This is a genomic window from Proteiniphilum sp. (assembly GCF_034331125.1).
GTDB classification, from domain to species: domain Bacteria; phylum Bacteroidota; class Bacteroidia; order Bacteroidales; family Dysgonomonadaceae; genus Proteiniphilum; species Proteiniphilum saccharofermentans.
The window spans coordinates 1-57,671 of the sequence record NZ_JAXQGC010000044.1; the positions used below are offsets into that span (position 1 = coordinate 1).

A 57,671-nucleotide genomic window follows, 5' to 3' on the forward strand; every position below is an offset into this window, starting at 1 on the left:
ATTCCGCTTTGAAAACTATTAACTTGAGTTGGGAATTTTAAATGAGATTTTTAAGATATAGATAAATGACATACCGAACATGGAAGAACTACGGATCGTTTTCACTCCCGGAATACCCAGTAAAGAGGTGGTAAGGGGGTAGGTGACCTGTTCCTGTATGTCTATGGGCGAGCGTCCCATCCATTCTGTAGCGACAATCTGCTGATTTTCTCCGATATCCGGGATCGCATCCACCGGCACCGGATCGCGGGGAAGGAGGCTGTACCAGTTGAATGGCGCCGTAGCAATCCCCCACACGATAATAAGGATCAGCAGTAATATGGTTATTAACCTGTTATGCAGGAAATATTTGATGATCTTGTTCATCATAAAAAAGTTAAGAGATTAGATATGTATTAAAAAGAGAAAACAATAGATTACCTGCGCAACCATATGAGTAATGACCCTTTAATTAAAGAAAGGCCATAGAAACCTTATAAGGTTGTGCCTGTAAACGCGACCGATAAATCAAATACGGTAAATACAGATGTAAGTGAGCAAGCTTACATCTTTCAGGAAAAGACCTTCCGGAGGAAAGTCAGGATGAGGGGTACGGATGTCGGTTATGGGATCCGATAATTTATACAACCGGGTCAAAATGGCTCCTACAGTGTCAAAAGAGAGAGGTAAGAGGCGGGAGGCCGGCTGTTCTACCTTATTCTGGTAGTCATCGGTAGTTAGCTCAAGTATCTCTGTGTTGCAGCATTTGTCTCCGGCAAAGTGTAACTCATGACCGTGACGGGCAGTTCCAATCCTCCTCGGATCTTCATTCGTGCCCGAATTCCCGGTCCTGTGCGAATTGCAGCAGGAATGGTTATTCCCGTGGTCTGCCGCATGTACAGGGTTAATATCTGTGGCGGCGTGCCGGGCAAACAGGTTGAGTGATTGCAACTCTCCTGCACAATAATGCAATGCGATAACGGGTTGTATCGCAAAGATCATCATGATGGGTAGCAATAATATGGCAGTTGTTCTACTCATGACACTCACCTTATCGAAAAAATTCCTTTTTGTACTCGCTAAATCAAATTACTATTATAACGGTACAACAAAGAAAAAGATAACAAGTTTGCAAAAGTATCAATTATTTTTGACTAATTTTCTATTTCCGTATCAGAATCCGAAATCATCGATCATAATCTCCTCTACCTCATCGTGCTCAATCTCGATGATGTTCTGCGATCGCAATCCTTCCACATAAATGGCTTTATAAGGGATAGCGGGACAGACATATTCGCAACCGCCGCAACCCACGCATATCTCCGGCCTGATCTCGGGGATGGTCAGCATCCCTTTATAGGGAACCATATGTACGGCCTGTGTGGGGCAGTGTTCCGAGCAGGCACCACAACTTGTCTCGTCGTAATAGACGATGCAGTTTTCAATGATCAGTTGTACCTGTCCCATCTGGGTATGGTTCTTTTCCTCTTTTGTCAATGGAAGGATGGCCCCGGTGGGACAAACTTCTCCGCAGATAGTACAGTCGTAATTGCAGAAGCCGTGATCGAAGTAGAGTTTCGGTTGCATTATTCCTCCAAGTCCGTATTCCAGAAAAGCCGGTTTGATCACATGTGACGGACATTTGCTTACACAAAGGTGGCAGGAGATACATTTCTCCCGCAGGTGGTCGAAAGTGGGTGTTCCCGGAGGAGCAATAGGGATTTGTCGTTTGAATTCTCTTCTCGGAAGCAGCTCTTCGGAGATCATCTCCTGTGCGATAAGTTTTCCTGCCGCTAATCCCGTCACCAGGGAAGCGGAGAGGAAGCGGCGTTTCGACTCATCGACCTGCTTCTCTTCTTTCACATGAGTATATGCCGGCACCGCGTCGGTTTCTTTTTTCTTCCCCGGCCGGACAAGGGTGTATTTCATTGCGTCGCGGTTACAACTTTCGATGCAGTTGAAACAGGTAACGCAACGACTGTAATCGATCTGCTTGTTTTTTGAGTCGATACAGGAAGCCTTGCACTTCATGGCGCATAATCCGCACATGTTACATTTTTCATCTACGAACCGGATCCTGAACAGGGAGAATTTACTCAGGAAACCAAGTGTGGTTCCCACGGGACAGATAGTATTGCACCAGGTTCTACCATTACGCCATGCCATGTAACCTATGATTAACAGGGTAATAAGGGCGGTTACAAGAGAAAAGATGCTAAGGATATAGATGCTGACCTTATAAAAAGTATAATTATTGAACGAGGTGAAGATAATTTCCAGCAGATTATTCCCCGCTAAATAGGCCGGGCGCAGCAGATGGGTCACTATTCTTCCGTAGGCACCATAAGGATCGAGTAGTCCCAACAGAAAGGTGAATCCGAAGATAAATGCCGCAGTCGTGCCAGCCAGCACACTCCAGCGAAGCAGGGTCTTAGCTTTACTATACCGGTATTTCTTTTTCCTGTTCAACTTCTTGGAAAACCATGCTACTATATCCTGATAGACACCCATAGGACAGATAGATGAACAGTAAATCCTGCCGAAAAGAAGGGTTAGCACCGCCAATGATACGAGAATGACGATATTAAGGGCAAGAAGTGCCGGGATCAGTTGTATTTCGGCCAGAAAGCTGAGGCGATCGGGCAGGAATTCCCTGAAATCCAGAAAATAGAGTGTAATGAGTATAAACAGGATAAGAGAGAGTGTAACACGTATTCTTTTTAACATGATGCTTTCCTTCTGATAAGTGACATAAAGGGCGATTTGGCACAACAACACCCTCCGGCGATGGATACCGGATAAGATTGCGGATTATACGGGCAAAAGAGGGGAGTATTATATCCGCAGTCTCCTGATGTTCAGGTTGTCCAGTTTCATTGTGCCGATACCCAGTTCTTCTCCTTTGGAGATATGTGTTACCTTGTCGAGCGGCATTTCACGTGCCTGGTTGAAGAAATTGGCAGCAGCAGTGTCTGCGGCGACAATATCCTGAGAGATAAAAAGGCCTTTGGAAAGCACCACGTCGGAGAGAGACCTTCCCCTTGGGCCGCTGGTCTTCATCAACCTGTACGCATCTACTATATTTAAAACCGGTTTCTTAGGATAAGTACACACATCAGCAATACACTGTTGCAGGTCGTTGGCATGGAAAAACCCCCTGTCCCATACAATCCCCATATAGTTCTTCATCGAGATGGTAAGCTGGGCGCCACCATGATTTTTCAGGACGGGGACATTGATCCATTTATCGCAGTCCACAATTGCCTGGTGGATCTTGGTGGTTTTCAGGCTTCTTCCCTTGGGTAGGGATACGGTTTTGTAATACGACTCCTGATGGGCGGGCACCACTTTGGCACCTGCTTTTTTGGCTACCTCTTCAATGCCACTGTTGGCATAAGATTTGCGCCAGTCGTCGCAGGTATGGTCGAATACCGTGACCTCCGCTGCACCTGCTTCAAAACATTGTTTGATGATCTCCTCAACCAGCTTCGGATTGGTGTTGGCCGCCATCTCTACGGGTTGATCCCATCCGATATTAGGTTTTACACATACTTTGTCGCCTTTGCTGATGAAGTTGCTTATTCCTCCCATCTCGGCGATCGCTTTGCGGAACATAGCTTCCGGTTCGCCTCCCATTACTGCTACCAAATCATATTTTTTGGCGGCATTGGCGGTTTCGAACGACTGGGTGAGTACGCTCATCGCATCTGTCTCTTTTACTGTGGTAAGCGCTGCTCCCGTGAGAGCTACCGCTCGTAAGAAATTCCGTCTATCCATAATCTCTTTTTTATTTTGGTTGACTAAATGTGGGAATTACCAATTACTAATTATGAATTATCAATTACTAATTACCAATTACCAATGCAAAATCCTTGAATCCCTAAATCTTCAAATCAGTAAATTATCAAATCGTTAAATCAGTAAATCAAATTTTCACCCGTATTCCACCGAAAATTGTAGCTCCCGGCATTGGATATCCGGCATTGATTTCATATTTCCGACCCAATAGGTTTTCTCCCTTTATGAAGAGATTCAGCCAATCGAGTAACTGGTAATTGGCACGGACATTCCAAAGTACAAAGGTCTCTTGCCGGGTGTCAGACGGGGAGGTATAAATATTCCCGATGTATTGCACTCCGGTGGAAATTCCCCAGGGTCCTTTGGTATAACTACCACTCACATAGAGTTTGTGTTCAGGTGCAGTAAGTATTTTATAGGTCATGTCAAGATAACTGTAATTTGCCGAAAAACGCAGATTCGGCATTGCCTGATAACTTGCACTGAGCTCGAAACCTTTATTTTCCACTTCCCCTATATTGACCCATTGGCCAATATTCGGTTGCGGTTGTTGTATCATGTTGTCGCCCTTTATATAGAACAGGTTGACGCCTAAGCTCAATCTGTTATCCATCAGCATTTGCAGCAGCGATATCTCGTAGTTCATCAACCGTTCTGGTTTCAGATCCGGATTTTGCGGCGGGAACATGTACATCTCACGAATGGTGGGGTTACGAAATCCTTTACTGACGATTGCTTTCAGTACAGTCGTAGCCGAAGGAGTGAAACTTGCCCCCAGTTGCGGTATCCATTCCGAGCCGTTGATCTGATGGTGATCGAGCCGGATACCTGCATTCAGCGTCAGTTTATTATTGAGTATGGTCTGTTGCAGGTTCAGGTATCCTGCCATATTGTAGAGCGAGGTATCGGCTAACTGTACATTGTCGGATTCATCGGGAAACTTATTCTTTGCCTCGCCACCGAAGTGTTGATAGTCAAAACCGGCAGTCGTTTTATTTCCTGCAAAGAAAGAATAGGATTGATATACCGATACTCCCGCCATCCGGTCGGATGAGTTAAAGCGTTGGGGTACGGGTTGTCCTCCCTCCCTGTATCCATCGTTGATCCGGTGCGTGCCAAAGTTGTAAAACAGCTTTATTGCCCCCGATGTATTTGTATACTCGTTCTCGATGGCAAGAGAAGTCATTCCACGGGTGATATCGGCATCGTTATCGGTAATGGGAGCGGCCACCGGCCCCGGGTTCGATGACTCCGTGTTGGAGATATTCAGGTCTGCAAAACTTTTCCAGTTGCGTGAAATATCGTATCCCACCTTTGCATAGCCGTTCCACTGTTCGAAATCCATGTTCTCCCGGTGCCCGTCAGAGCGGCTGTATCCTATGTTTCCAACTAAGTGCAATCTTTCTTTTTTCCATCCCGTGTATGCTTCCGCATTCAATGTATTGTAACTTCCGTACATTACCTGTGCCATGCCGTGCGATCCGTCCCGTTGTTGTTTTTTGGTGATGATATTGATCACGCCACCCATGGCATTCGAACCATAGAGTACCGAAGCCGGGCCGCGTACCACTTCCACCCGTTCCGTCATCATGGACTGGTAACTGTCGGCCAGCGGATGCCCCATCAGTCCCATATACTGCGGATGTCCGTCGATCAGCACCAATACACCTGTGGTAGGTGCTCCTCCGATCCCGCGCATGCTCATCCCCCCGGCCGCCCCGTTGGCCACGCCGTAACCCATCACACCTCTCTGGGTAATGAACAGGCCCGGCACTTCTTCGGTCAGCAGAGGCAGAATGTTGGGTTGAATCCTTTCTTCAATCTGGTTTCCTGAAATTACCGATATGCTCATAGGCAGGTTGCGCAGATTGACTTTCGGCATGGTGCCGGTGACAATTATTTCATCGAGTCGAACGGTGTCGTTCAGTTCTTCATCCGGTTCGTTTCCGGGGTGAATGTTTCCGGCTACCAGCGGGGATGCTGACAGTAACATGCAATATAATAAGAGGGTGATTTTGTACATACTTACCCTGATAATTGTTTGTTTTAAAGAGTGTTGTGCCTATAGGGCTGCACCTCTATGGAGAGTGTGACCTTATTTAATAGAAAGATCCTGTTTACATTATCCAGGGAAATCTGAAGCAGGATTCATCGTAGAGCGAATAATCGGCCTTCCCGTTCACGGCGAATGTTTTTATTTGCCGGGCACCATGTAAAAGATCGATGGCGTATTGTACCGTAGCTCCTGTTTTTATTCGATCTTCCACTAAAAGGATCGATTTGTCTTTATAATCGAATTCTATAGGTGAGATCAGTTTTGGGCTATCGTATCTCGGCTGCTGATCAGGATCACGCAGATTGATCTTTAGAAGTTGTATTTCGATATTCAGTCGCTGGTTGATGATCGCTGCCGGAATAATACCTCCGTTAGCAATAGCGACGATCATATCAAAGGTTTCGTGAAAGGTGATCTCACGAAACCTTTGCATGACTTCCTCAAATGATTTTCCTGCAATCATCTTATATTTTGGCTATTGCCCTCAACAGGAAGTAACCGCCAAAGAGTTGAATAAGCATACCGGGAACACCGAGACGGAAGTCCTGAACGGCAATGGCAAAGTTTTGTGTCATGCCCCATTCTATACCGGTTCCGACCAACTGATAAGCAAGGATAGCAATTAGAATAGCCAGAAGTGATACTTTTCCGGCTTGTTTGGCGACTAATGCAGCGGCAATAGCCAGAATAACTGATTTAATGAGGATAGCCGGAAGTACGGCTGCGGGTGGCATGCCGAACAACAGATGGTTGGCTAACGGAGATAAGACAGCGGTCAGTAATCCCACGTGTATGCCATATTTGTAAGCGGCGATCAGCGTAAAGAAATAAATAGGAAGGAAGATTAATCCACCCTGCGGTACAAGATGTGCCAACTGCGGTAAGAGCAGGTTGCCGACAATAAATATCGCTGCGAACAGATAAGTCTTTGTATTACTGAGACTGAAAGAGTACAATTTGACTGTTGTTGACATAATTTGTTGTTTTATATCGGTTTATATATTTTCTGGAGAGTGTTTACCCGATTATCCGGAAAGAAAACCATATATGGATGTTCGAGAACTTCTGAATATCCTTTTTGTATGCGGATACTCCCTACAAAACTATGAATTAAATCATTGAAACGAAAAAGGGAGATAGTTATTTTTTATTTAAAAAATAAAAAAATACAGATTGTTCTTTGCTTGTTTATATTACTTAGACGACAATCCCTGAAGGGATTCAATTAATTGCTTGATATAGATACTAATCAATTATCTGGTTTTAAATAGCATCGGCAGAAATTCCGATAGATAGATCCGCCAGTTACGCCATGTATGTCCGCCTTCTGATTCCCGGTAAATATATGGGAAATCCATTGCATCGAGTTTTTTTCTGAAATCGATATTGGCCTGGTAGAGAAAATCTTCTTTTCCGATAGCGATCCAGTATAGAGCATAACCATTATTTTCTTGAGTAGCCAATGTTTCTCCTATATTGTCGTACACCTTTGATTTTACCTTTTCATCCGGCATGATAGCAGCAGAGAAGAGTCCCATGTAATCAAAGGTATTGGGGTAGTATCTTGAAATGTGCAAGGTATGAAATCCACCCATGGAGAGGCCTGCGATGGCGCGGCCTTTCTTTTCAGGAATGGTGCGGTATTGGGAATCGACAAACCGGATGATTTCGTGAAAGGTCTCTTCGTATTTTCCGTCCATAGTATGTGGTAGACGGAATTGTGGCTTGTAGAAACCCAGGCTCGACTCTCCCGGTGCGGCTTCTTGTGCCACGTTTCCATTGGGCATCACAATAATCATCGGTTCTGCTTTGCCCTGGGCTATCAGATTATCCGCTATCTGAGATGCACGTCCGAGGGTCATCCATGCTTCTTCATCGCCACCCATGCCATGCAGTAGGTAAAGGACAGGATAAGAGTTGTCACTCTTTTCATAGCCGGGAGGTGTGTAGATGGTGATCCTCCGGGTCATGTTGTTGCCGGGAGATTGATACCACCGTTTTGTTACTGTACCGTGCGGGACACTATTCACCTTATAGAGGTCAGCCTGTCCGCCGCCGACGAGTAGTACGTTCAATGTGCTGGCTACGTCGCGCCGGTAGTAAACATTATTGGGATCGTTCACCTGCAGCCCGTCCACGTTGAATGCATAGGTATATAATTCGGAAGGCAGGGGATGTGTTGTATAGCTCCATACGCCGTCGGCATTTTTAGTCATATCTGCTTCCTCACCGGGAGCCAGAAAGTCGCCTGTCACAGATACGTTGTTAGCGGTAGGAGCCGTTAAACGGAATGTGACGGAGTTGTCGGCATGTATCTCCGGGGAGATAATCTCTTTATTCTGTCCAAAAGACAGATTTTCCTGTGCATGCAATGAGAAAGACAGCAATAAAACTACTGCTAAAATTGAGGTAAAATGGATTCTTTTCATACAAACTAATTTTGTATCACAAAACTAATAAAAACTATCGGTAAAGAAAATTCATCTTGCATTTTTATACAATAAAGTAAATAGGAAATAGGATAAAGTAATAATGTTTGATTTGTATATTTTTAACTATCTGATTGTATACTTTTGCAAATCACTTTCCCCTTATTAATATAAATGCGTTTTGAACATTCTCATTTAGCAATGTCGCAAAAAGAATTCGTTATATATGCATCGGTCCGATTATGAAAGATATCAGAATTTTCTCTCTTTATTGAAGACAGTATCATGGAGATAGATCTGAAAAAAATGAAAATAAAGAAGGCCGTAAAGATCCGATCCGGTCAGGGTACAGTATTTGACGGGAACGAAGACCTGCTTGCGTTTATGTACAGGACGTATGCGGATAGCCTGTATGCTTATGGCCAGTCGTTTCATTCTGATACAGGACTGATAGAAGATGCAATACATGATGTATTTATAGATATCTATACAAATGAAAAGAGATTCAACCATATTTCCAACTTGCAACAATATCTGATAGCAGCGTTCCGTCATCGGATTTTATTTTTATTAAGAAATAACAAACGCTATGTGGAAATTGTAAATGATGGTTCCGACTCGTTTATCGAAAAAAACAGTCAGGATTTATGGATTGAAAATGAGGAGAAAAGCCATAAGGACAGATTAGTCAAACGTCTGTTGTCAGGCCTTACCCTACATCAAAAGGAAGCCATTCACTTGCGCTTTATCGAAGGATATTCTTATGATGAAATAGCGGAGATCATGCAAATCAATTACCAGTCGGTGAAGGTGCTGGTACACCGGGCTATTTCGAAGATCCGTAAAAAAGATATTTCATCTCCCCCGAATGCCGATTAACATAGAGCTATACATTCATACAGGAGTTTACAGATATAAAATGCGAACAGATTATACCAATTATAAAGACATTGACTTCCTTGATGATGATTTCTTCATCGAGTCTATGATTTCTCCCACTAAGGAGAGCGAATTCTTTTGGTCGGAACTCATTGACCGTAAAAAGATCGATCTGAATGAATTCATTTCTGCCAATATGTTGCTGGAATCCATAAGGGAGAGTCGCTATGAATTGCCCCAGCGGAGAAAAGACCAGCTATGGAAGAGGATTGAAACAACCCGAAATTCGTTGAAAGACAGGCGTAAGAAAGGAATCCGACTGTATAAATACCTCACTGTTGCAGCCTGCATTGCAATCATTATCGGGCTATTTTTTACCTCCCTTTTCGAGAGGAATAGTTTGTATCATGAGAATAACCAGGAGATTGATTATGCAAAATTTCAATCGCTTCATGAACAACACGGACAAGGTGAAATACGTATTGTCACACAAGACAGACAGGTTGAAATCGACGGGGAAGATGCAGAAATAAAATATGACAATGCAGGGGCATTGACCATTAATAATGAAGCCGTTAATAAGGGAACCGTTTATACGAAATCCGCAGAACTATCTTATAATCAACTATATGTGCCCTATGGGAAACGCGCCTCCCTGACACTGGCCGACGGGACTTCTCTCTGGGTAAATGCCGGTACGACAGTGATCTATCCGGCTGTTTTCCCCGATCATAAAAGAGAGATATATGTAGACGGGGAAATCTATGCCGAGGTACGACGGGATGAAAACCGGCCTTTCCTTGTGAAAACGGACAAACTGGAGATTTGTGTGCTTGGTACATCTTTCAATGTGTCGGCTTACAAAGAAGATGCGCTAAGAAAAGTTGTGTTGGTAGACGGATCGGTGGATATCAGGTTAGAGGGGAAAAATACCCGGTTGGTACCTAATCAATTGTATACATATAGCGGACAGGTGAGTAGTGTGGAAACAGTAGATGCGGAAATATATACTTCGTGGCGCAACGGTATATATATATTCAGGGATGAGCCTATTGAAAGTATCCTTCAGCAGTTGGCCCGTTATTATAATGTAATTATGATCTTCCCGCAGCAACCATCCGGGATCGTATGCTCGGGTAAGCTGGAACTGAAAGAAGATCTTTCGCATTTACTCAATAACCTGTCACAAATAGCTTCCTTTAATTTTGGTGTAAAGGACAACCAATACAGAATACAATTTAATCGATAATCAATTATTTTAGTTTACTTAATTTACTATGTCATGAAGCAAATCAAATTTGGATTTAGGCGGAAAAGAGCTCAGATCATCGTTATGATCTGTTTTGTACAACTGTTTTCCCTTTGGGAATCATATGCACAGGCTATTACGATTCACCAGACTGATAAGTCGGTAAGGGAGATCATTCGTGTTATTGAGACAACCAGTGACATGGTTTTCTTCTATAACAATAACGATATTGATCTCAACCGGAAGGTTACTTTGCGGGTGAGTGACGAGTCTATAGAAAAAGTACTCGACTTGCTTTTCGCGGATACACAAAACACCTACAAGATCGACGGAAGGCAGGTTTATATCATGAAAAAACCGGGAGAGAAAGAGAATTCTCTCGGGCAACAGAAAAAGAGAATTGCAATTACCGGTGTAATTGTCGATAAGAGCGGAGAATCCATTATCGGCGCTAATATTGTGGAAAAGGGAACTACAAATGGGACCATAACGGATGTGAATGGCACTTTCGCTTTGCAGGTGGAAGAAAATGCTGTCCTTCATGTTTCGTATATCGGTTATCTGACACAAGATATTACTATTACAGGTAGAACACGTTTTGATATTGTCTTGCAGGAGGATACCCAGGCATTGGATGAGGTCGTAGTCGTGGGGTATGGAATAATGAGAAAAAGCGATGTTACAGGATCGATAGCCCAGATTAGGAGTGAGGAGATTAATAATTATCCTTCTGGCAATATTATGCAGGCCCTGTCAGGAAAATCGGCCGGAGTACAAGTCATGCAGAACTCCGGTGCACCCGGAGCAACGATGAGTATCAGGATAAGGGGTGCTAATTCTATACAGGGGAGTAATGAGCCATTGTATGTAATAGATGGGTTTCCGATTGCGAATCAGACTATTTTAAACAACTCTGATATTGAAAGTATGGAAATTCTTAAGGATGCTTCTGCTACGGCAATATATGGGTCAAGAGGGGCAAACGGTGTAGTCTTGATTACAACAAAACAGGGTAGGGCAGGTGCAGCTATTGTTGACTTAGAAACGAGCTATAGTCTCCAATCAATTATTTCTAGGATGGATTTGATGAATGCCCAGGAATATGCCACTTTTTATAATATCCAACAATTGAATGATACGGGAAAAGAGTATTTTACTTCTGATCAGATTCAGAACTTTGGGATAGGTACTGATTGGCAAAGTCTGGCTTTTCGGCAGGCTCCGCTTCTGACTACTTCCCTGAATGTGAGTGGAGGTAACGAAAAAACTAGATATTCCATTTCAGGAAGTGTATTCAATCAAGAAGGGATTATTGAGGGAAGCAATTATGATCGCTATAGCATCCGGACAAATATTGATCATGAACTCAGTAAGTATTTTGGAATTACATTATCTTCCACTCTTTCTCGTTTGGATACAGAAAGAAAAGATAGTGGCGGGGGATCTAGAGGAACCTCTTTAATTGGTTCTACTTTAGCAGCTGCACCGACTCTTTCTCCTTACACCGAGAACGGGGATTATACAACTTTGGCAATTGCATATCCGTTTGTTGCTACGGATATTATCAATCCTCTTAATTTTATTTATGAAACATCTTCCCATATTAAAGCTAACATAGCATTGGTCAACGCGGCTTTAGAATTTAAACCGATTCAAAACGTTCTGGTTAAGATATCCGGAGGGGTGGAAAACAGAGATGACAGAACAGATAACTATACTACTACAAATTATTTCCGTTCAACAGGTTCTGCGAGTGTGAGCGCAACCCAGTATACCAGCTTGCTTAATGAGAATACAATAAGCTATATAAATACATTTAAAGATATCCACCATCTATCAGCAGTAGCAGGATTTACATATCAGGATTTCCTTAATACAAGTTTATCAGGTAGTAGTTCCGGTTTCTTAAGTAATGATTTTCAGAGTTATAACCTTGCTGCCGGAGAAAATCCGGGTATACCGGGGAGTAATTATACAAAATCCTTATTGTTGTCATATCTTGGTAGAATCAACTATAATCTGGATAATAAATATTTACTCACAGTCAGTTTCCGGGCAGATGGTTCTTCCAGGTTTAGTGCAGGAAACAAATGGGGATATTTTCCATCAACAGCTTTGGCCTGGCGAATTTCGGAAGAAGAATTCCTTAAAGATAATGCTGTTGTTTCGAACTTGAAATTCAGGACTAGCTGGGGGATGACAGGAAGCCAAGCTATTAGTCCCTATGTGACATTGAATCAACTCTCTTCAGATAAAGTGGTTTTTGATGATGCTCTTAATGCTACCTTCGCTCCCACTAACAGATTACCGGGGAATTTAAAATGGGAGACAACTTCGCAATTAAATGCCGGGATTGATCTGGGAATTTGGAACAATCGATTGAACCTAGTAGCAGACTATTATATAAAAGACACCCGGGATTTGTTGAATACGGTTAGACTCCCCTCTTCTTTGGGCTGGACGAACACTATTCAAAATGTCGGGAAGGTCCAAAATAAAGGATTTGAATTAGGTCTGGATGCTTTATTACTCGAAGGGCCGTTTTATTGGAACGTGAATACCAACATTTCATTTAACCGGAATAGAGTCTTGAAATTATATAATGGGGAAGATATTTTAGGTCCTACTTCAGGAGCCCTGTCGTTGAGTGGTAATGTCAATATCTTACGCGAAGGGCAACCTATTGGTATCTTTTATGGGTATAAGGAAGACGGATATGATGAAGATGGTTTTATCAAATATAAAGATTTGAATGGAGATGGAGCCTTTAACCAAGAAGACCGTACCTATATTGGTAATCCCAATCCTGATTTTATTTATGGACTTCGTTCAGATATGTCATGGAAAAACTTTGAGTTGAGTCTTTTTCTACAAGGATCATACGGAAATGATCTATTGAACATAAGTAAAATGTCATATGCATATGATTATGGTTTTGGCTTAAACATGATTAAAGATGTATTAAATAACCATTGGTCCGAAAATAATCCCACTGCAAAATATCCCAAAATCAGTTATTACACCAAATATCAGATGTCAGATCGTTTTGTAGAGGATGGGTCATACCTGAGAGTAAAGAATATCCAATTAACCTATAAATTACCACTCAATAAGCTTAAAGCGGATTGGATGAAAGCGTTACAAATTTATGTAAGCGCACAAAATTTGTTGACTTTCACAAATTATTCAGGATGGGATCCTGAAGTAAACGCACGAGGAGGTTCTAATTCTACAATACTCGGTATTGACGATAATGTCTATCCTAATTCTAAAACGTTTACATTTGGTTTACGTGCCCAGTTTTAATAATTTGTCAATCAGATAAAATATCACGCTATGAATACTACCTTATTAAATAGAAATTCTCTCTTTTTAATTATACTATTTCTTGTAACTTTACTATCCTGTGAAGATTTGCTTGAAGAGAGGCCTAAGACAGTGGCAGAGGAATTATTTTATAATACTCCGGAAGAGGTTGAGACTGCTGTCAATGCTGTATATTTATCTTTCAAGGGGGCTACCTGGAGCGAGTTGATTGTCCGGCTGGATGCCCATACGGATTGGGGATATGGCAGAGGAAGCCGTTCGATACTTAGTAATGTGCAGGGTTTTACAAGTATAGACGAAATGAATGATTATTGGGTTAATTTTTATTCTATTATCCGAAATGCGAATATCGTTATTTTAAATACAAAGGAGAATGAAAAAATTTCAACGGCACAAGTGGAACGTTTTGTTGCCGAGGTGCGTTTCTTGAGAGCTTTAGCCTATTATCATCTGGTGCGGAATTATGGAGCTGTTCCCCTTAGAACAGAGAATAACCTAAAAGAAAGGGATCTCGTTAAGTCGCCGGTTACAGATATTTATACCTTTATCCGTGAAGATCTGGAGTATGCCGAGACGTATTTGCCTGAGACTCCTTCAAAATCGGGTAAGCCCGGTATTTATGCAGCGAAAACACTTTTAGCTGACGTATACCTTACGCTAGGAGAATACGCTAACGCAAGAGATAAGGCGGACGAAGTAATCAAATCGAACAAATATACGCTCGTTTCTGTCACATCCGCAGATGACCTGAGGGCAAACGTATTCGGTCCCGACCTGATAACCAGCAGCGAAGAAATATTTTATATCAAATACACACGTCAGGTAGGGTTTGGTAACTGGATATTATGGGTATTGAATCATGAAGCTTCAGGACACTTTAATTTTGGAGGGGCTTACGCTCATTACAGTGATGCTACAAATATATTTTTCGTAAACTGGGATGAAAATGATCTGCGAAAACGTCTTTGGGATAATATTGATTTTGGCCTGGGTGCGACCACTATGGTGTGTGGAAAATATGCAGATACAGAAGCAGTGGATAGGTCTACGGGTGCCGGAAATGATCTGCCACTGATGCGTTATCCCGATGCCTTGCTTATTTATGCTGAGGCTTCTTGTATGGCTGCGAATGGCCCGACTGCAGAAGGAATGGAAATGCTGAATCAGGTACACCGGAGAGCGTATGGTATAGATCCAGAAACAGTTTCTTCAATTGACTTTAAAGTAGGGGAGTATGATGCTCTATCTTTTCAGGATTTAGTTTTACAGGAACGTGCGTATGAATTTATTTTTGAAGGAAAACGCTGGTATGATTTAAAAAGAACAGGAAAAGCAAATGAGATTATTGGTGAGGCAAAAAAAGTAACCATTCCTGAAAAAGCTTATCTATGGCCGATTCCTTCATCCGAATTAAATTACAATCAAGCACTTGATCCGAAAAACGACCAGAATCCCGGTTATTAATAATTGATCAATTACATTATGTCATAAATTTATTAAAATTAGGACGTTATGAGAAGACGAACAATGTTGAAAACAGTAGGAGCGATCTCTTTAACTAGTATAGTTCCCAAAAGAAGTGTGGCCTCTTCTTTAGAATATAGGGTAGGATCCCGTAAAGAAATTGAGACAGAAATCTTAATTATCGGAGGTGGTACTGCAGGAACAATTGCCGCAATTCAAGCGGGAAGAACCGGATGCAGTACGATTTTGGTAGAGAATGGAAGCCAGTTAGGAGGAACAACAACTACCGGGGGTGTTTCTTTCCCCGGCTTGTTTCACGCATGGGGAAAACAAATCATCGAGGGAATAGGATGGGAATTAGTTTCTGAGACCGTGCGTTTCGGTAATGATACTTTTCCTGATTTCAGTATTCCAACCGGACGGTGGCATTGGAAACACCAGATTCGATTGAATCCTTATCTGTATGCGTTGCTTGCCGAAGAAAAATGTTTAGAAGCAGGTGTACATATCCGATATTATGAAACGCCGATACAGGCAGTCTTTAAAAATGGTCTATGGGAAGTGGATGTTATGGGAAAAGGTATTCATACACGTATTCGCGCTAACCAGCTAATAGATTGTACCGGAAATGCTTTTGTAACAGCCTTGGCCGGTTTTAAGGTCTTACGTGAAGAAGAAAATCAACCAGGTACACTCCAATTCAAGATTGGGGGTTACGATATGGGTAAATTAGATATGAATCTGATTCAGGTGAAATATGATGAGGCTGTAGCAAACGGGAGAGTCTCCAAGATTGATTTTAGGAGTATCAATGCTTTATTACAAAATCAGGGTGATAATATCCAGCATATTTTAGGTGCAGATTCCACTACTTCGGAAACCCATACCATTACAAATATAAAAGGTCGTACCTCCCTGTTGAAAATGCTTCGCTTTCTGAGAACTCTACCAGGATGCGAAAAAGTGCGATTGCTATCTATGCAGACTGAAGCAGGCGTGAGGGAAACGTACCGGATCGACGGAGAATATCAAATCACGCATGATGACTACGTCAGTGGAAAAGTACATGAAGACTCTCTTTCTTATTCTTTTTATCCAATAGATTTGCACGACAAGCATGGTGTTGTTCCCAAGCATTTGAATGAACACACAGTAGCTACAGTACCTTTGCGGGCATTAATCCCCAGGAATAGTAAAAATCTGTTAGTTGCGGGACGATGTGTAAGCAGTGATCGACTTGCCAATTCCGCTCTACGTGTTCAGGCTTCATGTATGGGGATGGGGCAAGCTGCAGCTATTACGGCTGTTATAGCATCAAGGAAGGGTATTTCTCCCCTGGAAGTTGAGCCCAAAGAGATTAAAGAATTACTACGGAAATATGAAGCAATTGTCCCTGGATGATTTTGTGATTCTATCCTTGAGTCCACTCCGAAAAGTCGGGGGAGAATTTAGTTGATAATTCTTTTGTATGATAAATTCGGAGAGGACTCAAATTAATAAAAATATGCTAAGTTTCCTATTGATCACACTTCTTGGTATTCAATCCTGTTTTGCGCAAGCGCCTGCCAACCTGACTACCGATTTGTTGGAACATACCGATCGTTTTTTAGGTTACTACAACGACGGCATCGGTACCGACCACAGTTCGTTACATGCCAACATGTTCCCGATGGTTTTCGAAATGGAAGTGACCATCCCTGCTAATACAATTGCAGAGGTGTGGGTGCCTGTATCATTAAAGAAGTTTCAGCTTACAGTTGACGGCAATATATACAAAGGAAAAGTCGAGCAAGGTTTTGTAAAGGTAGAGGTCGGTTCGGGAAAACATTTGTTCCAGGTCCTTTAGAAACATACAAATACCATATCATGCGAATATGCCAAAGACCGCACAAAATATAGCTATTCATTTGAATAAATCATCCTGCCGGTTCTGGAAATTGCCGGTCTCTGTTTGATTGCCGAAAGCGTTGTTTTACGGTGATAATATCATGCAGGTATGGCTATTATCCATATCTTTGCAGCAAAAAGTGCAAACAATATGTGGAAAGATATATTCTATGTAGGAATCGGAGGCGGGATCGGCAGTATACTCCGGTTCATTGCTTCCCGTCTCGTTGCTCGGTATGTAGCTGCCGAATGGTTGTTTGCGGGTACGTTGGTTGTCAATATGACCGGATGTTTCCTGATTGGCCTTCTCTCAGGATGGATGCTTGCTCATCAACCTGAGAACCAGTCATTCCGATTGCTTCTTATCGTGGGATTTTGCGGTGGATATACCACATTCTCTACTTTCGCATTCGAAAATTTACGGCTGATAGAAGCCAACCAATGGGGATTGTTTGCTTTATATACCTTTACAAGTGTACTTGTAGGTCTGTTGGCCGTGTGGGGAGGAATGAAGCTGGTAAGTTGATAATAAAAATGCGCCGTACGATTTTTTCCGCACGGCGCATTCCACGTAAGTATCTTATCTCTCTTATTGCAGTTCCTTGATACGGATATTCCTGAACTTCACTTTTGAACCATGTCCCAGAAAACCTATATGGCCGGTCTTATTGAGTAATCCGGGGTGTTCACGTTTATCTATCGTTCCGTTTTTGGACGCTTCGCGGATATTGCCGTCGAGGATGGTCGTTCCGTTAAGTATCACTTTGATATGATCGCCATTAGCAATCACTTCCTGATAGTTCCATTCACCAACCGGCTTGAGGAATCCCCTTTTCGCAGGGATTACACCATAGACCGATCCGTGGTACTGGTATATGGCCAGTTTCTCGTAGACAGGCGCATCATTATCCAGTATCTGCAATTCCATCCCCATGTAGGCGGCATCCCCTTCCAGAGGTGTACGGATACCTAACCCGTTGTTGGCCCCGGGTGTGAGCATGAATTCGAAACGGAAGACAAAATTGTCGAACTGGTCTTTGGTATAGAGATTGCCTCCGGAACCTTGGCTGGGATGTAAAACGATGTTACCGCTTTCCACTGCGTAATCTCTTTTGTTTCCTGTCCACTGGTCAAGGTTTGTTCCGTCGAAGAGGATGCGAAATCCTTCTTTTTCCTCTTCAGATGATAATTTGAACGGTTCAGGACGAGGTGTTTCCTTGATGAAAATGTCGCGGTAGGCCACTTTACTGCCATGCGCCTGCAACTCAATCTGTTCCACCGGAAAAATAGGCTGGTTCCTGTCCCAGAAGTTCTCCAGGATCACGTTATCGGTCACCAGTTCTCCGTTCAACCAGACCGATACACGTTCTCCGATCATCCGGATAAGGAAAGTATTCCATTCCCCTACCTTTTGGTCAGCCACCTTGAGCGGTTTACTCGGGTTTTGCTGGTTATTGTATAATCCACCTGATCCTACTTCCGCCCCTACGTTCGTACGGGCTGTATCCCATATCTGTACCTGCGGTGTTCCGCGTAAATAGATCCCTGCATCGGGTTCCGGTCCGGGGTAGAGTTTCCAGTCTATCAGCATTTCAAAATCACCATACTGTTTTTCAGTGCAGAGGTTATTATAACCTGTTCCGTCGAAAACGATATTGCCGTCCTCAACCTTCCAGTCATTTGCTGCTTCCTTGTCTGCTTTCGCCTGCGCGGCAGCCAGTTCCCGCGGACTCATTTTCGCTCGTTTAATAGGATTTTCTATCAAACCCTTCCATCCGTCCAGGTTTTTGCCGTTGAAGAGAGAAACAAATCCTCCTTCGGTTGGATTTTCCGCCAGATATTTGGCAATGGATTGCCGCTGATAATCGGCATCGGGGTTGGAGAGCGTCTTGCCGACCTTATTGAGTATCTGTGTCGTTTCCGTACCGGCGAATGAAGGTTCATTGATGGCGATATTCATTGCGGCGAGTGCTGCTGTCTCTTTCAGGGATGGCTCATCCATATAGGGTGCCACGAAAAGCATTGCCTGATACTGTCCGGTATTGCCAATCAACCGCAGTATGTCATTCTTCTGTTTGTCGGTTTGGGCAAACTGCATTGTCTCACGGAGATAAAGGTATTTGACAGCTCCGGTCTGTCCGGAGTTACGGATAACCGAGACTAGTGCATCCGTCACCTTTTCCAGCTCACGTTTGTCTTTACTGTTACGCGCAATATCCAGCAATGGGTAGATTACGTGGAAGGATTTCCAATGGGTAAGCGCATCGAAAGCAGCCTCTTTCTCTGCTCCTGTTGCCGTAGCATAGGCATTGGTAATGATATCCATTGCCTGCCGGGATTCACTGTTTGCCAACGCAGTATAATAGAGATGTTTGTTGGGGGAATTTTTCATCCTTTCTATTACCAGCGGGAGTTGTCTTTCTACGGGCAAATGGCTCAGTGCCGCGTTGATTGCCTGTTGTATGGTGGGAACATATGTAACATCTTCCCGCTCAAGCAAGGTAAACAAGTCGGACAGGTTCTTGTCGGTAGACACGTCTCTCAGCGTATTGGCCGCAGCGGTCTTTACGGTAGTATTGCTGCTGAACATCTGGTTGTAAACCAAATTATACTGATTTTCCATTTTCCGGTTGGCGATAAGTTCCAGTATCGCCTTCTTTCCTGTATCACCGCTGTCCTCAAAAACGGAAGCAAGTGTATAGGAAATATCTCCGTTATAGGTTGATAGGGCATTTTTTGCCAGTGCGACAGTCTCATCGTTATCGCTTTTCAGGAGAGATGCCAGTGCGATAAGTGACTCTTCCCCTCCAAGTTTAGCCAATGACAGGATAGCTGCCTTCTGCACCATACCGGCCGATGAATTGGCAAGTCGTGTGATTTGCGGTATGGATGTTTTCTTATTGTGATTACCAAGCCAGTAGATAAGTACAGTCTGTACTTCCGGTGACTTGGTAGAAGCAAGCGTTGTCTGTACCAGTTCAGTCGATTTCCTGTCATCCTGGAACGGATAAAGATTAAGTACTCCTGAAAGGTAGGTAATATCCCCTTCCTTAATGGCATTTTTCAGGACCTCCTCTTTTTTTACTGTTGGTTGGGTCAGTAGCAGTTTGGTTGCTGCGATCCGGATATCCTGCTTGTCAAGTTTTTTGCCTGTGGCCAGCAATTTTTCCGCCTCCTTTTTCACCAGTTTAGGTCCGGTACTGTTCAGTCTGCCGAGCAGGGAGATGTACGAAGCGGTAGCATTATCTTTCCGGTATGCATAACCGGCATTCTCTGCAGCATTGCGTAATACCTTGAGGGATTCTGTACTACCCACATTCCCCAAGGCATTGAGTAGTACTTTCCGCATCGCTTCCGACGGATTTTGATTAAGGAGACCCAACAAGGCCGGTTCTGCCTTCTGGTAACCGGATTGTCCGATAGCGTTTGCCAGGTTCAATCTGATTTTTTCGTCATTTGAATCCGTAAGGGCGGCCAGCAATGCATTACCGGCTTTTTCCGTTCCGATAGAGACTAATGCCTGTGCAGCGGGGTCAGATAGATATTCATCCCTGAGGAAGGTAGACAGCACATCTACATTGTCGTCTGTGGCAATTGTTCTGAGTTGACGGATCAGGAATGCTTTTACTTCCTTGTCCAATGGCTGGTTGAGAGCCTTTTCAAAGGCTCCTGCCGCAATGCTGCGGTCAGCATCGTCGTTTGCCACGAAATGGATCCATCCGCTGATGGCGTAATCGAGGGATTCGTTGCTTTGATTTCCGGGAGGGTTCATCCTGCCGATCAGATCAAGTAAACCCTCCTCGCCGGTAGATACCAGATCGGCTATTACCTGATTGTATTTGTGGGGTGTATCGGCCGGCAGTTGGGCCAATGCGTCGGCAATGACGGTAGCTTTTGTCCTTCCTTCCGGCAATTGGGCCTGGATGCCGCTTGTAATAAGCAGGCCCAGGCAGAGTATAAGTAATTGTATATGTTTCATTTTAGAAATTAAAAATTAATAGTGAAAAGTGAAAAATTAAAGTTTATGATTTGGGATGACCGTCTGAATTACAAATTAGTAAACAGATAAATCATCACATCGTTAAATCAATAAATCATCACATTGGTTAAATAGTCCAGGGTGCCCGGACGGGTTGGTCCAGCAGGCGATTGGCTTCGGCATCATTTATAAACAGTTCGTTCACCGGATCGAACTCCAGCGTTCTGTTCAGTTGGAGCGCCACCGTACCCATATTTACAATAGTGCAGGAACGGTGCCCGTTGATCTCATTCAGTGCGAATTTCTGCCTGTTGCGTACGCATTCAAGGAAATCGGTGTTTTGAGCCTGAGGCTCGGGGAAATCAGCCAGTTTCTTTTCCCAGTCGGGTATATCACATACAAAATTCTTATATACATTCCCGTTCGGTCCTGCAATATAGGGGGTATCCGGTTCTCCGTAGTCGCCTCCCCAGAGAATGATCTGGCAACCGTCTTCATAAGTATATGTGATGGATCTCCATGTCCCCACTGCATCCGGATGCTGTTGGGGTGCATCTACTTCCACCTTGACAGGGCTTGTGTTATCTTTGCCCAGCATGTATTGTACGGGATCGATATAATGTTGTCCCATATCACCGAGGCCCCCTCCATCGTAGTCCCAGTATCCACGGAAGGTCCCGTGTACGCGGTGTGCATTATAGGGCTTGTAGGGAGCCGGTCCGAGCCACATGTCGTAATCGAGTTCCTGCGGGATTGGTTGTGGTTCCAAGTGTGTTTTCCCTACCCAGAAGAATTTCCAGTCGAATCCGGTATGTTTGCTGATGGTCACTTTCAACGGCCATCCCAGCATGCCGCTGTCGACCAGTTTTTTTAGGGGTTTCATCGGTGTTCCCAGCCCGTAAAAAGGATCTTTGAACCGGAACCATGTGTTAAGACGGAAGATATTGCCGTGTTGCGCTATTGCCTCCCTTACCCGCTTTCCTTCCCCGATCGTGCGTGTCATCGGTTTCTCGCAGAAGATATCTTTCCCTGCCTTTGCCGCTTCCATTGACATTAGCCCATGCCAGTGGGGTGGCGTGGCAATATGTACGATATCCACATTTTTGTCGAGGATAAGATCCCGGAAATCGTGGTAGAGATTGATCTTTTCTTTTACCAGGGCTGCTGCCTTGGAGAGGTGTGTTTTGTCCACATCACACATGGCTACCACACGCGTGTTGTCGTAAGGAATATGGCCCCGGCCCATTCCGCCTACGCCAATTATCCCTTTGGTAAGTTGGTCGCTCGGGGCGATCATGCCTTTTCCAAGTACACTTCTGGGAACAATGGTAAGTAATGTAACCCCACCCATTGTTTTTAAAAATTGTCTTCTTGAGGTCATTGATAATTTAAAATTTAGTTGTTTTAGGTATGTATAAATTCAATTTTTACAAAAATAGTCTTTTTTGTAATAAAAGAGATGAAAGGGAAGAATAAAATCCGGAAAAATTGGATTATGGACTTATATAATTATGATAAAAGAGGCCCTTATGGATAAAGCCTCTTTCGATCTGTTTTTTTATTCTTTGTGGGGGATACCTGCCAAAGGAATGGTTTCCGGAATACCTTCTATTTTTCCCATGCTGTAAGTTTTAGGTCCCAGGTATAAATCGGAATTCATGACCTCCTCCCTGGTGACATCTTTTCCTGTGTAAGCGGCTATTCTACCCATAATAGCCACAAGTGTGGAGTTGGCCTGATCTTCCCCGTCGTTGATAGTGTTTCCCGTCCTTATGGCTGTGACTAAATTGATGTGTTCCTGTACGAAAGGGTTGGTTACGTGCCATTCCGATTGAGTGTCGTTTTCGGCAGGGTGGGGATATTCCCAGATTATATTTCCCTTCAGATCATATAATTTTCCTGCTGCGTCGGCATAACCCTGTGTACAGTTGATCTGTTCCACTTTTCCGTTGGAACAACCGTCAATCTGCCTTGCTGCACAATGGGTTCTCATGCCGTTTTCATATAGGTATTCGATACTGAAAAAGTCATACTGATCACCGGTAACTCTTCTCTGGCGTCCACCCCATCCGGTAGCTTTTATAGGATATTCGCCCAGATACCAGTTCATCACATCTATCTCGTGGATAAATTGCTCTGCAATATGATCTCCCGATAACCAACAGAAATTCACCCAGTTCCTTAGCATATATTCCATGTCTGACCACTCCGGCCTTCTGCTGCGAAACCATAATGCACCGCCGTTCCTGATAATATGCGCACCTGTAATCTCACCTATTTCTCCATTCAATACCCTGCGCCTTGTTTCCATGTAATCCTTCTGGGAGCGGCGGATGGTTCCACTGATAACATTCAGCTTCATCGATTCTGCCCTTTTCATCGAAGCCAGCACTTTACGTACACCTGCCGGATCTACGGCAATCGGTTTTTCCATGAAGATATGCTTTCTTGCATTCACTGCAGCTTCTACATGGGTCGGCCTGAAATGGGGAGGAGTGCAAAGTAATACGACATCCACTCCCGAATCAATTACCTTTTCATAACTGTCGAATCCGATAAAACAGTTCTCGTCGGGTATCTCCACGTTCTTTTGATTTTTCAATATCTCCCGGCACGCATCCATCTTATCCTGAAAGACGTCTCCCAGAGCCACTATCTGCAAATTGGGACCGGCGTTTAAAAAATCGACTGCGGCTCCCGTACCCCGGCCTCCGCATCCGATCAGTCCTGCCTTAATCACTTTTCCGTCAGGTGCCTGATCAAGTAACAGGGGAAGTTGTAATTCTTCTCCTTTTTCTTTTTGTTTTGATGTGCAGGAACTTAACATGGGAATTCCTCCCATTATACCTGCAGTTCCGATTGTAGCTGAGCCTTTCAGAAAGCTCCTTCGTGTTAATAATGGATCGTTTAGTTGCATTGAATTTATATTTTAAATATGTTTTCAGTAAACGGATATGATTTCGTCTGTTTAAATGGATATTTTCTTTAAGTGATCGCCGTTCCCATGAAGTAGATCAACCCTGAGTCATTCGCACCTATGACTGATCTCAAGTACTACCTGCATAACCTCAGTCCAAAGGTATTAAATATTAAATAACCACGGTCTCTATTTGCGAAAAAAAGGTTTCCGAAAAAGTAAAACTTCGGGGATAAAATTTTGGATTAAAGAGTGTACACACTCTCGAAGATTTTTAAAAGATTGATATGGTACCCGATTTATTTCACAGGACACCAAAGTTGGATAGAGTTATTTCAGAACCCGGGTTTGAATCTGTCTATCTTAGCCTTTCTCTTATTAAACCGGTACAACCGGGGAGCTCTGTAAGGTACGTTTTTTTGTACTTCGTCCAACTGTTCCAGGCCGTCGATCAGTAACATTTTCTTTTGAAAGTTGCGGACATCGGATTTTGTCTCAAGCACAAGATCGTACAGATTGCGGAGTTGAGTCATTGTGAACTTACGGGGTAATAATTCGAAAAGCATGTAGGGCTGAAGCATCACCTGATGGCGGATATGCTTCAGCGCCTCCTCTGCAATCTGATTATGGTCGAAAGCAAGCTTCATATTGGCAAGAGATTTGACGTCATACCATCGGGCGGTAGTATTTTCAGATTCGAAAATAATTTTCCGGCTGATCTTTATTAATGCCAGGTATCCGACAGTTACAATACGTCCGATTTTCATATTGGTTGTTTTCTCTAACCAGTTCTTGTCTCTCGGATTACTGGTTCTTTTGGGATCCCCAAAGCTATGAAACTGATGCAGGAAAATATTTTTCAGACCTGTGAGTTCGTTTAAAACACGAATTGCAGCAGTATCCAGATCTTCATCCTGATATATAATACTTCCGGGTAGTTTTTTGTCGCTGTAGTTGCCGTTCACCTCGCTGATCGTACGTTCGATCAATAAAATTTTAAGTTTCTCGCCATCAAAACCAAACACCACACAGTCAATAGAAACGTGAGGGTTGTATGCTAATGTGTGAGATGTCTTCTGTGATGTTTTGTCGTTTGCCATAAGATTCTTGTTTTCAGTGCAAAATTATGCTATAAATTGGATCGGTGCAAAAAATAACAGCTCAATATTGGCTGTTAATTTATTTTTGTTATTTTTTTGTTTTGTTTTTTGTTGTTATTTGAAATAAATAAATAAATTTGTAACCTATAAATATATTGATGTGTGTAATTTTTACAATAAGTCATTTTTATTTATGTCTAATAATATTGTATTATATACTTATAATATATTGATAATTAATATATAGTATATTTTATTATTGTAAAAAATACATGAAGAAAATAAGCCTGATCTAACGGATGGTAAAAGTAATTACCTGATGAACCTCCTGAAACAGCAGGGAATGATTATGGACGTATGAGTGCAAGTATATGTCAGGCGGAATAACGATCCCGAGGCTCCCAACAAGTCGTTGAGGGCGTTCCGGAGGATACACCTCAAAGCGGGTGAAACCCGGCATGTGGAGTTAACCATAAGCCCCGAAGCCTTTGAGTTCTACGATGGCAACGTTGACGGGTTGGTTATGAAACCGGGAAGTTATACCATCCTGTATGGAGGAACATCGGATGAAATCAATCAAAAACAGATAGAAGTGAAGGTGAAATGACTGTACACAGCCGACCCGGTATAATGACAAGGTGATAGTCGTTGGAAGTTGGTTGAAGGATGATAATTGAACGGAGTATTGAAGAAAAAAAGACTAAAAAAATAACAAACAAGAATGGAATCAGAAATGCTTAGACAGGGCGAATCGAGAGGTTTTTATAAACTATCCCGGATACAGCGTATCGGCTTTGGTTCGGGCGACCTGGCACAGAACCTTATCTATCAGACGGTATCGATGTACCTGCTGATCTTTTACACCAACGTCTTCGGATTGCCGGCCGCCACTGCTGCGGTGATGTTTCTGATCGTACGCCTGATCGATGTCATCTGGGACCCTATTGTAGGAGCTTTCGTGGATAAGCGGAATCCCAGGATGGGGAAATATCGCTCCTATCTGATATTGGGCGGTATTCCCCTCACCGGATTTGCCATTCTTTGTTTTTGGAACGGTTTCTCCGGTTCGTTGCTGTATGCCTATATCACCTATATCGGTTTGTCGATGTGCTATACCCTGGTCAATGTTCCCTATGGGGCGCTGAATGCATCACTTACCCGTGATACCGACGAGATCACCAAACTGACATCGGTACGTATGTTCTTGGCAAATCTCGGTGGTTTGGCTGTAGCTTATGGTATTCCCATCATCGTCAGAACATTTTCACCCGATGGAAAGATCAATTCGGCGGAATCCGGGAATGCATGGTTTATCACCATGACCATTTATGCGCTTGCAGGACTGGCTTTGTTAATCTTTTGTTATACCCAGACCAAAGAACGGGTCGTCATGGACGAGAAAGATATGGCACTCGTAAAAGTATCCGATCTATGGACGGAATTTGTACGTAACCGTCCCCTGCGGATCCTTGCATTCTTCTTTATTACGGCTTTCGCGATGATGGCTATCGGTAACTCTGCAGGGTCCTACTACATGATCTACAATGTGAATGCTCCCGATATGATGCCCTACTTCATGGCCTTGGGTTCCATCCCCGCGTTTATCTTTTTACCGATGGTACCGGCCATAAAGAAGGCTATCGGTAAAAAACAAATGTTCTATGTATTCCTTTCGATAGCGATTGCCGGAATGGGGATGCTGTATGTCATTTCAGTCGTTCCCGCACTCAAAACGCAGGTTTGGCTTGTCCTTGTCGCCCAATTCGTGAAATCTACGGGTGTAATCGTTGCCACAGGATATATGTGGGCGTTGGTGCCGGAAGTCATTTCATATGGTGAACATACAACAGGAAAGAGAATATCGGGAATCGTGAACGCTTTGACCGGGATCTTCTTCAAGGCCGGTATGGCATTGGGTGGGGTGGTTCCCGGGTTTGTACTGGCGTTTGTGGGGTTTGATGAAAGAAATCCTGTTTCACAATCTCCTTTCGTGGAGCAGGGTATTTTGTGGCTTGTAGCCGTTATTCCCGCATTGCTGCTTATCCTGGCTATGTTTATTATCTCGAGATATGAACTGGAAGATGATGTGATCGATAAGATCAATATAGAGATCGAAGAAAGACAGTTAAGTTAATGTGCTAATGTATTGATTTATTGATGTGTAAATTAAAATCAACAAATAAGTTAAATGGTTCATTGTTAATTATTTATTGCTAATTGAAAATTGAAAAATAAAAACAGAAACGATGAAAAAAGGAAATAACAAAACAGTCTGGACATTCCTCTTCATCTGCGTGGTGATGTTGGCAGGATGCAGTACACCGGAAAAAGAGACGGTGGCGCTGAAAGATGCGTATCAGGGTAAATTCCTGATGGGTGCGGCATTGAATGTCGACCAGATAGAGGGACGGGATAGGGCAGGTGTAGAGATCGTAAAACACCATTTTAATTCGATTACTGCCGAAAATTGCATGAAGAGCATGTACCTGCAACCGAAAGAAGGTGAATTCTTTTTTGAGGAAGCCGATAGATTTATGGAATTTGGGGAAGCGAACGGTATGCACATGGTCGGGCACACGTTGATATGGCACTCGCAGGCTCCCGATTGGTTTTTTACCGACGAGGAGGGGAATGATGTGTCACGCGATGTGCTGATCGAAAGGATGAGAAATCACATCACTACAGTGGTTGGTCGTTATAAAGGTCGTATACATGGCTGGGATGTGGTGAACGAAGCGATCCTGGAAGACGGGACATACCGCAACAGCAAGTTCTATTCCATCATAGGGGAAGAATATATCCCGCTGGCTTTTGAATTTGCACACGAAGCCGATCCTGATACGGAATTGTACTACAATGACTACGGTATGGGATTGGAAGGAAGAAGAAACGGAGTGGTCAGCATGGTAAAATCTTTGCAGGAAAAAAATATCCCCATCCACGGTATCGGAATGCAGGGACACATGGGCCTGGGTTATCCCGATATCAACGAATACGAGAAAAGCATCCAGGCCTATTCTGAACTCGGCCTGACAGTTATGATCACGGAGATGGATATCATCGTTCTCCCGTTCCCCAGTTCCGATGTAACTGCCGAAGTTTCGCTGAGTTACGAATACCAGCAGGAAATGAATCCGTATACCGACGGCTTGCCCGAACCGGTAGCTACGGTATGGGAAGAACAGTATGTGGATTTTTTCAAACTATTTCTGAAACATCACGACAAGATCAGCCGTGTAACCCTATGGGGTGTGAGTGATGCAACTTCATGGAGAAACGACTGGCCGATGCAGGGCAGGATGGATTATCCGTTACTTTTCGACAGGGATTATCAACCGAAACCGGTTGTAAATGAATTGATAAAATTAGGTAAAGAGCAATAATCTGAGATTTTGCTATTGATAGTAAGATAAACAATCATGATATTTGATTTGATAATTTACTGATTTACTGATTTACTGATTTGGAGATTTTTTGTGAATAATATGATCATTTCATCTACAAATCGCCAAATCAATCAATTAGAAACAGTCTTGTGTCTTGGTTCTTGAATCCTGGTTCTAAATTAAAATAATATGAAACAAGCAAGATATTTGGTGCCCCATGATTATATGGCCGATCCTTCGGTTCACGTGTTTAACGACAGGCTTTACATCTACCCTTCACATGACTGGGAAAGCGGTATCCCTGAGAATGATAATGGAGATCATTTCAATATGAGGGACTACCATGTTTTTTCACTCGATGACGTGGAACATGGGGAAGTGGCCGACCACGGAGTGGTATTGAGAACGGAAGATATTCCCTGGGCTGGCCGGCAGTTGTGGGATTGTGACGTAGCTTTTCGGAACGGAAAGTATTATATGTATTTCCCTCTGAAGGATAAAAATGATATCTTCCGTATCGGTGTAGCGGTCAGTGAGAAACCCGAAGGACCGTTCATTCCGCGGGAAAATCCCATCAAAGGAAGTTACAGCATCGATCCGTGTATCTGGCCTGACGAAGACGGGGAATACTATATGTACTTCGGTGGACTTTGGGGAGGCCAACTACAACGCTACCGGAACAACAAAGCCTTGGAATGTGCGGATCTGCCCGAAGGCGATGCATTGGCTCTTTGTCCCAAAGTTGTCCGGTTACGTGGAGATATGCTCGAATTTGCCGCCGAGCCGCGCGATCTGGTTATTCTGGATGAAAACGGGAAACCGCTTAAGGCCGGCGATACCGAACGCCGTTTCTTCGAAGCATCGTGGATGCATCAATACAACGGCAAATACTATTTCTCCTATTCGACCGGCGATACGCATCTTATCTGCTATGCTATTGGCGACAACCCTTACGGCCCGTTTACATACAAGGGAGTGATCCTTACACCCGTTGTAGGATGGACAACCCATCATTCTATTGTTGAGTTTAAAGGGAAATGGTATCTGTTTCATCACGATTGTGTCCCTTCGGGCGGCAAAACATGGTTGCGGAGCCTGAAAGTCGTTGAACTGGAATACAACGCGGATGGAACTATAAAGACTATTCAGGGTACAGTATAAGGAAGTGGTTAGGTGGACAGGTGGGAAGGAAGACTGGGAGAAGTGGGAGACTGGGGAGATTGGGGAGTTTGATGATCCGAAATTTATTAAGGTGAAATAATGAATAGAACCGTATTGTATATAGTATTCTCGTTGTGTATTTCTGCAGGGTGTCTGAAAGCGGAAGACGGAAGCCGTTTATGGCTGCGTGCCGAAATGACCGCCCAGGCTCAGGTGAAAGCCAACAGGGAAAGCCCGACCATAACCGTTGCTGTAGAAGAATTGAAAACGCAATGGAAGGGCGCACCGGTACAACTCCACATACACCGGAATAAAAAGCTGCGAAACCTGGGAAAGGACAGCTATATTATTTCCGGCGATAAACAAGCGGGAATCACTATTCAATCGGGTTCCGACATAGGATTACTCTACGGTGCCTACCATTTGTTGCGTTTACAGGAAACGCAAAACGACAACGGTGTGCTGCAGGTCGAAGAATCACCCGCATACGATTTGCGCCTGCTGAACCACTGGGATAACCTCAACGGGACAGTAGAGCGCGGATATGCCGGATATTCCATCTGGAAATGGGATGAACTCCCCGCAAAAATATCACCGCGATACAAGGAATATGCGCGGGCCAATGCTTCGATCGGCATCAACGGGACGGTACTGAACAACGTGAATGCTTCTCCCGATATATTAACAGGAAATTACCTGCAAAAAGTGAAAGTAATAGCGGATATTTTGCGTCCTTACGGCATAAAGGTCTATTTATCAGTGAACTTTTCATCTCCGAAGATATTGGGTGGACTTTCCGGATCCGATCCGCTGGATCCCGGCGTGCAACGGTGGTGGCGAAATAAAGTCGGGGAGATATACCGTTTGATCCCCGATTTCGGCGGTTTTCTGGTGAAAGCCAATTCCGAAGGACAGCCCGGCCCCCAGGATTATGGTCGCACGCATGCTGACGGTGCCAACATGCTGGCAGATGCATTGAAGCCTTATGGCGGCATTGTGATGTGGCGGGCATTTGTTTATAATCCTACCCACGAAGACCGTGCCAAGCAGGCTTATCAGGAGTTTATCCCGCTGGATGGGAAGTTCCGTGATAATGTGATTGTGCAGGTAAAAAACGGGCCAATCGACTTCCAGCCGCGCGAGCCGTTCAGTCCCTTGTTCGGCGCAATGAAACATACGGCGCTGATGCCCGAACTACAGATCACGCAGGAATACCTCGGGTTCTCCAACCATCTGGTTTTCCTGGCACCGCAATGGAAAGAATTCTTTGAAAGCGACACGTACTGCAATGGTGAAGGTTCTACCGTAGCGAAAACAACCGACGGAACATTATTCTCCCATCCGGTAAGCGCTATCGCAGGGGTAGCCAATATCGGACAGGATACCAATTGGTGCGGACATCATTTTGCGCAAGCGAACTGGTACGCATTTGGCCGGCTGGCATGGAATCATAGGCTGACCGCAGATGAGATTGCGGATGAGTGGTTGCGCATGACGTTCACCCGGGACGAGGCCTTCGTCATCCCCGTGAAAGAGATGATGCTTGACTCATGGGGTGCCGCTGTCAATTATATGATGCCTCTGGGATTGCATCATATTTTCGCATGGGATCATCATTACGGGCCGGAACCCTGGTGCGATATCCCGGGCGCACGTCCCGACTGGTTGCCTAAGTATTACCATAATGCCTGTGAAGAAGGGATCGGATTCGACCGCACGACCGGGGGCAGCGATGCCGTTTCGCAGTATCATGCTCCGTTAAAGGAATATTTCAACGATATCGCAACCTGCCCCGAAGATCTTCTCCTTTGGTTCCATCATGTGCCCTGGGACCATCCGATGAAGAACGGGCGCACGCTTTGGGATGAGTTGTGCTACCGGTATGACACGGGTGTGCAGCAGGTGCGCGAATTCCAGAAAATATGGGACAGGATGGAGAATTATATCGACGGAGACCGTTTCCGTCATGTGCAGTCGCGGTTGAAAATACATGCGCGCGATGCCGTCTGGTGGAAAGACGCCTGCCTCCTGTACTTCCAGACATATTCGGGCAGACCGATCCCTTACGACATCGAACGGCCTGTGCATGAACTGGACGATCTGAAAAAAATAAAACTGGATTTGAGACATCATAACTGAAACCTTACCTATGAGAAAGATCGTATATATAAGTACATTGCTCTATTTAGCGTTCGTGGCATGCAGTAATACGGACAAAACGAATTCCGCTGTGTTCAGGAATGCCGTTTATACCGGGAACGATGCCCGTTTCGATAAGGAGATCGACCCACAGCGGCAGTACTTCAATCCCATCCTGAGCGGGTTCTATCCCGATCCGAGTATCTGCCGCAAAGGAGACGACTTCTTTCTCGTCAATTCGTCGTTCTCGTATTATCCGGGAATTCCGATTTTCCACAGTCGCGACCTGGTCAACTGGACGCAAATAGGCTTTGTACTGAACCGGCCGTCACAACTGAAACTCGATGGTATCCGGCTTTCCGGTGGCATTTATGCGCCGGCTATCGAATACAATCCGCACAACGATACCTTTTATGTCATCACGACATGCGTGGACGGGCTTGGGAACTTTCTGGTCAAAACCGATGACCCGTTCAAAGGGGAATGGTCTGAACCCATTACCCTCCCCGCGGTGGGAGGCATTGATCCGTCCCTGTTTTTCGATGAGGACGGATCAGGATACATTGTGAACAACGAGGCTCCCCAGGGCGAACCCGAATATGACGGGCATCGAGCCATCTGGTTACACCGCTTTGATCCCGCAACGGATCAGACTTTCGGCGAAGCGAAGATGATCATCGACGGAGGGGTGGATAAATCGCAAAAACCGATCTGGATAGAAGGGCCGCACCTGTATAAAATAAACGGAAAATATTATTTGATGTGTGCGGAAGGAGGAACTTCTGTGAACCATAGGGAAGTAATCTTCAGTGCGAATAGCCTGGATGAATCGTTTATTCCCTATGAGAATAATCCGATCCTTACGCAGAAAGATTTACCGGAAGACAGACCGGAGATTGTGACCTCGACCGGACATGCCGATATCATAGAAACAGCGGAGGGAGAATGGTATGCCGTTTTTCTGGGATGTCGTCCGTATAAAGGAAATTATTATTATACGGGCAGGGAAACATTTCTGTTGCCCGTTACATGGGAAAACGGGTTTCCCGTTATTCTGCCGCAAGGAGAATCTGTACCTGTGGTGGTCGATAAACCGGACCTGTCGCCCGCTCCGAACTTCCTGACGGGGAATTTCGTATGGGAGGATCGTTTCGGATCGAAGAAGCTTGGTTACGACTGGTTGTTCGTAAGAACGCCCATCGACCCATGGTGGAGGATCGAGGATGATGCAATGAAAATAGATGCCATACAAAGACGTATCTATGATATTGATAATCCGGCTTATATCGGAAGACGTATCCAGCACCTGGATTTTGAGTTTTCGGTGGAAATGGACTTTGTACCGCAATCCGAAACGGAATTAGCCGGAATATGTTGTTTCCAGAACGAAAAGTACAATATCATTCTGGGAAAAACAATGGACGGCGATCAACCCGTGATCGTCCTTTACCTTGCTGACGGAGAATCCGTGCCCGCTCGTCTGTATTCACAGGCCATCCCCGATGAATATGCCGCAACTCCGGTAATATTGAGTATAAAAGCAGAGAATACATATCTCCGTTTTGACGTCACATACGTGGATGGAACCCGGATGACCGTAGCGGAAGAGATCGATACGGCATTCCTGACAACCGAAAAAGCCGGTGGATTTGTCGGGGCAACGGTAGGTATGTATGCCACATCAGTACACCCGGGAAACAATTTCGAAAAATAGAAAATAGTATTATAACAGGAAAAAATAGTTTGGCGATGGAAAATTTATTCAGTATAGAGGGGAGAGTTATCGTTATTACGGGAGGTACAGGCGTACTGGGAAGTGTAATTGCATCCTACCTGGCAGGCCAGGGCGCCAGAATAGTTATCCTGGGGCGCCGGGAAGAGGCAGGCAGGGGGAGTGTAGACAAAATCAAATCGGAAGGCAAGGAAGCGCTGTTCCTGAGAACTGATGTGCTGGACGAAGCTGTGCTGGTACGGAACAGGGAAGAGATATTGGGACGGTACGGGCGTATCGACGCATTGCTCAATGCAGCCGGTGGGAATATGCCGGGAGCCAACATCAGTCCCGCACAAACCTTTTTCGATCTGGATCTGGATGAATTCGACAAGGTGGTCCGGTTGAACCTAACCGGCACCGTGCTGCCTTCCAGGGTTTTTCTCAAACCCATGGTGGAACAAAAAAAGGGGAATATCATTAATTTCTCGTCGATGGCCGCCTTCCGTCCGATGACACGCGTAGCCGGATATGCCGCGGCAAAAGCGGGGGTCACCAACTTCACGCAGTTCCTGGCCAATGAGGTGGCTGCCAAATTTGGCGAGGGGATACGGGTAAATGCCATAGCACCGGGTTTCTTTATCACCGAACAGAACCGGGATTTGCTCACAAACCCCGATGGTAGTTACACCCAACGGGGAGAGGATGTCATACGCCAGACGCCCTTCAAACGGATGGGAAAACCCGAGGAACTGTGCGGGGCAATCCACTATTTAGTGAGCGATGCCTCATCCTTTGTGACCGGGACAACCATCACCATAGACGGAGGATTCAACGGATTTGCCATGTGATGATATTTTTACTTCCTCTATAAGAGGAAATTACACTGAATCTGCTTAGCTTTGTTCCGTGATTACCCGGAGGTATGGGAAATGATCAGGGAAACGAGTATGCAACCCATTTAAATAATTAAAAAAGAATGAATTATGTATTTATTAGGCTATGATATAGGGAGTTCCTCTGTAAAAGCTGCTTTGGTGGAAATTGAAACCGGAAAAACCGTGATATCCGATTTTTATCCCAAGGCAGAGATGCCGATGTATGCCGCACAGCCGGGCTGGGCCGAGCAAGACCCTGAGATGTGGTGGACTAACCTTAGATTGTCTACCGCTTCAGTACTCGAACAATCGAAAGCAGACCCTCAGGATATTAAAGCCATCGGTATTTCATGGCAGATGCACGGATTGGTGATGGTAGACAAAAACAGGGAGGTGCTACGTCCATCCATTATCTGGTGTGACAGCCGGGCAGTACCTTTTGGTGAGAAGGCTTTTCATTCGATCGGGCAAGAGAAGGTTTTATCCCATCTATTGAATTCTCCCGGAAACTTTACGGCCTCAAAACTGGCATGGGTAAAAGAGAATGAACCGGAGATATATGAGCGTATTTACAAGATCATGTTGCCGGGCGATTATATTGCCATGAGGTTGACAGATGAGATATCGGTTACTGTGGAGGGATTGTCCGAAGGAATATTCTGGGATTTTAAAGAGAATCGTATATCGCAGGATATCCTGGATTATTTCGGATTCGAGAAAGAGCTGATCCCCGATATAACGCCGGTGTTCGGCATACAAGGCCGGATATCTGACTCCGCGGCAAGAGAGCTTGGTCTCCGGCCTGGAACACCTGTCAGCTACCGGGCAGGAGATCAACCCAATAATGCTGCTTCCCTGAATGTCTTTAATCCCGGAGAGATTGCTTCTACTGCCGGTACATCAGGTGTCGTTTACGGAGTGTTGGATGAGGTAAAATATGATCCCTTGTCAAGGGTGAATATATTTGCGCATGTCAATCATGAACCGGATCGTACCCGATTAGGTGTTTTGCTTTGTATCAACGGTACGGGTATTCTGAATTCATGGATAAAGAAAAATATTATGCCGGGACAGATAGATTATAATGAGATGAATACACTTGCGGCGCAATCGCCCATCGGCGCAAGAGGCCTCTCGGTAATCCCTTTCGGGAACGGTGCGGAGCGTGTACTGGAAAACCGGAATGTGGACTGTTCGTTCCATGGTATTAATTTCAATATTCATTCCCGCTCCGATTTGTTACGGGCGGCCCAGGAGGGAATCGTTTTTTCCTTCCAGTACGGAATGGAGATCATGCAGGAGATTGGGATGGATATCCGGGTCATTCGCGCAGGAAATGCCAATATGTTCCTCAGTCCGCTGTTCAGGGAAACGCTTGCCTCAGTAAGTGGTGCGGTCATCGAACTGTTTGATACCGACGGAGCAGCAGGTGCGGCAAAAGCTGCCGGTATCGGTGCGGGAATATATGTGTCGCCTACAGAAGCATTCTCCTCATTGAAAAAAATCATGACCGTGGAACCGGATAATAAGAATAAAGGTCAATATATGAATGCATACCAACGCTGGAAATCCCTGATATCATAAAATAATAGTATAATAATCTTTTAATAAATTTACATTATGGACGCAGAAAAGAAAATAGAGGAATTTTTTCCTGGAATTGGAAAGATAGAATTTGAAGGTAAAGAGAGCAAAAATCCGTTGGCCTTCCGGTATTACGATGCCGAAAAAGTCGTTTACGGGCGCAAGATGAAGGATTGGTTCAAATTTTCAATGGCTTATTGGCATACGCTTTGCGCCGAAGCGAGAGATCCGTTTGGAGTGGAGACCAAAGATTTTGAATGGAACAACGGTAGTGATGCGATGGAAAGAGCTAAAAAGAAAGTTGATGCCGGTTTCGAGTTCATGCAGAAAGTAGGTATCGAATATTTCTGTTTCCATGATGTGGATCTCGTAGATGAAGCCAATTCTCTGGAGGAGTACGAAGCCAATCTGAAGACTATTGTGGCCTATATCAAGCAGAAAATGAACGAAACCGGTATCAGACTGCTTTGGGGTACGGCCAATGTCTTCGGTCACAAGCGCTACATGAACGGTGCGGCTACCAATCCCAATTTTGACAGTGTGGCTTATGCCGCTACGCAGATCAAAAATGCCCTGGACGCTACCATTGAACTGGGAGGTGAGAATTACGTATTCTGGGGAGGACGCGAAGGTTATATGAGTTTGCTGAATACCGATATGAAACGTGAAAAAGAGCATCTGGCCATGATGCTTACCAAAGCACGCGATTACGCCAGAGCAAAGGGTTTTAAAGGTACTTTCTTTATCGAACCGAAGCCGATGGAACCCACTAAACACCAATATGATTATGATGCGGAAACCGTGATAGGGTTTCTTCGTGCCCATAACCTCGATAAGGATTTCAAACTGAATATTGAGGTGAACCATGCCACCCTTGCCGGCCATACGTTTGAACATGACCTGCAATGTGCGGCAGATGCCGGTATGCTTGGATCTATCGATGCCAACAGGGGGGATTATCAGAATGGATGGGATACCGACCAGTTTCCTGTGGATGTGTACGAACTGACACAAGCCATGCTTGTCATCCTGCAAAGCGGAGGATTGCAGGGAGGCGGGACAAATTTCGATGCCAAGACCCGTCGTGATTCTACTGATCTGGAAGATATTTTCATCGCACATATTGCCGGTATGGATGCCTTTGCACGTGCATTGGAGGCGGCAGCGGCCATCCTTGAAGAATCGCCCTACATCAAGATGCGGAAAGAGAGATACGCCTCTTTCGACAGTGGTAAGGGGAAAGAATTCGAGGAAGGGAAGCTCTCACTGGAAGATATGCGTGCATATGCGTTGGCATCAGGACGTGAACCGGAACAGATCAGCGGCAAGCAGGAGTTGTATGAGGCAATTGTAAATATGTATATCTAAAACAAAACGTACAATGAAAAGAGTGTGTCCCGGTCTTCCTCCCGATCCATCAGGATACTGAACCCATGAAGACTTTGTCGGACACCCTCTTTCATTGTTTTATTTTCTGAAACATGATAAAACAGTATAATAAACCTTATTTGTTTGGTATCACATTGGTTGCTACCCTGGGAGGATTACTTTTTGGGTATGATACGGCGGTTATTTCGGGAGCGGAGAAATCTATCGAAGCCTTTCTTATCAGACCGTTGGGCCTGAATTCCCTGATACATGGAGCGACAGTGTCGAGTGCATTGATCGGTTGCATAATCGGGGGAGTTTTGTCGGGATTCTTTTCGAACCGCCTTGGACGTAAGAGGACATTGTTATTTGCCTCGGTACTCTTTTTCCTCTCCGCCTTAGGATCGGGTTATCCGGAAGTATTATTCTTTACCAGTGGAGAACCCTCGATAGGATTACTGCTGATGTTTAATTTCTACCGTATCCTTGGAGGTATTGGGGTAGGACTTGCTTCAGCAGTATCGCCTATGTATATCAGCGAGATAGCGCCTGCTGATATCCGCGGTCGACTGGTTTCATTCAACCAGTTTGCCATTATCCTCGGAATGTTGGTGGTGTACTTTGTGAATTGGGCAATTGCATATGGACAGAGTATAGAATGGATAAATACCGTAGGATGGAGGTATATGTTTGCGTCGGAAGCTATTCCTGCGGCATTATTCGGGGTTTTATTACTTCTGGTTCCCGAGACGCCGAGGTTTCTGGTGCTGTCAAACCGGAATGAACAGGCAATGTCGGTTTTGAACAAAATTTATAGCGACAAGCTGAAAACGCAAACGATTTTCTCAGAGATTAAGCAGTCTATAGGGCAGACAACTGAAAGGGCAAAGCTATTCTCATATGGAAAAATAGTGATAATTATAGGTATTCTTTTATCGGTCTTTCAGCAATTTGTAGGGATAAATGTAGCGCTTTATTATGCTCCCCGTATTTTTGAAAGTATGGGAGCGGCCAAAGATGCTTCAATGTTGCAGACTATCGTAATGGGCTTTGTGAATGTTGTCTTTACGGTTGTCGCTATTCTTTCCGTTGATAAGTGGGGTAGGAAACCGCTTCTTATTACAGGATCGATAGGGATGGCTATAGGCATGTTTGCCATATCGGCATTGGCTTTTAATAATATTATAGGTATTGGTACATTAATATTTATCATTATATATACTGCCTCTTTTATGATGTCATGGGGTCCGATCTGTTGGGTGCTGATATCAGAAATCTTTCCGAACAAGATCCGTGGGCAGGCCGTAGCGGTAGCCGTTGCTTTTCAGTGGTTCGCCAATTATCTGATTTCTTCTACATATCCTGCAATGATGGAATTCAGCAGTGGAATGACTTATGGTTTTTATGGGTTGATGGCTGTCATTTCAGCATTATTCGTATGGAAGATGGTTCCTGAAACCAAAGGTAAATCGCTTGAAGAAATGGAAAAACTATGGAAGCGGTAAAGCTTCCATCACGACTACTACCATATCCATTACATTCGTCCGTGTGTTTCCGGTGATAATATGACCGCCGGCTTGTTGGAAAAAATGGTAAGAATCGGAATTTTGGAGAAAAAGCCGGGGATCGATATTTTTCTTCACCGCAGTAACTATCGTTTCATTATCAACAACGGCTCCCGCGGCATCGGTCGGTCCATCTGTACCGTCTGTTCCTGCACATAAGATGGTAATGTGTTTTTTGTGATCAATTTTAGTAGATAAATACAAGGCCAGGTGCTGATTGCGCCCGCCCGATCCATTTCCCGAAACTTTTACAGTCGGTTCACCCCCAAAAAGCAGGCAAACGGGCTTTTTGCCGGCAGCTTGTTGGTAATTTTCGATTGTTTTCAGAATAAAATCAGCTACATTCGTATAATCTCCCTTTAGCTTGTCAGTAATGATATAGGTTTTAAAACCAAGCTCATGTGCTTTACGCGACGCACCTTCAAGTGCCAGTAAGTTATTCCCGATTATGTAATTTTGGACGTTCCTGAAAATAGCATCGTCCGGCTTGGGTGTTTCGGGAATTAAACCGGTCAATCCTTTTTTCAAATGGTTCAGCATGGGAGACGGGAAAGAATTTTCCAGCGAATACTTTTCGATGACTGCCCAGGCGTCGGCAAAAGTGCTGGTGTCCCCGAAGGTAGGGCCGGAAGCAATGACATCGAGGCGGTCACCGGTAACATCCGATAAAATCAGGCAAACGGTTGTTGCCGGATAAAGCGTTTTGGCAAGTTGTCCGCCTTTCACGTTCGAAAGATGTTTGCGCACGGCATTTATTTCGGTAATATCAGCACCGCATTTTACCAGCAGTTCATTTGCATGTCTCAGGTCATCGAGCGTGGTTCCTTCAAGGAAATCCGCCATCAGTGCTGATGCACCGCCCGATATCAGACAGACAACCAGGTCTTCTTCACCGGCTTGCCGGGCAATGTCCAGCATTTTTCGTGTCCCTTTCACGCCTTCAGCGTCCGGTATCGGATGTCCCGCTTCGGTAAGTTTCAGGTATTTTAAATTTGTTTCGTGCCCGTATTTGGTAACAACGTGCCCCCCTGTTGTTTTGTCGCCTAAAATTTGTTCGGTTTCTTTAGCCATTAAAGCGGCTGCTTTTCCGGCTGCCAAAACGTAAATATGCCTGAATCGGGATAACGGGTATGATTTACCGGTAATTTGCAGTATATCATCATTCCGTTTTATTTGTCTTTGAATCAATTTTTCAGGCAAAACACTTTCAACTCCGGCGAGAAATATTTCTTCGGCTTTCTTTCTCATCTTTTTTTATCACAATATGAAAAATGAAGCCAGTCCATTGCTGAAGCGGCTTTACCGTGTCCTGTCTTCGACAAAATATAATTAGCGATGCTTATGGCACCGCCTGTTTTTTCCAACACCACGGCAATAATCGTCCCGAAAATAATCAGAAACCCGAGGGATGCCATGGTACTCCCAAACCCCTCTTTCAGGATTCCGACCACATCTTTATCAGGGAGGGTGATCATGGCCAACAACAGGGCCACGATAAACAGCGAAGCAAACGCGTTTAGTTTCGTGACGGAAGTGAGTATCACGATAAGTACGATGCCCAGCAGAACCAGGATAGAGAGTGTAACGATACTCATTTTACTTTAATCGTTTTTTCATGTTACGTGTATTGTTCATTGTTGAGGGTTTTTATTCCGTGGACAAAAATAATTAAATAAAATGAATCCGGTCGATTTACGAGAAAACTACCAATTTTTTAAGCGTCTCTAATTTAATCAAAAACATAAAAAATGAGTGAATGAATTTTGTGATTGGATAAGAAATAGTATTTTTGTGTTATGAGGACATTAGAAGAAGTAACACGTGCTTTGTATAATCATAAAAGCAGATTATTTGATAGTTATCCTATTAAATCAATGGCGATTTTTGGCTCTTATTCTAGAAGAGAACAAAACGATTCCAGCGATTTGGATATTCTTGTCGAGTTTTCTGACAAGATTGGCGTAAGATTTATTGATTTAGCCGAAGAATTGGAAGACATTCTTGGATTTAAGGTGGATTTGGTTTCAAAAAATGGTATTAAAGAAAAATATTTAGAATCAATAGGTTCGGATCTACTATATGTCTAAACGTGATATTTTGTTCCTGTTAGATGATATGTTGCAATCTGCTCAAAAGATTAAGCGATATGTAAAAGGTCATGATTATAATTCATTTTTAGCGGATGATAAGACCAAAGATGCGGTTGTTAGAAATTTCGAAATAATTGGGGAAGCCGCAAATCGGATTGTCCCGGATTTTAGAGACAAAAATCCGGAGATTGAATGGACAAGAATACGTGGATTTCGTAATAGAATAGTCCATGATTATTTTGGAGTTGATTATGAGATAGTTTGGAATATTATAGAAACATATTTAGATGAAATGATTGTTTGGTTGGAAACTGTCATCAAGAATAATAAATAAAGTCAAAACTTAAATAAAGGATTTGAGTTTATCGTCCACGGAGAACTTTGAATGGTAATTTTGATATAACCCAAGAAAGCACCAAATAAATATTCGATGACAAGGAATAAATTCTGCCACTGAATAAGTAAGTATTTCTTTTATGAAAAAACTATCTCCCCGGATTGGTAAACTCTGCCGGATACGAAACCTTGTGCCGAATAGTTCCATCTAACTGGTGGAGCCATGTGTCGAATGCCCGTTTTCCTTCCTTGAGCACTACTACGCGGGCTCCGTTGATTTCAGGGGTATAGGTGGTCTTCCAACCGCTGAAATGCCCGTAAGCCAAGGCTATACCATAGTAATTTACTACATAATCATTCACATGGTCATGTCCCACAAATGTGCCCATAACATCCCCCATCTCCTTCATCGATAGGAACATACCCGAATTAAGTCCGGGAGGGCATTCGTCTTCCTTTCTTTCCCCATAGCGTACGTTCTTTTCATCGTTGAATGCTAACCGGTATTCAGGCAACGGAATATGAAAATAGGCGAGGGCGGGTAGCGGCTGGAAATTATTTTTGACGGTATAATGGATACTTTGTTCCCGATACCATTCTATCTGCCTGGTGGTTACCCAATCGTAACCACTTACACCATCTATCGTGGAATAGGCTCCTGTATCGAAACAGTAGATCAGAGCTGCTTCTTTCAGTGGTTTTTCACTGCTATAGACCGGAATCACATTGTCCATTACCCTACCTCTGCTGACATCCGACAACCTGTTGATGTTGAAAGGGTAGGCGGTAACAATATCAGCAATCTCTTCCCTTGTTACACCCTGTTCATGATCGTGATTACCCAAAGTTACGGCAAATGGTATCTTGCGATCGATCACGAATTTTGTTACGGCATCCCAACCTTCCTCTACCGGTTTCCCTGTTACGATGTCGCCGGTAAATACCACCATATCAGGCTTCTCTTCATCCAGTATCCTGGGTATAAGCATCAGGGTTGTGTCTGATTTCGGATTCCCATGCATGTAATGCATGTCGGTAAACTGTACGATCTTGAATGTCCTGTCTTTCTTAAAAGAGAGTTTCTGGGCATTCAACGTGAAAGCGATCACGATGAAAAGTGAAACAATGATCCATTTTTTGTGCATACAAATAAATTTATATTTTTGATTTTCAATATCGATATTATCCATTTTCAGGCACTACGTGCCATCGGAAAGGATATCCCATCATCTGAAACAAACGGCAAATTTATAATTTCCATTTTTTTATTCACACCATTGCAAAAATATACAATTTTGAAGAATATCTATTCTAAGCGGTATGAATAATGATATGTACAGGGCAACAAGAAAGTTCTTCCTGCCACCCTGTACCCTATACTTTCACCGAAATTCGATATCAAACTGCTTACTCCATGAGTAAAAGAATTCAAAAATAATTGTTACTTGTTCATATTCTTTTTCTTTGCATCATTAATAGCTACAGCCACATGTGAATCGGCGCATCCGTAATAGAGGTAAAATCGATTATCGAGATAGGCTAGTCCCTCAATGAAGACGGTCCCGTCTTTATACTGTCCACTCTTTTCAAACGGTGCATCAGGATAGAAAAACGGTTTATCCAAACGATCCAATATTTTATAAGGATCATTGAGATCGAATAGAAACTGTCCGGCACAATAAGAGCCTGCCGGATAATCTGTATCTCCATCCTTTTCATCTCCATTTTTACCATTATACATCAACACGATCCCATCCTGAGTAATAATTGCCGGTGGTCCACACTCGGTCAGTCTGCTATCGAAAAATCCTTTTCGAGGTTTAGCGATTTCCTTCAATTCATTTTGTTCATTCAGTACGGGTTCCCAATTGATAAGATCGTCAGAAACGGCAGCACATACAGCATGTTCGCCCCAGTACATAAAGTATTTTCCATTAAATTTTGTAATAACTAATTGACCATCTTTTACTTTAGTGACAATGGATGCCGATTTGCAGGCCAGGTTTTCGAAGCGCCCATTATAGGCTTTGCCAAAAGCGAGGCCGTGCTTTTCCCATTGAATTAAATCGTGGGATGTCGCTACGGCCAGACGGGGCGTCTCCCGGTTCCATGCTGTGTAAAGCATTACATAGAGCCCATCTTCTGTCATGGCAACCCGGGGGTCCTCACAACCTCCCGGCCACTCGATGGATTTGAAAGCATCCTCCATGGGGAAAAGCACCGGTTCTGTACGGCGTTCCATCGTTATGCCGTCTTTCGATTCGGCATACCCGATACGGGACGTACGCTTACCAATCCCTTGAGCTGAATTGTCTTCGGCCCTGTAAAGCACTACGATCTTTCCCTCTTTTACTGTTGCTGCAGGATTGAAAGTATCGCTTTCTTCCCATTTTATAGTATCACCCTTCATCGGGCAATAAAACTTCGTCGGAAGAGGAGAAATAACAGGATTAGGATTTTCAGGACGTTCAAAAGGTCCTATGGCCCATTGGGGTAATTTAGCTTTCTCTTCTGAGGACTGTTGTTTTGCATTACTACAGGATCCGGCTATAACTGTAATAAGCAGTAAAATAAAAATTGAATATTTTTTTTTCATAAATAAGCAAAAAATATAGTAGTTATAAAATTTGTAGTTGTAATTGTTATCCTAATTTTTTAGTGGTGACACAAATTGTAAATTTCTTTTTTTACATTCCATCCCTTTAAAATAAGTTTTGAGTTCGCGACTAATTTCTGAGCGTTTGTTTCGATTCGAATTGCTTTTCTTTCTCCGGGTAGCAGTGAAAAGAAATTATCGGAATAAAAAGATGGACGTATTGGCTTATCATTCTCATCAAGAAGTTGAAGTTGTGTAAAGAATGCAATTGTGCGTGAAGTATTTTTGACCTCTATGTCTATTAAATAACACTCTTCTTCTTTATGTTCACGATAGCTTATCTCCAATTTAGTCTGTTTTAACTTTGATAAATCCTGAAAGCCGGAGGTTGTTGGGCCTGTTAATGTTTTACGTCCTTCGTAATGCGAATTAGATCGCCAATAAAAATTATTGCCCACTTCCGTGCCTTTTTCATCCAGAAGCCTCAACTTAATAAAGTGAACACTCGTAATAGTTGGTGGAAAATCTATCGTAAAAAGATCTTTTGCAACTCCATCCTCCGGTAGATTCACGGTCATTTCTTTTGAGAAAACTTTTTTCCCGTTCAAATCATACACATCAGCCAGCACTTTATAATTCGTAAAAGATCGGTAATAATCGTTGACTACAGAAACCGTGTTTCTCAAAAAATCGAATTGGGGGTGCAGGGGTTCACAAGCATTTTGTGCGGCATAAAGTGCTGCCGTCGGTTCCAACGACCAATCCCACATTCTCGAACAAACCTGACGAATCGGGGGATTATGATACCAAAACAAAAATCCGGAACAATAGCGGTCACCCTGGTTCAATTTGTTATAATTCCATACCTCCCATATACTTTTATAATTAAAAGCTCCCACCAATTGACCCTTTTCTGCAAATTCATCTATACTTTTCGAAATTCCGTACTCATTTACCATATCGCGGTACATTCCGGTCATTAAATGAAATCCGTTACCATCCGAATAATCCCATACCTCCTTATTAATGGGCCACAAATCTTTTTCGTCCATCATTTCACGTAAACATTCTACCGTTGGCAGGCATGGTGCACCATACTCAGGATTAAAGCCGTCTATACGACTACCTCTGTCTGAAGCTGTATTTTCGTAATGGCACATGATATTGACCTGCTTATATGGACTGCCATCGTGAACTCCACAACACTCCGATTGCATTTGATATCCGCGGGTTCCATCCAGGTTCTGGATTAATGCTTCGGTATAGGACATTTCTGTGGATTCATTGGAAGAAACATAATACGCTAAAGAGGGATGGTTCCGAATCCGTTTGACTGTTGAGGTCACGTTATTGTAATAGATACTCTCATCGACAGGATGTTTGGTATCCCCAGTCATCCAGAATTCCGTCCAGACCATGATTCCCAATTCATCACATAGTTGGAAGAAATAATCGGATTCTGTAATGCCTCCTCCCCAGAAACGTATCAGGTTTATCCCGGCTTGAGCTGTATAGCGAAGTTGTGCATATGTACGTTCTTCCGAGTTTCTGAGCATGTTTTCCGGGAGCCAGTTTGTTCCTCTTATAAAAATAGGTTTCCCGTTTATGTAAAATGTTCGGGATTTATCAGGAGTAGCCGTATTGGAAGTGATTTCACGTATGCCAAAACGGGTAGAGATCGAATCTATAAGGTTTTTATCCTTATCCAGAATTTTTAGTGACAGGTTGTAGAGTTCTTGCTTCCCTTTATTAATCGGCCACCATAAACGTGGATTCTTTAAAACCAATTGCGGATATTCTTCCGGACTAAAAGATATCTCTTTTCGCTCTCCCCTGGCTAATTGGACTTGCTTTTCAAAGCGCACGTTTTCATCCTTGATTTCTCCTACAATTGTAACATCCTGTATCGTCCAATTGTTATTCGGGTTAATCACTTCAACGGATATTGTCTGTCTTGAGACATTATAATCAGGTTTAGATAAATCCGACTTTACAAAAGGATGGCGTAAACTAACATTTCCTGTTGTATAAATAGAGATATCTTTCCAAATACCCGTATTTCGATCGCGGATACCATCCAAATAGGTGAAATCCCAACCGACTGTCATGAGTTGTGTGACGTTTTTCCCAATTTCTCCGTTTCCTCCGTTCTGGAATTCATCATTCAATGCTCCGATAGTTTTTTTACCTTTTGATTTAATCGTACCTGGTACATCCACAGGATAGACCTTTACTGCCAATATATTTTTTTTGTCGAGATAAATATAATCAGAAATATCAATGTGGTCCTGATAAAACATACCGGCGATATTTCCAACCATGTTACCATTCAGCCATATCTCGGCACGATAATTAATGCCGTCGACCTGCAACCACGTTTTTCTATTTTTAAAATGAGCTGTTGGCGTTTCAAATTCGGTACGAAACCAGTAGGTATAAAAGTCACGACCTACATGGTATATATCCGGAATTAGATTTGATTCCAGTTTATTATTCAAACCATAGTAGGGTTCCGGATAGATTTTGTTATGCACCAATGAGTTTAGTACAGTCCCCGGGACGATGGCCGGTATCCAGTCGTCTGTAGACACCTTTGGTGTGGAAACATCTTCGGCCTTACTGTGAACTTCTCCTGCCCTTCTCATCTTCCAGGTATATTCTCCACCATGTCCATCACGTGAACTCAGTATACAATCATAAAGACGTTCATTCTTTATCTCTTGTCCGTAGCACAGGCAGGTAAATAAGAAAGCTATAAAAAAAAGAGTTTCTCGCATCATGTTTTTTATTTCAATTGATTTCAATAGTTCATCTCCTTCTCAACACCCTTGTCCTGTGAGTGCCGTAAGGGACTGCATTAAACATCCTTGCCGCTCCTGTGGGCATCGTGATCGTTTTTCCCGCATTAATCCGGGTACCCGAAGGTATTAGCCGATCAGACCTCATCTCAGGACTGTTAGTCCCTATTGGGTCTGATCGGTAATCCCTGACCGGAGGCGACCAAATCAAGAGGATATTTTTTCTGATTTGGATGAGTTTGAATATTAATGAGTATTTGCTAAGATGCAGATTTAAATAATGTAACTATGAAAGTATTTTTTAATCATTGAAAGATATATGTTAAAGTTGAACAGCTATTATTGTACTATAGTTGATTTTTCCTTTAATGGCAGCTCCAATCCGAACATATATCTTATTCCCGTTTGAGATGATTTTATATTCATTTGATTTAAAGACATTGTCATTCTTTAAATCAAATGATATTTGGCCCTGAATGTCTTTGGTGGTTACTTTTTTAGCATAATTAGCTGCACCATCATCTACTCCGGGAGCAAAATTCCAATAACCGAAAACATTATCGACAGTAAAAGAGTCGTTTGTTGGTTTTACTTCATATTGAATCGTGACAGTTCCATTAGCATAATTAGCTGAAGCTTCAATTCTTGAAAATGGAGTGGCCTTGAGATCAAACATAGTAGCACCATTCACTTTTACTGTCCCTTCGCATGGATTTACAAAAGGACCATCCACAACAATCTTGTATTCATTGTTGAAAATTTTTGAATTTTCATAACTTCCATCATATTTGGCATAGAAATCCACAGACTGCGTCGCGTTTGTGTTTTGCTCATACATTTTTACAATAACACCTGTGGATCCCTGTACGGGGAATGGTATGGGGTTATTCGTTTCTTCATCCAGAATAAAACCTTTTATACCTCCGTTTGGTGCATCATAGTTATCTAAGCCATGAATACATCCATTCAGGCTTATTAATAATAGAAAACAGAAAGATAGTGATATTATAATATTTTTTTTCATGTCATCTCAATATTAAAATAAAAATATTTAGTTTGTATATCCTGGGTTCTGAACCAATTTCGGATTTGAGTTCATATCTTCATTATGGATTCTTGTGTAATAATTTTTTTCCAGGAAAATTCTTGTTTGTTTGGGAGTATTCGCATTTTTTTCGAAAATGAATTTGCCATCCCTGATATCAAACCACGGGTATAATGCAGAACCCTTAAAACCATTTAGACCTCCTTGGCTAACGTCAAGATGGGCAATCCTCCAACGTTTCATGTCCCAAAAACGATGTCCTTCAAAAGCCAATTCTACTTTTCTTTCATGACGAATTTTTTCTACTGATATGTCAGTCAGTTTTACAATTCCTGCCCTCTCTCTGATTTTATTAATGGCCGATAATGCTTCGTCTTTTTTCTCCAGTTCAAATGCTGCTTCCGCAAGATTTAAATAGATTTCCCCCAGACGAAAAACAGGCCAGGGAGTTTCGGATTTGCCCATATTCATATCGGTAAGCGTCTCGTCCCAGAATTTCTTTTGATAAAATCCGGTTTTAGAAGCATCACCAGCGTCGGCACCACCATCCTTACCACTTGTACTGTATATTACGCCATCCACTACAACTGTGTTTCCACCATCGGGTTGGTTTGTAGCTTGATGCCTTTCGGTATCAGAAACAATAATTCCTCTAATCCATTCAATTTCACTGTCTTTGCAGGGTGATCCAGGAAGATATACAGAAGCGAATAATCTTGGATCTTTACCCTCAAAAAGAGAATAAGGATCAGAGAATCTTAGAGGAGCTCCATTTTCTTCTATCTTTAATTCTCCGTTGGTGCCATCAATATATTCATAGGTTTCAATCATTTCCAGGGTAGGAGCCATCCCGCATCCCCATCCACCTCCTCGGTATGAGAATGGAGCATTCCGTTTATCCCAATCATGACCTTTTCCTCCTGCTACATTGTACTGCTTTTGGAAAATATATTCACCATTGTCACCATTGCCTTTTATGAATATTTCATAATAATTCTGGACCTTGTCGTTGGGATTTTTCTCGTAGAGTGAATAGATGCCCAGATCTAATAAGGCCTTGGAGGCATCATAAGAAGACTGATAAAACCGTGTAGTTTCATTTTGATTTATTCCTACTACACCATCCAATTGGACTGTACCATACTTGGCTATAGAGGCCGCATAGAGCGCAGCTCTTGAGCATAAAGCCAGTGTGGCTCCTTTATTAGCACGATATTTCTCTGATTCAGGTCTTATATCAGGAAGAATTTCAGATATTTCCTGACATTCTCTAACTATAAAATCATAAATCTCTACTTCCTTGTTCCTACTAACCGCCAATGACTCAAGATTGGAGGGGTCATATACCTGTGGTGCTGTGATAAGTGGGACACCACCGTATCTTTTTACCAATGTGAAGTAATGCATTGCCCGCAAGAATCTCACTTCTGCACTTAGCTGTTCCTTTTGAGAAGAAGATAATGATTCTGCACTCTCCAACTGCTCTAAAAAGTCATTACAATTACGTATGAATACATATCGACTGGAGAATTTCTGTTCGAATAATGCATCTTCGTAGGTATATGTAGCACTTCCATTATCAAACAGAGGGTCTTTCTGGAATGATCCCTGCGCCTCGTCAGACATTGAAGTAGGATTCATTAATCTCCATGCATCTCTATACCAGTAATTAAAGTCTTCCACTTGTAATCCGTCATATAGATTAACCAGAACACCGTTAATTAATTTAGGCTCTTTCCAAACTTGTTCCGGAGTAATGATATCAAACGATTCTTTATTTAAAAAATCACTACAACTAATGAAACAAACAATAGCTAAAAATGTAATAAATATTTTGTTCATAATACTAAAATGTAAGATTGATACCAAAATTGAATGTCTTCATCTGTGGATAATACCTAAAATGGCCATTACTGTTTTCCGGATCCATGTATTTCATTATACCTGTATTATTGGTAAAAGTCAGAAGATTGAAAGAGTTTACATATAGTCTGAGTTTTTCAAGTCCAACTACTTTTATCCAGTTATCCGAAAACGAGTAACCGACTTCAAGGGTTTTCAAACGTAAATAACTTGCTTTTTGCATTGTCCATGTATTATTACTGGTATTTGCTTGAAAACCGGCAGGTCTAAGGGCGGGCATAAAGCCTGGGATCCAATTACTATAGGGATCCGAAGGATCTTCCCTATGCCATCTATCCATCCAGAGATTTAACCCGTTGCCTAATCCCTGTTGAATAAAAGGATCCATAAAATCTCCACTTGTGAAGACCTCGTGTCCGGCTGCGCCTTGGAAAAATAATGTAACATCTATGTTTTTATAGCTCCCGAATAAATTTAAACCATAGTACATCCAGGGATTGTCTCCATGCCCAATAGGCTGGTCATCCTTCCCGTCAATAATTCCATCGTTATTCCAGTCCTGGTATTTCAGATCCCCCGGCATTAGAGACTTATTTCCATTTCCATCTTGTATAGGTGAATTCAAAATATCTTCATAGGACTGAAATTGACCCAGAACTTTCTTTCCCCAACTGATGGATTTAAAACGATCATTCGTGTTATTCCTCCAGTTGTCATACATGTTTGCGGACTCAGCTCTTTCTACATGACCGTACGAAGAACGGGTAGCGGAAAAATTACCTTTTATATCGTATGTAAAGTCTGAAATTTTATTCCTATGACCAACGACAATCTCAAATCCTTTTGTATTATCTGAATTTAAATTTTCCTGCGGAAGAGATCTTCCGAATGTCGTAGGTAACGTTAACAAGCGAGTGGCAAGCAATCCTTCTCTCTTTCGTTGAAAATAATCGAATTCTAAAGATAATAATCCCTGATAGGCAGATGCTTCAAAACCTATGTTTAAAGTAGTGGATTCATACCATGTCAGATTCAGATTGGGCATTCCTTTATCCTTTGCTCCATTTGATAGTCCACCACTGCCTAACACATAATTTCCATTTGGATAGGTGTAGCCGGATAGATATTGGTATGCAGCAAAATCCCCTTCATCACCAATTTTTCCATATGAACCTCTCAGTTTCAAGTTTTCAACATTTTCAAATTTCTCTTTAAAAAAACTTTCTTCAGAAATTCTCCATCCTAAAGAAATTGCGGGGAAGAACCCCCATCTTTTCTCGGGTGCAAATTTGTATGAACCGTCATATCTGAAACTCAATTCAGCCAAATATTTGCTCGCATAGGCATAATTGAACCTTCCTACAAATCCTTGATGAGCCGATACTGAGGCATTTCCTCCATTGTTTATATTGACTTTATCTCCGGCATTAATCTGGTCAATTGCACTGATAGAGAATTGACGATATGCTTCCACCCATTCAGTTCTATCATTATATAATTCCCATAATAATAGAGCTGAAATATCATGACTCCCAAATTCGTTATTGTAGTTCAAAGAATATTGTTGTGTCGGTTTGAAATAATTTTCATTCTTTGCGGTTAGTTCGGATATCGTATGACTCCCTGCTACATTATATGTATCAGTACTAGCGTCGTACAGATACTCGTAGTATTCTTTATACCAGTTCTTATTGTTCGTGTTATTAAAGTCATATGCCAGCATGGCTTTCGCTGATAGGCCTTGTAACCAAGGGATTTTCCAATTGAAGGATATTGCTCCGTTAAAGACCCTTCTGTCCCTATTAGAATAACCAACGTTGTCTATTTCAGATAAATGGATAGGATTTCCCTTGTCCCCGGGAACCTGCCAGTAATCAGGGTTGTCATTGGCATAGATTGAATAAATAGGCCTTGCCATTTGTATGCTGCGTGTCAATGGTTCGGCTTCATAGGGTTTTTGCCTTGAATCAAGACGTCCACTTAATTGCAGATCAACAGTTAAACTCTTGGTTATTTCAGCGTTTATGTTTGATCGGACATTATATCGTTGAAAGTTATAATCGTTCGATTTATACATGCCTTCCTGATCTGTTAAGCCCAAAGAAAAAAAGTATTTAACTTTTTCACTTCCTCCAGAAACACTTACGTTGTGATACATTTGAGGCATAGTGCTTCGTACAGTTTCATTAAACCAATCAGTTGTACCAATGCCATTCTTAAATTTCGTCAGGTCTTCATCTGAAAAGGGAGCGTTAACACCCAGATTTTGTTGAGCCTCATTATAGAGTAACGCATATTCGTACCCGTTCATCAGTGTCGGATATCGTGTGATTTTCTGAAAACCATAGTATCCTGTATAGTCTATTTTGGCCTTCCCCTGCTGTCCTTTTTTCGTTGTAACCAATATTACTCCGTTTGCCCCTTTAAATCCGTATACGGCTGCAGATGCATCTTTTAGAATACTGATAGACTCAATATCGTTTGCATCTATTTGATTGAAATCCCGCTCAATGCCATCCACGATAATCAAAGCGTTTCCATAGCCCCGGATATCAATTGATGCGGCATCGTCTCCGGGAGCACCGCTTCTTTGAACTGCGCGTAATCCGGGGAGTTTTCCTGCTAACGCATTGGTTACGCTGGCTGTTTTGGCACTTGTGATGTCTGAAGCCTGAATGGACGCAACGGAACCTGTAACAGATGCCCTTCTCTGAACCCCATATCCCACAACAACCACTTCTTCCAACGCTTGAGTATCTTCTATCAATATCAGGTTAAAATTGGATTGGTCACTTACACTGATAATCTGTTCCAGATAGCCTATATAAGAGACCTGAATTGTGGCATCGTTTTCTACCTGAAGAGTGAAATTTCCATCTATATCAGTAACCGTTCCATTGGTTGTCCCAACTTCCACAATATTAGCTCCGATAATAGATTCTCCCTGCTCGTCAGTAATTTTTCCAGTTATCTGTTTTTTTTGTTGTTGGACAATGGTTGTGACTATTTCCTTACCATTGTCTTCGGATTTTCCGATAGAGAGGATAATATGATTTCCTTCCATAGTGTAGTCAATATCCTTATCCTTGAGCAGGGAATTGAGTATTTCTGAGACTGCTTCCTGCTTTCCTCTGACCGACACCCTTTCATTTGTATTCACCTCATTGTTGTAGATAAAAAGATAATCGGTTTGTTTTTCGATTTCGTTTAGCACCCCTTTGAGAGTTGTATTACGCTTGTTAATCGTAACCCTGGCGTTTTGAGTATAGCCGACTTCCGCCATAGCACAAAATATGCAGGTAAATAGTAGAATAAAGGTTGCGCGCATAATCAATAAAAAATGGTTTATGGGTATTTTTTCGGTTAATTGACTACCCATTGAATTGTTTTTCTTCATACATTTGTAATTGTTTTAAGTTGATACTTAGATAATTTTAGGCTTTGTCAACGAAAACATCCGATCGGTGGGCGCTGCAACGCCTGCCGATTTTTTAGTTTTCTACTGCTTAATCACTTTACTACATAGGCATTTCATTTTAAATTTACTAAAGTTAGACTATTCTTCGCCATGGTATATTCAAACAAACTGAGTTGTTTTCTGCAAACCAGTTTGTCTTATACTTATTTGGCTTAACCGAATAGTTGTTATTTTATATACACTATCCCTGTTGTTTCATCCCTTTGGTAGGAAAAATGGATACTTTTCTGCAGCACCCTTAAAGCATAATCCACTCCATCAGACTGCCGGAATTTTCCGGTATAGGTGCGTTGTGGTAACGAGCTGTTAGAGATTTGTATCCGGATATCAAAATATTTTTCGAGAGACTGCAGGATATCTTCAAGTCTTTTATTATTAAAGGCGATCAAACCATCTTTCCAGAGATACTTATCCATGTCAGTTATTGGGGTCACATATAGTTTTCCATCTTTCAGGTAGCTTCTTTCATCAGGTTTGAGAGTAGTAAGTTTATGATCGTTCTTGTAAATCTCCACACTTCCTTCGAACAGGCTGGTCTCGAAACCTCCATGTTTGGAATAAGCTTCTACGTTGAATGATGTGCCGGTTACCTTAATGTCTCCCGAAGTTGTTTTTACCATGAATGGTTTTTTATCGTCCTTACTTACCTCGAAAAAGGCTTCCCCGTCTAAATATACAGTCCTATCCTTCCTGGAAAATTCCGTAGGGTAACGCAATGTACTATTGGCATTCAGCCAAATGTCGGTGTTGTCGGCAAGGATCAGATGGATGCGTTGACCTGCAGGGACAACAAGTGTATTATAGTCCAAGGAGTTATTCTCTTGTCGCAGAGTGTGCAGATACAGTGCACTCGCAATGAGGATGAATAGACTCGCCGCAATCGCACCGATATGATACCCAATTGTACGCCTTTTTCTGTTCGTGTTTGAGATACCGGGAGACCTGAATAATATTGCATCGTATATTTTACGTTCCTGCAGGAACGTAATCCTATTCTCTTCAGATGTGTCTATCCACTGTCTAATCTGTTTTTCTTCCTCCAGTGTCGTATTACCTTCAAAAAAACGGTATAATAGATCTTTATTCATTATCTAAAATTGTGTCTTTATATATAACATTTCAACATTCGACTACCCTAAACGGATGAGTATTTTTTTTAAAATTATGTTGACTTTGGTATATCTGATTATTTATTTACTTTTGTTTATATGCTTAATACACTCGTTTCAAACAAATAACAGACAAATCTTTTTGAATATGTTTATTGCAATTGGTTTTATGCTATTGGGAGGCATTTTTGGATTCGTGTTACGAAAAAAAGAATTCAGAAATATTTCAAAAATTATTATCCTGCTGATTTGGCTTCTTTTATTTATTCTCGGATTAGAGGTAGGTAGTAATCCTGAAATAATATCCGGGCTGGCCAATATTGGGGTGGAAGCTTTAATTATTACCCTTGCTGCGGTCTTTGGTAGCGCTGTGGCTGCATTATTGCTCTGGAAACATATTAATAATAAGAGAAAAGGCCTTCATGAAGAGTAGTCTTATTATTGTCTCTTTTTTTGCCCTGGGGGTATTCTTCGGTCATTTCGAAATTATTCCGCTTTCTGTCGTCGACAATGATATAAGCTTTTACGCATTATGTTGTTTGATGTTTTGTGTTGGATTGAGTTTGGGTAACGATTCCAATACGCTCAGGCGTTTCACAAGAATAGACCCACGGTTTTATTTGCTACCAGTGGCAACGATTGTGGGTACGCTATTGGGATGTGCAATAATTGGCTTTCTACTTCCCGGCCGCTCAGTTATCGAATTCATGGCTGTAGGTAGCGGCTTTGGTTATTATTCATTATCAAGTATTTTTATAACGGAATACAAAGGGGTGGAACTCGGCACCATTGCATTACTTTCGAATATACTCCGTGAAATAATGGCATTATTGCTTGCCCCTCTTTTTGTAAAATATTTCGGTAAACTGGCTCCGATTTCAGTAGGTGGGGCAACTACAATGGATACCACACTCCCGATCATATTGAAATTTTCAGGGAAAGAATTTGCCGTTATCTCTGTTTTTCATGGATTCATACTCGATCTCAGCGTACCTGTTTTGGTTACAATATTCTCTTCTATATAATGAGCAGTGGTTACATAAAATCTTTCAACGATTCACGCAGCAGCTCAAGAGCCTTCGAAATGTGATATTCTATAGATTTCTGACTGAGATCCATTTTTCGGGCAATCATACTGTATGAAAATCCTTCAACACGGCTCATCAGGAATATCCGTCGTGTTTTCTTCGGTAATTGATTCAATGTGGAGTCGATGATCTTTTGTATCTCTCCGGAGAACAGAAAATCGGGCTCGCATGCTTCCAGTGTACTGATCTTTGTTTGGAGTAACCATTCGGAATGATCTCTTAGGTCTTCCGTTACACGCTGTTGTACCTGTTGATGTTGCAGATAATTAAGACATTTGTTTTTAACGATAGTCATAAGATAGGCCGGCGGTCTGGTGTCGGGAGATAGCAGCCGCCTGTTTTCCCAAAATACCGCGAAAGCCTCAGACACAAAATCCTCTGCCGTCTGCCTGTCTTTCACGTACCCTATCGCAAAACGGATAAAACGTTCGTGATATTCGTTGAATAAGAGGTTGAAACTTTGTATATCGGAAAATGACTCCATCCGGCACTTAACTTTGAGCGGCAAATATAGTGAAACCTGAGAGAAAAGCCAAGCTTGCTTGAGTTTTCCGAGGCGCATCCTACTATTCTGCAAATATAAACAAAACTTTGCAGCCTGTCGGTTTTTTTAACATAATCGTGCGGCTATAAAAAAGAAGTTCATTTCAAATCAGTTTACCAGAAAGATCTTCCTTGTATTTTATAATATTATAATATACAGTGTTTTATTTTATTTTTCACTGTAAAATCGTTTACTTTTAAACCTACTTTACGTTTGAAAGGGTATTTTTCGTCTTTATATTTGCAAAATCATTATTTAATATATTTATAATTACCAAGAATGGGGAGAAGAGGGTAAATTACTCTCTACCATGAATTATTTGTGTATGTCGGAGTAAAAAGTGAACTATTTCTGTCATTACCTTATGTTAAATTTTTTTAGTTAAACAGATCCTTCGGGTCACAATGATATTTACTATGAATATTACAAAAAGATTTACATCAGTTTTTATCGCGTTGGGTATAGCTGTTGGCTTGTTCTCCCAACCGGTTAGCCAGTTCGGGGAAGGGGAAAGGGTTGTCTTTCTGGGAAACAGTATTACAGATGGAGGGCACTATCACTCATTTATCTGGCTCTATTATATGACAAGGTTTCCAAACAGGGATCTGCGTATACTGAATGCAGGGATCGGTGGCAATACGGCTCTTGACATGTATAAACGTTTAGATAGTGACGTGTTCAGTAAGAATCCCACTACGCTGGTCGTTACATTCGGAATGAACGATTCGGGATACCAGGAATATAACGGAGATGACGGAGCCAGGTTTGGCGAAGAAAAATACCGGGAAACCTATGAAAATTTCAAGCTGCTGGAAGGTCGGTTGAAAGGGCTCTCCGGTACAAAGATCGTGATGATGGGAGGATCTCCGTATGATGGAGCTGCTAAGATTGATGGTAATACTGCTCTGAGGGGGAAAAATGACGTGATGCAGCGTATTGTGGCATTTCAGAAGAAATCAGCAGAAGAGAATAACTGGGAATTTCTGGATCTGAACGCCCCTATGACAGCCATTAACCAAAAGTTCCAGGTGAACGATCCGGGATTCACCCTTTGTGGTCTTGACCGGATTCATCCTGAAAATGACGGACACATGGTGATGGCTTACTTCTTTCTCAAGGAGCAGGGATTGGATTCCAATGTAGTATCGGACTTTGAGGTGAATGCGTCCAAAAAGTCGGTTGTCCGGTCGGCAAACTGTGAAATCTCCAATATAAGAGGAAATGAAGGGACACTCTCTTTTGATTACCTGGCTTATTCGTTACCCTATCCGTTAGATACCATTCCGCGTGGATGGAACGCAAAAAAATCACAGGCCGACGCAATGAAATATATACCATTTATGGAAGAAATGAATCAGGAGGTAATTAAAGTCTCCGATTTAGAGAAAGGTGATTACAAGATGTTCATTGATGGAGAAGAGATCGGGACATGGTCGTCTGACGACCTGAACAAAGGGGTGAACCTGGCGGCAGAAACAAAAACACCGCAATACCAGCAGGCTCTGTCGATTATGCATCTGAATGAAGTGCGGTGGGAGATTGAGAGAAATTTCCGGGACTATGCCTGGATACAATTCGGCTTTTTTCAGGAAAGGGGATTGCTGTTTGCCAATAACCGTGCATCGCTTGAAGCACTTGATAAGGAAACGGGTAACAACGGATGGCTGAGAATGCATAGGGATAATTATGCCCGGATGATGCATCCATCGTTTCGTGAAACGCGGCAGGCGGAAATGGATATGCTCGTTACGAAGATCTATGAGATAAACCAACCGGTAAAGAGAAAGATAGTTTTAGTGAAAATCTGATTGGATTGTAATCCCTGTAAAAGAAACGATATGGTACTTGAAAATTTAAGTCAAAAACAT

45 protein-coding genes and 1 pseudogene (1 of these 46 running past the window's edge) are annotated in these 57,671 nt (G+C 42.7%); 23 read left to right on the top strand and 23 right to left on the bottom strand.

The features are described 5' to 3' along the window. Positions 1-51: 51 nt before the first annotated feature. From U2P89_RS10785 to U2P89_RS10820, 8 genes and pseudogenes are all read right to left on the bottom strand, one after another. Positions 52-369: pseudogene (locus tag U2P89_RS10785) on the bottom strand (efflux RND transporter permease subunit); the annotation flags it as partial. Between the two features lie 138 nt (positions 370-507). Then, positions 508-1,020: a hypothetical protein gene (locus tag U2P89_RS10790; RefSeq protein WP_154670964.1), complete on the bottom strand. Its 513-nt coding sequence runs from the start codon at positions 1,018-1,020 to the stop codon at positions 508-510. Between the two features lie 132 nt (positions 1,021-1,152). Next, positions 1,153-2,706 carry a 4Fe-4S dicluster domain-containing protein gene (locus tag U2P89_RS10795; RefSeq protein ID WP_322191405.1) on the bottom strand — a complete coding sequence of 518 codons (1,554 nt, stop codon included), beginning with the start codon at positions 2,704-2,706 and terminating at the stop codon, positions 1,153-1,155. 108 nt (positions 2,707-2,814) lie between these two features. After that, a complete protein-coding gene (locus tag U2P89_RS10800; protein ID WP_322191406.1) occupies positions 2,815-3,756 on the bottom strand; it encodes a DUF362 domain-containing protein in 942 nt (313 codons plus the stop codon). 148 nt (positions 3,757-3,904) lie between these two features. Then, on the bottom strand, positions 3,905-5,800 hold the full coding sequence (locus U2P89_RS10805) for a TonB-dependent receptor (protein ID WP_322191407.1): 1,896 nt from the start codon (positions 5,798-5,800) through the stop codon (positions 3,905-3,907). A 94-nt stretch (positions 5,801-5,894) separates the two neighbouring features. Beyond that, positions 5,895-6,296, bottom strand: coding sequence for a phosphoribosyltransferase (locus tag U2P89_RS10810; RefSeq protein ID WP_091908133.1), 402 nt, complete (start codon positions 6,294-6,296; stop codon positions 5,895-5,897). Position 6,297: 1 nt separating this feature from the next. Then, positions 6,298-6,807 (bottom strand): ECF transporter S component, encoded by a 510-nt coding sequence (locus tag U2P89_RS10815; RefSeq protein WP_091908135.1) that lies wholly within the window; start codon positions 6,805-6,807, stop codon positions 6,298-6,300. Between the two features lie 279 nt (positions 6,808-7,086). Further along, positions 7,087-8,262, bottom strand: coding sequence for an esterase (locus tag U2P89_RS10820; RefSeq protein WP_322191408.1), 1,176 nt, complete (start codon positions 8,260-8,262; stop codon positions 7,087-7,089). A 306-nt stretch (positions 8,263-8,568) separates the two neighbouring features. Between U2P89_RS10820 and U2P89_RS10825 the strand changes: the two genes are divergently transcribed. The 7 genes from U2P89_RS10825 to crcB all read left to right on the top strand — a co-directional run bounded on the left by U2P89_RS10825 (position 8,569) and on the right by crcB (position 17,594). Next, positions 8,569-9,141: a sigma-70 family RNA polymerase sigma factor gene (locus U2P89_RS10825; RefSeq protein WP_322191409.1), complete on the top strand. Its 573-nt coding sequence runs from the start codon at positions 8,569-8,571 to the stop codon at positions 9,139-9,141. Between the two features lie 40 nt (positions 9,142-9,181). Beyond that, a complete protein-coding gene (locus tag U2P89_RS10830; protein ID WP_322191410.1) occupies positions 9,182-10,390 on the top strand; it encodes a FecR family protein in 1,209 nt (402 codons plus the stop codon). Positions 10,391-10,423: 33 nt separating this feature from the next. After that, positions 10,424-13,696, top strand: a complete 3,273-nt coding sequence (locus U2P89_RS10835) for a TonB-dependent receptor (RefSeq protein ID WP_322191411.1) — start codon at positions 10,424-10,426, stop codon at positions 13,694-13,696. 30 nt (positions 13,697-13,726) lie between these two features. Beyond that, positions 13,727-15,181 (top strand): RagB/SusD family nutrient uptake outer membrane protein, encoded by a 1,455-nt coding sequence (locus U2P89_RS10840; RefSeq protein ID WP_076929462.1) that lies wholly within the window; start codon positions 13,727-13,729, stop codon positions 15,179-15,181. A gap of 48 nt (positions 15,182-15,229) precedes the next feature. Further along, positions 15,230-16,582, top strand: coding sequence for an FAD-dependent oxidoreductase (locus U2P89_RS10845; protein WP_076929464.1), 1,353 nt, complete (start codon positions 15,230-15,232; stop codon positions 16,580-16,582). 103 nt (positions 16,583-16,685) lie between these two features. Next, the gene (locus U2P89_RS10850) at positions 16,686-17,027 is read left to right on the top strand and encodes a hypothetical protein (RefSeq protein ID WP_154670966.1); all 342 of its coding nucleotides are present in this window, start codon (positions 16,686-16,688) and stop codon (positions 17,025-17,027) included. Between the two features lie 192 nt (positions 17,028-17,219). Continuing rightward, complete coding sequence (gene crcB, locus U2P89_RS10855) at positions 17,220-17,594, top strand: fluoride efflux transporter CrcB (RefSeq protein ID WP_076932064.1); 375 nt, start codon at positions 17,220-17,222, stop codon at positions 17,592-17,594. Between the two features lie 63 nt (positions 17,595-17,657). On the opposite strand, the gene U2P89_RS10860 is transcribed toward crcB, so the two are convergent. The 4 genes from U2P89_RS10860 to U2P89_RS10875 form a co-directional block, all read right to left on the bottom strand. Next, on the bottom strand, positions 17,658-21,047 hold the full coding sequence (locus U2P89_RS10860) for a DUF1080 domain-containing protein (protein ID WP_322191412.1): 3,390 nt from the start codon (positions 21,045-21,047) through the stop codon (positions 17,658-17,660). 127 nt (positions 21,048-21,174) lie between these two features. Then, complete coding sequence (locus U2P89_RS10865) at positions 21,175-22,428, bottom strand: Gfo/Idh/MocA family oxidoreductase (protein WP_322191413.1); 1,254 nt, start codon at positions 22,426-22,428, stop codon at positions 21,175-21,177. A 177-nt stretch (positions 22,429-22,605) separates the two neighbouring features. Beyond that, positions 22,606-23,964 carry a Gfo/Idh/MocA family protein gene (locus tag U2P89_RS10870; RefSeq protein WP_044060450.1) on the bottom strand — a complete coding sequence of 453 codons (1,359 nt, stop codon included), beginning with the start codon at positions 23,962-23,964 and terminating at the stop codon, positions 22,606-22,608. 335 nt (positions 23,965-24,299) lie between these two features. Next, positions 24,300-25,064: an NUDIX hydrolase gene (locus tag U2P89_RS10875; protein WP_019541087.1), complete on the bottom strand. Its 765-nt coding sequence runs from the start codon at positions 25,062-25,064 to the stop codon at positions 24,300-24,302. A 361-nt stretch (positions 25,065-25,425) separates the two neighbouring features. Here U2P89_RS10875 and U2P89_RS10880 point away from each other — a divergent pair, with 361 nt between their 5' ends. From U2P89_RS10880 to xylE, 10 genes are all read left to right on the top strand, one after another. Continuing rightward, positions 25,426-25,671, top strand: coding sequence for a fibronectin type III-like domain-contianing protein (locus tag U2P89_RS10880; RefSeq protein ID WP_322191414.1), 246 nt, complete (start codon positions 25,426-25,428; stop codon positions 25,669-25,671). A gap of 114 nt (positions 25,672-25,785) precedes the next feature. Continuing rightward, on the top strand, positions 25,786-27,198 hold the full coding sequence (locus U2P89_RS10885; protein WP_019541371.1) for an MFS transporter: 1,413 nt from the start codon (positions 25,786-25,788) through the stop codon (positions 27,196-27,198). A 112-nt stretch (positions 27,199-27,310) separates the two neighbouring features. Further along, positions 27,311-28,447, top strand: a complete 1,137-nt coding sequence (locus U2P89_RS10890; RefSeq protein WP_019541370.1) for an endo-1,4-beta-xylanase — start codon at positions 27,311-27,313, stop codon at positions 28,445-28,447. 192 nt (positions 28,448-28,639) lie between these two features. After that, the gene (locus U2P89_RS10895) at positions 28,640-29,611 is read left to right on the top strand and encodes a glycoside hydrolase family 43 protein (protein ID WP_019541369.1); all 972 of its coding nucleotides are present in this window, start codon (positions 28,640-28,642) and stop codon (positions 29,609-29,611) included. Positions 29,612-29,710: 99 nt separating this feature from the next. Then, positions 29,711-31,750: an alpha-glucuronidase gene (locus U2P89_RS10900; RefSeq protein WP_322191415.1), complete on the top strand. Its 2,040-nt coding sequence runs from the start codon at positions 29,711-29,713 to the stop codon at positions 31,748-31,750. A gap of 10 nt (positions 31,751-31,760) precedes the next feature. Continuing rightward, on the top strand, positions 31,761-33,464 hold the full coding sequence (locus U2P89_RS10905; RefSeq protein ID WP_313381794.1) for a glycoside hydrolase family 43 protein: 1,704 nt from the start codon (positions 31,761-31,763) through the stop codon (positions 33,462-33,464). Positions 33,465-33,499: 35 nt separating this feature from the next. Then, complete coding sequence (locus U2P89_RS10910) at positions 33,500-34,312, top strand: SDR family oxidoreductase (RefSeq protein ID WP_322191416.1); 813 nt, start codon at positions 33,500-33,502, stop codon at positions 34,310-34,312. Positions 34,313-34,447: 135 nt separating this feature from the next. Next, the gene (locus tag U2P89_RS10915; protein ID WP_322191417.1) at positions 34,448-35,923 is read left to right on the top strand and encodes a xylulokinase; all 1,476 of its coding nucleotides are present in this window, start codon (positions 34,448-34,450) and stop codon (positions 35,921-35,923) included. Between the two features lie 36 nt (positions 35,924-35,959). Beyond that, positions 35,960-37,291: a xylose isomerase gene (gene xylA, locus U2P89_RS10920; RefSeq protein ID WP_322191418.1), complete on the top strand. Its 1,332-nt coding sequence runs from the start codon at positions 35,960-35,962 to the stop codon at positions 37,289-37,291. Positions 37,292-37,404: 113 nt separating this feature from the next. Then, positions 37,405-38,796: a D-xylose transporter XylE gene (xylE, locus tag U2P89_RS10925; protein WP_026327195.1), complete on the top strand. Its 1,392-nt coding sequence runs from the start codon at positions 37,405-37,407 to the stop codon at positions 38,794-38,796. Here the strand turns inward: xylE and U2P89_RS10930 are convergent. Then, positions 38,782-40,104 carry a glycerate kinase gene (locus U2P89_RS10930; protein ID WP_322191419.1) on the bottom strand — a complete coding sequence of 441 codons (1,323 nt, stop codon included), beginning with the start codon at positions 40,102-40,104 and terminating at the stop codon, positions 38,782-38,784. The two genes, xylE and U2P89_RS10930, sit on opposite strands and share 15 nt — an antisense overlap. After that, positions 40,101-40,451, bottom strand: a complete 351-nt coding sequence (locus U2P89_RS10935) for a hypothetical protein (RefSeq protein ID WP_313381789.1) — start codon at positions 40,449-40,451, stop codon at positions 40,101-40,103. Before U2P89_RS10935 ends, U2P89_RS10930 begins: the two co-directional genes overlap by 4 nt. Before the next feature lie 201 nt (positions 40,452-40,652). Between U2P89_RS10935 and U2P89_RS10940 the strand changes: the two genes are divergently transcribed. Both U2P89_RS10940 and U2P89_RS10945 read left to right on the top strand, forming a co-directional pair. Then, entirely contained in the window at positions 40,653-40,943 is a 291-nt protein-coding gene (locus tag U2P89_RS10940) for a nucleotidyltransferase family protein (protein ID WP_019538928.1), read from the top strand. Beyond that, positions 40,936-41,280, top strand: a complete 345-nt coding sequence (locus U2P89_RS10945; protein ID WP_019538929.1) for a DUF86 domain-containing protein — start codon at positions 40,936-40,938, stop codon at positions 41,278-41,280. Before U2P89_RS10940 ends, U2P89_RS10945 begins: the two co-directional genes overlap by 8 nt. A gap of 151 nt (positions 41,281-41,431) precedes the next feature. Here U2P89_RS10945 and U2P89_RS10950 read toward each other — a convergent pair whose 3' ends face one another. The 8 genes from U2P89_RS10950 to U2P89_RS10985 form a co-directional block, all read right to left on the bottom strand. Continuing rightward, on the bottom strand, positions 41,432-42,427 hold the full coding sequence (locus U2P89_RS10950; protein ID WP_313381788.1) for a metallophosphoesterase family protein: 996 nt from the start codon (positions 42,425-42,427) through the stop codon (positions 41,432-41,434). Between the two features lie 296 nt (positions 42,428-42,723). Continuing rightward, positions 42,724-43,878, bottom strand: a complete 1,155-nt coding sequence (locus tag U2P89_RS10955) for a glycoside hydrolase family 130 protein (RefSeq protein ID WP_313381787.1) — start codon at positions 43,876-43,878, stop codon at positions 42,724-42,726. A gap of 59 nt (positions 43,879-43,937) precedes the next feature. Beyond that, positions 43,938-46,658: a glycoside hydrolase family 2 protein gene (locus tag U2P89_RS10960; RefSeq protein ID WP_313381786.1), complete on the bottom strand. Its 2,721-nt coding sequence runs from the start codon at positions 46,656-46,658 to the stop codon at positions 43,938-43,940. 28 nt (positions 46,659-46,686) lie between these two features. Then, positions 46,687-46,824 (bottom strand): hypothetical protein, encoded by a 138-nt coding sequence (locus U2P89_RS10965; protein ID WP_313381785.1) that lies wholly within the window; start codon positions 46,822-46,824, stop codon positions 46,687-46,689. 174 nt (positions 46,825-46,998) lie between these two features. Continuing rightward, positions 46,999-47,700 (bottom strand): DUF3823 domain-containing protein, encoded by a 702-nt coding sequence (locus tag U2P89_RS10970; RefSeq protein WP_313381784.1) that lies wholly within the window; start codon positions 47,698-47,700, stop codon positions 46,999-47,001. A 27-nt stretch (positions 47,701-47,727) separates the two neighbouring features. Next, a complete protein-coding gene (locus U2P89_RS10975; RefSeq protein WP_313381783.1) occupies positions 47,728-49,563 on the bottom strand; it encodes a RagB/SusD family nutrient uptake outer membrane protein in 1,836 nt (611 codons plus the stop codon). 4 nt (positions 49,564-49,567) lie between these two features. Beyond that, the gene (locus U2P89_RS10980) at positions 49,568-52,963 is read right to left on the bottom strand and encodes a TonB-dependent receptor (RefSeq protein WP_416188635.1); all 3,396 of its coding nucleotides are present in this window, start codon (positions 52,961-52,963) and stop codon (positions 49,568-49,570) included. A 266-nt stretch (positions 52,964-53,229) separates the two neighbouring features. Next, positions 53,230-54,150 (bottom strand): FecR family protein, encoded by a 921-nt coding sequence (locus tag U2P89_RS10985; protein WP_019538939.1) that lies wholly within the window; start codon positions 54,148-54,150, stop codon positions 53,230-53,232. A gap of 169 nt (positions 54,151-54,319) precedes the next feature. On the opposite strand from U2P89_RS10985, the gene U2P89_RS10990 reads away from it, so the two are divergent. After that, the gene (locus U2P89_RS10990) at positions 54,320-54,604 is read left to right on the top strand and encodes a LysO family transporter (RefSeq protein ID WP_019538940.1); all 285 of its coding nucleotides are present in this window, start codon (positions 54,320-54,322) and stop codon (positions 54,602-54,604) included. Beyond that, positions 54,594-55,196: a lysine exporter LysO family protein gene (locus U2P89_RS10995; protein WP_019538941.1), complete on the top strand. Its 603-nt coding sequence runs from the start codon at positions 54,594-54,596 to the stop codon at positions 55,194-55,196. The genes U2P89_RS10990 and U2P89_RS10995 overlap by 11 nt, the downstream gene beginning before the upstream one ends. A 10-nt stretch (positions 55,197-55,206) precedes the next feature. On the opposite strand, the gene U2P89_RS11000 is transcribed toward U2P89_RS10995, so the two are convergent. Further along, positions 55,207-55,743, bottom strand: coding sequence for an RNA polymerase sigma-70 factor (locus tag U2P89_RS11000; protein WP_026327198.1), 537 nt, complete (start codon positions 55,741-55,743; stop codon positions 55,207-55,209). A 482-nt stretch (positions 55,744-56,225) separates the two neighbouring features. Between U2P89_RS11000 and U2P89_RS11005 the strand changes: the two genes are divergently transcribed. Both U2P89_RS11005 and U2P89_RS11010 read left to right on the top strand, forming a co-directional pair. Next, a complete protein-coding gene (locus U2P89_RS11005; RefSeq protein WP_394333051.1) occupies positions 56,226-57,611 on the top strand; it encodes an SGNH/GDSL hydrolase family protein in 1,386 nt (461 codons plus the stop codon). A gap of 30 nt (positions 57,612-57,641) precedes the next feature. Continuing rightward, a protein-coding gene (locus U2P89_RS11010) for a glycoside hydrolase family 38 C-terminal domain-containing protein (RefSeq protein ID WP_083710936.1) crosses the window boundary here: on the top strand, positions 57,642-57,671 show its start. The gene runs 2,553 nt beyond the window's last position; only the first 30 of its 2,583 coding nucleotides appear in the window; it begins with the start codon at positions 57,642-57,644; its stop codon lies beyond the right edge, outside the window.

Coding starts and splice junctions, on each gene's coding strand:
- U2P89_RS10790 (WP_154670964.1), bottom strand. CDS start 1,020: ATGAGTAGAACAACTGCCATATTATTGCTACCCATCATGATGATCTTT.
- U2P89_RS10795 (WP_322191405.1), bottom strand. CDS start 2,706: ATGTTAAAAAGAATACGTGTTACACTCTCTCTTATCCTGTTTATACTC.
- U2P89_RS10800 (WP_322191406.1), bottom strand. CDS start 3,756: ATGGATAGACGGAATTTCTTACGAGCGGTAGCTCTCACGGGAGCAGCG.
- U2P89_RS10805 (WP_322191407.1), bottom strand. CDS start 5,800: ATGTACAAAATCACCCTCTTATTATATTGCATGTTACTGTCAGCATCC.
- U2P89_RS10810 (WP_091908133.1), bottom strand. CDS start 6,296: ATGATTGCAGGAAAATCATTTGAGGAAGTCATGCAAAGGTTTCGTGAG.
- U2P89_RS10815 (WP_091908135.1), bottom strand. CDS start 6,807: ATGTCAACAACAGTCAAATTGTACTCTTTCAGTCTCAGTAATACAAAG.
- U2P89_RS10820 (WP_322191408.1), bottom strand. CDS start 8,262: ATGAAAAGAATCCATTTTACCTCAATTTTAGCAGTAGTTTTATTGCTG.
- U2P89_RS10825 (WP_322191409.1), top strand. CDS start 8,569: ATGAAAATAAAGAAGGCCGTAAAGATCCGATCCGGTCAGGGTACAGTA.
- U2P89_RS10830 (WP_322191410.1), top strand. CDS start 9,182: ATGCGAACAGATTATACCAATTATAAAGACATTGACTTCCTTGATGAT.
- U2P89_RS10835 (WP_322191411.1), top strand. CDS start 10,424: ATGAAGCAAATCAAATTTGGATTTAGGCGGAAAAGAGCTCAGATCATC.
- U2P89_RS10840 (WP_076929462.1), top strand. CDS start 13,727: ATGAATACTACCTTATTAAATAGAAATTCTCTCTTTTTAATTATACTA.
- U2P89_RS10845 (WP_076929464.1), top strand. CDS start 15,230: ATGAGAAGACGAACAATGTTGAAAACAGTAGGAGCGATCTCTTTAACT.
- U2P89_RS10850 (WP_154670966.1), top strand. CDS start 16,686: ATGCTAAGTTTCCTATTGATCACACTTCTTGGTATTCAATCCTGTTTT.
- crcB (WP_076932064.1), top strand. CDS start 17,220: ATGTGGAAAGATATATTCTATGTAGGAATCGGAGGCGGGATCGGCAGT.
- U2P89_RS10860 (WP_322191412.1), bottom strand. CDS start 21,047: ATGAAACATATACAATTACTTATACTCTGCCTGGGCCTGCTTATTACA.
- U2P89_RS10865 (WP_322191413.1), bottom strand. CDS start 22,428: ATGACCTCAAGAAGACAATTTTTAAAAACAATGGGTGGGGTTACATTA.
- U2P89_RS10870 (WP_044060450.1), bottom strand. CDS start 23,964: ATGCAACTAAACGATCCATTATTAACACGAAGGAGCTTTCTGAAAGGC.
- U2P89_RS10875 (WP_019541087.1), bottom strand. CDS start 25,064: ATGGCAAACGACAAAACATCACAGAAGACATCTCACACATTAGCATAC.
- U2P89_RS10885 (WP_019541371.1), top strand. CDS start 25,786: ATGGAATCAGAAATGCTTAGACAGGGCGAATCGAGAGGTTTTTATAAA.
- U2P89_RS10890 (WP_019541370.1), top strand. CDS start 27,311: ATGAAAAAAGGAAATAACAAAACAGTCTGGACATTCCTCTTCATCTGC.
- U2P89_RS10895 (WP_019541369.1), top strand. CDS start 28,640: ATGAAACAAGCAAGATATTTGGTGCCCCATGATTATATGGCCGATCCT.
- U2P89_RS10900 (WP_322191415.1), top strand. CDS start 29,711: ATGAATAGAACCGTATTGTATATAGTATTCTCGTTGTGTATTTCTGCA.
- U2P89_RS10905 (WP_313381794.1), top strand. CDS start 31,761: ATGAGAAAGATCGTATATATAAGTACATTGCTCTATTTAGCGTTCGTG.
- U2P89_RS10910 (WP_322191416.1), top strand. CDS start 33,500: ATGGAAAATTTATTCAGTATAGAGGGGAGAGTTATCGTTATTACGGGA.
- U2P89_RS10915 (WP_322191417.1), top strand. CDS start 34,448: ATGTATTTATTAGGCTATGATATAGGGAGTTCCTCTGTAAAAGCTGCT.
- xylA (WP_322191418.1), top strand. CDS start 35,960: ATGGACGCAGAAAAGAAAATAGAGGAATTTTTTCCTGGAATTGGAAAG.
- xylE (WP_026327195.1), top strand. CDS start 37,405: ATGATAAAACAGTATAATAAACCTTATTTGTTTGGTATCACATTGGTT.
- U2P89_RS10930 (WP_322191419.1), bottom strand. CDS start 40,104: ATGAGAAAGAAAGCCGAAGAAATATTTCTCGCCGGAGTTGAAAGTGTT.
- U2P89_RS10935 (WP_313381789.1), bottom strand. CDS start 40,451: ATGAGTATCGTTACACTCTCTATCCTGGTTCTGCTGGGCATCGTACTT.
- U2P89_RS10940 (WP_019538928.1), top strand. CDS start 40,653: ATGAGGACATTAGAAGAAGTAACACGTGCTTTGTATAATCATAAAAGC.
- U2P89_RS10945 (WP_019538929.1), top strand. CDS start 40,936: ATGTCTAAACGTGATATTTTGTTCCTGTTAGATGATATGTTGCAATCT.
- U2P89_RS10950 (WP_313381788.1), bottom strand. CDS start 42,427: ATGCACAAAAAATGGATCATTGTTTCACTTTTCATCGTGATCGCTTTC.
- U2P89_RS10955 (WP_313381787.1), bottom strand. CDS start 43,878: ATGAAAAAAAAATATTCAATTTTTATTTTACTGCTTATTACAGTTATA.
- U2P89_RS10960 (WP_313381786.1), bottom strand. CDS start 46,658: ATGATGCGAGAAACTCTTTTTTTTATAGCTTTCTTATTTACCTGCCTG.
- U2P89_RS10965 (WP_313381785.1), bottom strand. CDS start 46,824: ATGAGGTCTGATCGGCTAATACCTTCGGGTACCCGGATTAATGCGGGA.
- U2P89_RS10970 (WP_313381784.1), bottom strand. CDS start 47,700: ATGAAAAAAAATATTATAATATCACTATCTTTCTGTTTTCTATTATTA.
- U2P89_RS10975 (WP_313381783.1), bottom strand. CDS start 49,563: ATGAACAAAATATTTATTACATTTTTAGCTATTGTTTGTTTCATTAGT.
- U2P89_RS10980 (WP_416188635.1), bottom strand. CDS start 52,963: ATGGGTAGTCAATTAACCGAAAAAATACCCATAAACCATTTTTTATTG.
- U2P89_RS10985 (WP_019538939.1), bottom strand. CDS start 54,150: ATGAATAAAGATCTATTATACCGTTTTTTTGAAGGTAATACGACACTG.
- U2P89_RS10990 (WP_019538940.1), top strand. CDS start 54,320: ATGTTTATTGCAATTGGTTTTATGCTATTGGGAGGCATTTTTGGATTC.
- U2P89_RS10995 (WP_019538941.1), top strand. CDS start 54,594: ATGAAGAGTAGTCTTATTATTGTCTCTTTTTTTGCCCTGGGGGTATTC.
- U2P89_RS11000 (WP_026327198.1), bottom strand. CDS start 55,743: ATGGAGTCATTTTCCGATATACAAAGTTTCAACCTCTTATTCAACGAA.